Genomic DNA, 56,854 nt, shown 5'->3' with positions numbered 1-56,854 from the left:
GCGCAGGGCCTCGTGGAGCTTCGCCGGGGTCAGTACGCCGAGGAACCTCGCCCCGTCCAGCACCGCCACCCATCCGGCGTCGTGCTGGAGCATCTCGCTGAACGCCTGCTTCAACGGGGCGCCGACCGGCACCCACGCGTCCATCCGGCGCGCGAGTTCGCCCACCGTGCCGTGCTCACCGGCGATCCGCAGCGCATCCGCCGCCACCCAGCCGTGCAGCTCGCCGGCCCCGTTCAGAACCACCGCCCACCGCGATCCCGCGGCGCCGAGCCGGGCCGCCGCCACCCGGGCGGGCTCCTCCAGCCGGGCGATCGGGGGCTCCTCCAGGTCCTCCGGTTCGATCGTGGTGACCGACAGCCGCTTCAGCCCCCGGTCGGCACCGACGAACCGTGCCACGTACGGGGTCGCCGGGGACCCGAGCACCGCACCCGGGCTGTCGAACTGCTCGATGCGCCCCTCCCCGTACACCGCGATCCGGTCACCCATCCGCACCGCCTCCTCGATGTCATGGGTGACCATCAGGACCGTCTTCCTGACCGTGGCTTGCAGGCTCAGGAACTCGTTCTGGAGCCGCTCCCGCACCACCGGGTCCACCGCGCCGAACGGTTCGTCCATCAGCAGCACCGGCGGATCGGCGGCCAGGGCCCGTGCCACGCCGACCCGCTGGCGCTGGCCGCCGGAGAGCTGGGCGGGGTACCGGGAGCCGTACGTCGCCGGATCGAGGCCGACCAGATCCAGCAGTTCGGCCGCGCGCTCCCGCGCCCTGGACCGCTTCCAGCCGACCAGTGCCGGGACCGTGGCCGTGTTGTCGAGGACCGTCCGGTGCGGGAAGAGCCCGACCTGCTGGATGACGTAGCCGATCCCGCGGCGCAGCCTCACCGGGTCGACCTTGGAGATGTCCTCGCCGTCGACCAGGATGCGTCCGGAGGTCGGCTCGATCAGCCGGTTGACCATCATCATCGTGGTGGTCTTGCCGCAGCCGGACGGGCCGACCAGCGTGACGAGCTCGCCCTCGGCGACCTCGAAGGACAGTTCGTGGACCGCTGTCGTACCGTCCGGATAGACCTTGCCGACCTGCTCGAACCGGATCATGACTGCACGTTAGGAGGCGGCCGGACCCGTCGCACACGGGCCGGGACTGTCCGGGTCACGCAGGTGTGCTGAACTGTCCCGGAAACATCGGATTCAGGAGCCCCCCTTGAGCAGTTACCGTCAGCCCGGCCTCGTCCTCACCGACCGTCACTTCACCGTGCCGCTCGATCACACCGACCCGGGCGGTGAGCAGATCGAGATCTTCGGCCGGGAGGTGGTGGCCTCCTCCAGGGCCGGTGAAGAGCTGCCCTGGCTGCTGTACCTGGAGGGCGGACCCGGCTTCGGCGCCCGGCGCTTCAACGGCGCGGAGGCCTGGCTGGGCCGCGCGGTGCAGGAGTTCCGGGTGCTGCTCCTGGACCAGCGCGGCACCGGGCTGTCCACCCCGGCGAACCGGCAGACCCTGCCGCTGCGCGGCGGCCCGCGGGAGCAGGCCGACTACCTCGCGCACTTCCGGTCCGACAGCATCGTGCGGGACTGCGAACTGATCCGTCCGCAGCTGACCGGCGGTGCCCCCTGGACGGTCCTCGGCCAGTCCTTCGGCGGCTTCTGTGCCGTGCGCTACCTCTCCGCCGCGCCGGAGGGGCTCAGCACCGTGCTGATCACCGGTGGTCTGCCCTCGCTCGACGCCCACGCGGACGACGTCTACCGGGCCGCGTACCCGAGGATCGAACGGAAGGTCGCCGCGCACTACGCCCGCTACCCGCAGGACGTCGAGCGCGCCCGCGAGATCACCGCTCACCTCGCGGAGCACCGCCCGGAGAGCGCCGGACACCGGCTGACGCCCGAGGGGTTCCAGTCGCTCGGCATCATGCTCGGCGGCGGCAACGGCAGCCACCAGCTGCACTACCTGCTGGAGAACGCCTTCGTCCACACCCCGCACGGCACCGAGCTCTCCGACACCTTCCAGGAGGCCGTGCGCACGGCCTCCTCGTTCGCGGGGCACCCGCTGTACGCGCTGCTGCACGAGGCCATCTACGGCCAGGACGAGCGTCCCACCGGCTGGGCGGCCGAGCGGGTACGCGCCGAGTTCCCGCAGTTCGACGCGGTGGCGGCGCTCCAGGGCGACGGCCCGGTCCTCTTCACCGGCGAGAGCATCCACCCCTGGCACTTCGACGTGGACCCGGCCCTGCGCCCGCTGCGCGAGACGGCCGAGCTGATCGCCACCCGCGGTGACTGGGAGCCGCTGTACGACACCGAGCGCCTGGCCGCCAACGAGGTACCGGTGGCCGCCGCCGTCTACCACGACGACATGTACGTCGACACGGCCCACGCGCTGCGTACCGCCGCCTCGATCCGCGGGCTGCGTACCTGGGTGACCGACGAGTACGAGCACGACGGGCTGCGCGCGGGCGGCCCCAGGGTCCTGGACCGGCTGCTCGCCCTGGTCCGCGACGAGGCCTGAGCCGCGACCGGTCCGGGCCGCGACCGGTCCGGACCGCTCCGGCCGGGGTCAGCCCTGGAGGGCGTCCAGCGTCGCGTTCAGGCTCGCCGCCGCACGCGGGTCACGGTTGTAGGGGAGCCTGGACAGAACCGCTGCCATGCCGCAGGTGTCGGTCACCGCGGAGAACACGAGCCCGGAGGCGACACCGGCGGACAGCCAGCGCGCGGCCGGGTACCGGACCCCCGCCAGCAGGCCGGCCACCACCAGCGAACCGGCGGCGAACCGCACCTGCCGCTCCAGCGGCCAGGTGCCCCGGGCGCCCGAGGGACGGTCCAGGTCGCGGCCCTCGCCCTCCCAGGCGGAGGTGCCGCCGGTCAGCGTGGCGGCGTCGATGTCGGCGGCCGAGAGGATGTCGCAGGCGCGGGTGGAGCGGACCCCGGAGGCGCAGACCACGAGCAGGGCGCCACGCGCCGAGGCCGACTTGAGGGCGGGCACCGCCTCGGAGAGACGGTCGAGCGGGATGTTCAGAGCGCCGGGAACGTGCCCGGAGGCGTACTCGCCGGGGGCCCGGACATCGATGACGGTGAACTCGGTGAGACGGGCCGCGGCCTGGGCCGGGGAGAGGGATACGGGGCTGGTCACGAGCGGTGTTTCCTTTCGTTCACCGGGCGGGGCAGGTTCTCGGTCTCTCCTGCCCCGGACAGCCCAGGGTACCCGCCGGGGTATCCGGAGCCTCGGTGTACGAAGCCCGGCGGGCCGTGGTCCGCCGGGCCGGGGTGCCGGTGAAGGACCCCGGCCCGGCGGCCGGACGCGCGCCGGCCCCGGTCAGTCGGTGCCGAACTCCATGGCGGCACGGTCGAGCATCTGGTCGTCGTCGCCCTCGGCCTGGTCGCGGGAGGCGATGACCTCGGCGCCGCCCTGCGGCATCGCGCCGATCAGCCCGGTCGAGGCCGCCTGGGCGGCACCGATGAGCGTGGCATGCGTATTGCCGACGATGCCGAGATCGGCGTACTGCTCCAGCTTGGCGCGGGAGTCGGCGATGTCGAGGTTGCGCATGGTGAGCTGGCCGATCCGGTCCACCGGGCCGAACGCGGAGTTCTCGGTGCGCTCCATGGACAGCTTGTCCGGGTGGTAGCTGAACGCCGGACCGGAGGTGTTCATGATCGAGTAGTCCTCGCCGCGCCGCAGCCGCAGTGTCACCTCACCGGTGACCGCCGCGCCCACCCAGCGCTGGAGGGACTCGCGGATCATCAGCGCCTGCGGGTCGAGCCAGCGGCCCTCGTACATGAGACGGCCCAGGCGCCGGCCCTCGTTGTGGTACTGCGCGATGGTGTCCTCGTTGTGGATCGCGTTGACCAGCCGCTCGTACGCGGCGTGCAGCAGGGCCAGGGCCGGTGCCTCGTAGATGCCGCGGCTCTTGGCCTCGATCACCCGGTTCTCGATCTGGTCCGACATGCCCATGCCGTGGCGGCCGCCGATGGCGTTCGCCTCCATCACCAGGTCGACCGCGGAGGCGAACTCCTTGCCGTTGATCGTCACCGGACGGCCCTGGTCGAAGCCGATCGTCACGTCCTCGGTGGCGATCTCGACCTCGGGGTCCCAGAACTTCACGCCCATGATCGGGTCGACGGTCTCGACGCCGGTGTCGAGGTGCTCCAGGGTCTTGGCCTCGTGGGTGGCGCCCCAGATGTTGGCGTCGGTGGAGTACGCCTTCTCGGTGCTGTCGCGGTAGGGGAGGTCGTGGGCGAGCAGCCACTCCGACATCTCCTTGCGGCCGCCCAGCTCGTGGACGAAGTCCGCGTCGAGCCACGGCTTGTAGATCCGCAGGTGAGGGTTGGCGAGCAGCCCGTAGCGGTAGAACCGCTCGATGTCGTTGCCCTTGAACGTCGAGCCGTCGCCCCAGATCTGTACGTCGTCCTCAAGCATCGCCCGGACCAGCAGGGTGCCGGTGACGGCGCGGCCGAGCGGCGTGGTGTTGAAGTAGGCACGCCCGCCCGAGCGGATGTGGAACGCGCCGCACGTGAGTGCGGCAAGGCCCTCCTCGACCAGCGCCGCGCGGCAGTCGACCAGGCGCGCGATCTCGGCGCCGTAGGCCGACGCGCGGCCGGGCACCGACGCGATGTCGGGCTCGTCGTACTGGCCGATATCGGCGGTGTAGGTGCACGGGACGGCACCCTTGTCGCGCATCCAGGCGACCGCGACGGAGGTGTCGAGGCCACCGGAGAAGGCGATGCCGACGCGCTCGCCGGCGGGCAGGGAGGTAAGAACCTTAGACATGGGAAGAGTATGCGTCATTACGCATGATCATGCAACGTGGTGTCTTCGGGGGCGCCGCCGGTCGCGCGGGGGGAGTGGGGTCGCGTGTGCGGACCGGGGCCGGGGCGTGCGACAGCGGGCCGGGCCGGCCCGGTCCGGTTAGCCTGCCGATATGACCGAGCAGCTGGAATCCATGCCTGTGGACTGGCGGCGCGCGCTCGCCGTCGTCGCTCATCCCGACGATCTGGAGTACGGCTGCGCGGCGGCCGTCGCCGTGTGGACCGACGGCGGGCGCGAGGTCGCCTATCTGCTGGCCACCCGGGGCGAGGCCGGCATCGGCACGCTTGACCCGGCGGAGTGCGCGCCGTTGCGCGAGCGGGAGCAGCGTGCGAGCGCGGCGGTCGTCGGGGTATCGGGGGTGGAGTTCCTGGATCATCGTGACGGGGTGATCGAATACGGCCTGGGCCTGCGCCGCGACATCGCGGCGGCCATCCGCAGGCACCGGCCCGAGCTGATCGTCACGCTCAACCACCGCGACACCTGGGGCGGCGTGGCCTGGAACACCCCCGACCACCGCGCGGTCGGCCGCGCGGCCCTGGACGCGGTGGCCGACGCGGGCAACCGTTGGATCTTCCCGGAGCTGACCGAGCAGGGTCTCGAACCGTGGAACGGGGTGCGCTGGGTCGCCGTCGCCGGATCGGCCACGCCCACGCACGCCGTCGATGTCACGGCCGGGCTGGAGCGTTCCGTGCACTCGCTGCTCGCCCACCGCACGTACATCGAGGTGCTCACCGACCAGGACCCCGAGGAGTACTGCCGCACCTTCCTGACCCGCAACGCCGAGGCGTCGGCCGAGCGGTTCGGCGGCCGTCCCGCCGTGGCCTTCGAGCTCTTCGCGCACTGAGCCGGACAGGCTCTGGCCGCCTCCGGGTCTGCGGCCTTACTCTTTGCCGCACAACCTTTCTGACGATGCGTCAACTATGGAGGGGGCGGCCGTGCTCGACATCCTCGATCACGACATTCCGCACGGCGAGGAGCGGATCACGCTCCGGGTCGAGGACGGCGTGGGGGTGCTGACCCTCTGCCGGCCCGATCGGCTCAACGGCTGGAGCTGGGAGTCCAGCAGACAGCTCGGCATCATGGCGGACCGGATCCGGTTCGACGCATCGGTCCGGGTCGTGCTGCTGCGCGGTGAGGGCCGGGCCTTCTGCGCCGGGATCGATGTCACCGCACCCGGCGGCGGCATCACCGGACGTTCCCCGTCCGAGCGCACCCAGAACTACTACGAGGGCATCCGCTGGGTGCATGAACGCTTCGCCGCGTTCGCCGGGCTTCCGCAGCCGGTGGTCGCCGCGGTCCAGGGCTACTGTCTGGGCTTCGGTTTCGAGCTGGCGCTCATGGCCGATGTCCGGATCGCCGCCGACGACGCCGTGTTCGCGCTGCCGGAGGCCGGGATCGGGGTCGCCGTCGACGCGGGCGGCGACATGCGGATCGCCCGCGAGGCCGGGGCGGGCTGGGCGAAGTACCTCGCGCTCACCGGCCGCCGGATCGACGCGGCGACGGCCGAGCGGATCGGGCTGCTCCAGGGCGTCACGCCGGCCGGTGAACTGGAGCGCACCGTGCGGTCCGTGGCCGACGCGGTGGCGGCCAACGCCCCTTTGGCCGTAAGGCACATCAAGCGTTCGGTCGACGCCTTCGCGGATGCCGGGATGGCGGACGCGCTCGACCGGACGGCGCTGGCGGCGGCGCTCACCCTCACTTCCCGCGACTGCGCCGAGGGCTACGCCGCCAAGGCCGCCCGCCGTCCACCGCACTTCGAGGGCCGCTGACCCGCCGTCCGCCATACGAGGGCCGCTGGATTGCCGCCAGCCGCGTTTCGACGGCCGCCGGCTCAGTGCCCCTCGGGGCCGGGCGGCGCGAACGGGCCTCGGCCCAGTTGCTCGCGCACCGGCACCACGGGCGGGGCGACCAGGGAGCGCCGCTGCCAGTTCGCGCCGTCGACCACCAGCGAATGACCGGTGATGAACCCGGCGTACGGCGAGGCCAGGAACGTCGCCGCCCAGCCCAGCTCGCGGGGCAGGCCGACCCGCAGCGCCGGCTGCCGTGCGTCGTGCTCCGGCTCGGCCTCCCCGGTCCGGTCCAGGTGGCCGCGGATGTCGGCGGTCATGTCCTCGTGCGGCATCAGCCCCGGCACCAGCCCGTTGATCCGGATTCCGTACGGACCCCACTCCACGGCGAGGGTCTCGACCAGGTTCTTCACCCCGGCCTTCGCGGCGGCCGAGTGGGCGTAGCCGGGTCCGCCGGTCCAGGCGTACGACGCCCCGACACAGACGATGGAGCCCGCGGTCCCGGCCGCGAGACGGCGCCGCCCGAACTCCCGGGTCATGAACCAGGTTCCGGTCAGCGTGATGTCGAGCACCGCCCGCCAGGCGTTCGGCGACAAGTCCTCGGCGGGGGAGGGGAAGTTGGCCGCCGCGTTGTTGACCAGCACGTCCGGCGGCCCCAGTTCGGCCGCGGCCGCGTCGAACACCTCGGTGATCCTGTCGGGGTCGCGGATGTCGCCGGGGGCGGTCATGACCCGGCCGCAGGTCAGGGGAGCGAGCTCTTTCCGGGCGGCGGCCAGCCGTTCGGCGTTCCGGCCGACGAGCACCAGACCGGCGCCCAGCCGGGCGAACTCGGCCGCGATCGCCTTGCCGAGTCCCGAGCCGCCGCCGGTCACCAGCACCACGCTGCCGTCGTACGTGCCGGGCGGTAACGCGCTCGCACCCAGCGGTGGCGGAGCGGCGAGTCCGGGGGTGCGCATGGTCTCTGTCATGGCGCATGAGTACCGCTTCCGAAGGTAAAACTCCAGGTCCACGCAGTGATGTTGTCCAGACCATTGACATGTAAGCGCCAGGATGTTGAATTCAGTGTTGTTGTGTTGCGCGACTCTGGTGACTTAAGTGATCAATGGAGGATCTGTGACGCCTCGCCCACCCCGCCTCACCGCTCTCGCCGCGGCGGCGACCCTGCTCGTCGGCGGTCTGCTGACCGCCGGGCCGTCCGCACAGGCGGCCGGCACCACCGGGACCGGCACCCCGGCGAAGGCCCAGGACAGCCCCGCGACCCCGTCCATCACCCCGGCCCCGCAGTCCGTGAAGCGCCGGTCCGACCGGATCACCATCACCCCCACCGTCACCGTGGTGGCGGGCGAAACGGCCGACGCGTCCTCGCTCGCCGTGGTGGAGGCCGCCCTGAAGCAGGCCGGGGCGCAGCGCGTCGTCCGGGGCACCCGGGCGTCCGCGAGCGGGCTGACCGTCCACGTCGGTGACCCCGGCGCGCTCGCCGCCCAGAAGCTCGAAGGCCCCTCCGGGCTGCCCGCCGACGGATACGTCCTCGGCATCGGCGCGGACCGCGTCGTTCTCGCGGGCAAGGACGCCACCGGTACGTACTACGCAGCGCAGAGCCTGCGCCAGGTCCTGCCGGCACGGAAGCGGCCGGGTGCCCGGGTCGGCGGACTCGCGGTGCGCGACTGGCCGGGCACCGCGCTGCGCGGCGTCATCGAGGGCTTCTACGGCACCCCCTGGTCGCACAAGGCCCGACTGGACCAGCTGGACTACTACGGCGAGCACAAGATGAACATCTACGTGTACTCGCCCAAGGACGACGCCTACCTCCGCGAGAAGTGGCGCGACGCCTACCCGGCCGACCAGCTCGCGCAGATCAAGGACCTCACCGACCGTGCGGTCCAGCGGCACGTCGAGTTCACCTACGCACTCTCTCCAGGACTGTCGGTCTGCTACAGCTCGGACGAGGACGCCAAGGCACTCGTCGACAAGTTCCAGACGATCTGGGACATCGGCGTACGGACCTTCGCGGTACCGCTGGACGACATCAGCTACACCGACTGGAACTGCGACGCCGACAAGGCGAAGTGGGGGACCGGCGGCGGTGCGGCGGGAGCCGCGCAGGCGTACCTGCTGAACCGGGTCAACAAGGAGTTCATCGCCGCCCACCCCGGCGCCCAGCCGCTCCAGATGGTCCCCACCGAGTACTACGACGTCAGCGAATCGGCGTACAAGACGGCCCTCTCCGAGCAACTCGACCCGGATGTGCTCGTCGAATGGACCGGCGTGGGAGTGGTCGCACCGACCATGACGGTGGCTCAGGCCGACGCCGCCCGTGAGGTGTTCGGGCACCCGATCCTGACCTGGGACAACTACCCGGTGAACGACTACGCCACCGACCGGCTGCTCCTCGGCCCGTTCAACGGGCGCGAGAAGGGCCTGCCGGGCAGACTCGCGGGGATCACCGCCAACCCGATGATCCAGCCGTACGCCTCGAAGCTCTCGCTGTACACCGTCGCGGACTACTCCTGGAACGACGCCGCGTACGACCCGCGCACCTCGTGGGGCAAGGGGCTCAAGGAGTACGCGGGGGGTGACGCCCGCACCGAGCAGGCGCTGCGCGCCTTCGCCGACGTCAACTACAGCTCCGCGCTCAACACGGACAAGGCACCGGAACTGGCGGCGGAGTTCGCGAGCTACTGGAAGTCCGGCGACTCGAAGCGGCTCACCGCCGTACTCGGAAACCTCGGCGCGGCCCCCGCCCGGCTGCGCGCAGGCCTTCCGGACCAGGGTTTCATCGAGGACTCCGGCCCCTGGCTGGACGCCACCGAGTCCTGGGCGACCGCGTCCCGCACCGCCCTGCGCATGGTCGACGCGGCCCGCGCGGGGAACGGCGCACAGGCCTGGAAGCTCCGGCAGCAACTGCCCGCGCAGGTGGAGAAGGCCAAGTCGTTCGTCTACACCGGCCTCGACGGCCGCAAGGTGCCGGTCCTCGTCGGTGACGGCGTACTGGACGCGTTCATCGAGGCGGCCACCGCCGAGCACGACCGGATCCTCGGCGTGAGCGGCCGGCCGACCGCCTCGACGAGCCTCGGGACGTACCAGAACAACACCCCCGCCCGGATCCTCGACGGCGACGACTCCACGTATTTCTGGAGCGACGGGGCGCCCGCCGTGGATGACCACCTCACCGTCGACCTGGGCGAGTCCAGGGACATCGGCGACATCACGCTCGCCATGGGCAAGCCCGGCAGCACCGACGACTACCTCCACGAGGGGGTGCTGGAGTACTCGGCCGACGGCAGGAACTGGCAGCGGCTCACCGCCTTCTCCGAGAAGGCGGACGTCACGACGACGGCGCCCGCCGGTACGGAGGCCCGCTATGTGCGGGCGCGGGCGACCGCGGGCCAGACCAGCTGGGTCGTCGTCCGTGAGTTCCACGTCGCGACCACGGACGGCGCGGTCACGGGCAACCCGCCCGCTGCGACCGGATCCACGCTCAGCTCGGCGGCCGACGGGGACCCGGGCACGGTCTACCGCGCCGCGCGCGCCCCGGAGGCCGGCGAGTTCCTTGAGCTGGGGCTCGGCACCGCGCGTGCGGTCGGCGCGGTCACGGTGCTCCAGCCGGCCGGCGCCAAGGGCGCGGCGGACATCCAGCTGCGGAACTCGGACGGCGGCTGGCGGACCGTCGGCAGGCTCGGCGGGACGTACACCACGGTCGACGCGCACGGCCGGACCGCCGACGCGGTGCGGCTGGCCTGGCGCGAAGGTGCCGCCGCGCCGCAGATCGCGGAGGTGGTGGTGGGGAAGTAGCGGGTACGTCCCGCCGTGCGCCCGGCGCCCCCGCATCCCTGCGGACGGGGCCGGGCGCACAGTCGCGTCAGCGTCCGGTGCGAACGGTCACCCACAGGTTGTTCCCAGACAGGCAAGCGACCGCTTAGTATGCGCCGGAGCAGTGGTAATGCCGACAGTGTTGTGGAGGCCCCTCATGCAGGCATGGCGAGTGCACCGGAACGGCGAGCCGAGCGAGGTGATGCGGCTGGAGGAAACGGACCGGCCCACGCCCGGCGACGGGCAGGTGCTCATCGAGGTGCTCGCGGCGAACATCAACTTCCCCGATGCGCTGCTCTGCCGCGGCCAGTACCAGGTACGGCCCCCGCTGCCGTTCACGCCCGGCGTGGAGATCTGCGGCAGGACCGGGGACGGGCGCCGGGTGCTCGCCACCCCCGCCCTGCCGGACGGCGGATTCGCCCAGTACGTCGTCGCGGACGAGGCCGCTCTGCTGCCCGCCCCGGACGCCCTGGACGACGCCGAGGCCGCCGCGCTGCACATCGGCTACCAGACCGGCTGGTTCGGACTGCACCGACGGGCGAACCTGCGGGCCGGTGAGACGCTGCTCGTCCACGCGGCGGCCGGCGGCGTCGGCAGCGCGGCCGTCCAGCTCGGCAAGGCCGCCGGCGCGGCCGTCATCGGGGTGGTCGGTGGAGCCGAGAAGGCGAAGACCGCCACCGCGCTCGGCTGCGACCTGGTCATCGACCGGCGCACCGATGACATCGTCGCCACCGTCAAGGAGGCGACCGGCGGGCGCGGCGCCGATGTCGTCTACGACCCGGTCGGCGGCGACGCGTACGCCAAGTCCGTGAAGTGCATCGCCTTCGAGGGACGGGTGATCGTCGTCGGCTTCGCCAGCGGCGTCGTCCCCACTCCGGGGCTCAACCACGCCCTGGTGAAGAACTACTCGGTCCTCGGACTCCACTGGGGCCTGTACAACACGAAGGACCCGCAGGCGGTCCGCGACTGTCACCAGGAGCTGACCCGGCTCGCCGCCGAGGGCGTCATCAAGCCGCTGGTCAGCGAGCGCGTCGCGATGGACGGGGCGGCGGCCGCCGTCCAGCGCGTCGCCGACGGCACCAGCACCGGCCGCATCGTCGTCCTTCCGTCAGGAGCCGCCCGATGACCGCCCCCGACGCGGCCGCCCTGCGCCGTCTCACCCGGGAACTGCTGGCCGCCCACCCCCCGGCCACCACCGGCCGCACCGACTTCCTCAAGGCGCGGTTCGACGCCGGACTCGCCTGGGTGCACTACCCGGCCGGCCTCGGCGGTCTCGGCGCCCCGCGCTCCCTGCAGCCCGTCGTCGACGCGGAACTCGCCGCGGCGGACGCGCCGGACAACGATCCGCGCCGCATCGGCATCGGTCTCGGCATGGCCGCCCCGACCGTCCTCGGCTACGGGACCGACGAGCAGAAGCAGCGCTTCCTGCGCCCGCTGTGGGTCGGCGAGGAGGTGTGGTGCCAGCTCTTCAGCGAGCCGGGCGCCGGCTCCGACCTGGCCGCCCTCGGCACCCGCGCCGTCCGCGACGGCGAGGACTGGGTGGTCGACGGGCAGAAGGTGTGGACGTCCAGCGCCCATGTCGCGCGCTGGGCGATCCTCATCGCCCGCACCGACCCCGACGTGCCCAAGCACCGCGGCATCAGCTACTTCATCTGCGACATGACCGACCCCGGGGTCGAGGTGCGGCCGCTGCGCCAGATCACCGGCGAGGCCGAGTTCAACGAGGTCTTCCTCACCGGCGTGCGCATCCCCGACAGCCGCAGGCTCGGCCCGGTCGGCGAGGGCTGGAAGGTCGCGCAGACCACGCTCATGAACGAGCGCGTCTCCATCGGCGGAGCCCGTATCCCACGCGAGGGCGGCATGATCGGCCCGGTCGCCCGGACCTGGCGCGAACGCCCCGAACTGCGCACCCACGATCTGCACCAGCGTCTGCTCACCCTCTGGGTGGAGGCCGAGGTCGCCCGGCTCACCGGGGCGCGTCTGCGCCAGCAGCTCGTCGCCGGACAGCCGGGCCCCGAGGGCTCCGGGATGAAGCTCGCCTTCGCCCGGCTCAACCAGGAGATCAGCGGCCTCGAAGTCGAACTTCTGGGGGACGAGGGTCTGTTGTACAGCGACTGGACGATGCGCCGGCCGGAACTCGTCGACTTCACCGGCCGTGACGCCGGCTACCGCTACCTCCGCTCCAAGGGCAACTCCATCGAGGGCGGCACGAGCGAGGTACTGCTCAACATCGTCGCCGAACGCGTGCTCGGCCTGCCCGTCGAGCCGCGCAACGACAAGGACGTCGCCTGGAAGGACCTGTCCCGATGACCGCACGTACCGAAGAGAGCCAGGCGCCCGATCTGCTGTACTCGGAGGCCGAGGAGGATCTGCGGGCCGCCGTCCGCTCGCTCCTCGACGACCGGTGCGACGCGCCGAAGGCGATCGCCCGCACCGAGTCGGGCACGCCGTACGACCCGCAGCTCTGGAAGGCGCTCGCCGCCGATATCGGCGCCGCCGGACTCCTGGTGCCCGAGAAGCTCGGCGGGCAGGGCGCCGGCCACCGCGAGGCCGCGGTGGTCATCGAGGAACTCGGGCGCAGCGTCGCCCCGGCGCCCTACCTGACCAGCTCCGTCGTCGCCACCGAGACGCTGCTGGCGCTCGGCACCCAGGACGGGCCGGTGGCCGGACTCCTCACCGAACTGGCCACGGGCCGCAAGGTCGCCGTGCTCGCCGTACCGTTCTCCGCCGCCGCACCGGGCACGCCCACCGTGACCGCCGCCCTCGACGGCACGCTCGGCCCGGTCGCCGACGCGGCCGCCGCCGATGTCCTGCTGGTGCCCACCACCGACGGCCTGTACGCCGTCGCGGCGGACAGCGCCGGTGTCGCCGTCGAGCCGTGCGTCTCGCTCGACCTGACCCGCCCGCTCGCCACCGTCACCCTGACCGGCGCCACTGGTACCCGCCTCGCGGACGCCGGGGCCACCCGGGCGGCGGTCCGCGCAGGGCTGCTGGCCGGAGCCGGACTCCTCGCCTCCGAACAGCTCGGACTCGCCGAGTGGTGCCTGACCGAGACGGTCCGCTACACCCGCGAGCGCCACCAGTTCAACCGACCGGTCGGCTCGTTCCAGTCGCTCAAGCACCGGATGGCGCAACTCTGGCTGGAGGTCGTCTCGGCGCGGGCGGCGGCGCGCAACGCCGCGGACGCGCTGGCCACCGGCAGCCCCGAGACGCCGCTCGCGGTGGCCGTCGCCCAGGCGTACTGCTCCAGGGTCGCCGTCCACGCGGCGGAGGAGTGCGTCCAGCTCCACGGCGGCATCGGGATGACCTGGGAGCACCCCGCGCACCTGTACCTGAAGCGCGCCAAGGCCGACTCGATCGCGTACGGCACCGCCGGCCGCCACCGCGACACCGTCGCGGAACTGATGGAGCTGCCCGCGCCGTGACACCGGGGGGCGGGAGCACGGGCCGGCGTGCTCCCGCCGACGAGCCCCGGTACGACTGGCCTGCCGGGTCCGCCCGGACCCGTCGGCGACAACCCATCCGTACCCGTTTGGCGGACACGCCAGTGCGCCGGACGGCTCCTCCGCTACGCCAAACTGGCGGCCGAATGCCGCAATTCAGGCGCGGCGGAGGAGGTTGGCCATGGCCATTTCGATCTCATTGGTGCTGCTTCTGCTGATCCTGGCGGTGATCTTCCTGCGCAACGGCGGACTGAAGATCTCGCACGCGCTGGTCTGCGGCCTGCTGGGGTTCTTTCTCGCGGGGACGAGCATGGCGCCCACCATTCAGGAGGGCCTCACGGCCACCGCCGACGTCGTCAGCAGCATCAGGCCCTGATCCTGTCGCCGGTCCCGTGGCTCCGCCCGGCGGGGCCGGGTCACCGGACAGCGCCCGAAGCGCCGCGGCCGGCCGGTCCCGCGTCTGTGTCTGGGCGGCGATCCGCGCTTCGCGGACCCGCAGCCGCTCTCGGGCGATCCGCAGCCCTTGCGGGGAGGGCGGGTTCGCGACGACATCGAAGCATGCACGGGCGGTCCCGGCCGGTCCCGGCCGGTCCCGGTCGGTCCCGGTCGGTACGGGAACATGCTCATTTCGATCACTTCATTACATCGTGCGGCCATCCGGGGACCCTGGGCATTCGGGTATGAAACGGTCCGGTGGGGTACGGGGCACCGCGTACCGTGGCCCCGTCCGGCACGGCAACGGCTGCCGGACACCGCACCGAACCGGGACCCGGAGAACGCAGCCATGTCATTGCCGCCACTCGGACGTGAACCGGGCGCAGTGCACCACGAGCACTGCAACAGCAGCCGCTGCTGCCGCTGCCAGCAACGGCCCTGGACGACGGCTGTCGGCTTCGAACGGCTCTGCGGCCTGTGCGCCTCCTGCTGCCGGGAGTGCGGCCGGGCGCCCGCCCGGCATCTGGACGGGCTCGACCACGGGCTGTGCGGCGACTGCCGCGGCCTGTGCGGCAGGTGCCGCACACCCCTGTCGGCGGACGGTGACTGCCAGTGCCGGAAGTGGCAGCGGGCCGGGGCGGACCCGGTCGGCTATCTCCTGCACGCACTTCCGCAGCCGCTGATGAGGGAGTTCGGCGGCCGCTACCCGGCCGAACTCGTCGAGATGATCCACCGGGAGCTGGGCCGGCGCAGCGCGGATCAGCTCCTGGACCGGATCGAGCGCCGGTGGAACGCCCGCTGGGCCCATACCCTCCAGGAGAAGGACGAGGACGGCCGGCGCCGCTGGCCGCCCCTGGAGATCGCCGGACATCTGCTGCGCGCGGCCCTCTGCGACGACCCGCAGTGCGAGGACGGCCGGCTGATCCACACCGACACGGCCTGCCCGCGGTGCGGGCAGGCGCTGCACCGGTTCCTGCCCGCCCAGGCGGACCGCAGGGCGACCCCGGACCGGGCCAGGAGCACGGCCGCCGAGATCCGCCGCGAGCTGCTCGACCGCCGGACCGGTGCGCGGCGCGGGGCCGGCGGGCCTCACAGGCCCTAGGGCCTGTGAGGCCGTTCCCGGCGCCCGGTCAGCCGCCCACCAGCCGTGAGCGGATCAGGAACCGCACCCCCTCCGGGGCCTCGAGCGAGAACCCGCTGCCCCGGCCCTCCACCACGTCGACGATCAGCCGGGTGTGCGCCCACACCTCGGACTGGCTCCTCGACATCCAGAACGGAACGCTCTCCGCCACCCCGTCGACCTCCAGGGAGGCGAGCAGCACATCGGAACCGCCGGTACGGAACTCACCGTCCTGGTAGCACATGGGCGCACTGCCGTCGCAGCAGCCGCCCGACTGGTGGAACATCAACGGCCCGTGCAGCTCGCGCAGCCGCCGCAGCAGTTCGGCGGCCGCGGGTGTGAGCTCCACCGGGGGCGTGTCCGCGGAGCTCATGGCTGCCGTACCTCGGATCGGTTCACGGATCGGCCTCTCTCGTGGCACCGCGGGGAACGCGGCGCGTGCATGGCGCTCATACAACCCGGCCGGACGTTGCAGAGGGGTTGCGCGGACGGGCGCCGCCCTCAGCCCGCCGCCGCCCAGGCGTAGCGGTGTTCCGGGCGTCCGGTGTCCCCGTACTTGAGACTGAGGCTGATCCGGCCCGCCCCCTCCAGGTACTTGAGGTACCTGTGGGCGGTCGAGCGGCTCAGACCGGCCCGAGCGGCGACCTCGTGCGCGGACAACGGCTCACCGGCCGCCGACAGGACCTGGCGGATGACATCGGCGGTGGGCGCCGAGTGCCCCTTCGGGAGCCCGGCCGCGGAAACGGCCTCCGAGGTGCGCAGGGCCCCGAAGATCTGGTCGACCTGCTCCTGACCGGCTTCGCCGCGCCGGCTCTCCACCCCTTCCAGGGTGCGCCGCAGCGTCGCGTAGCTCTCCAGTTTGGAGCGCAGACCGCCGAAACTGAACGGCTTGACCAGGTACTGCAGAGCGCCGTACCGCATCGCTGTACGCACGGTCACCACATCGCGGGCGGCCGTCACCATGATCACGTCGGCCGGATGGCCGATCTGGTGCAGCTGACGTACCAGCGTGAGCCCCGTCCGGTCCGGCAGATAGTGATCGAGCAGGATCAGATCGACATGCTCGCGTTCGAGAACGGACAGTGCCTGCGCGGCCGTGTGGGCGCGGGCGACGACGCGGAACCCCTGCACCTTGGCCACGTACGCCGCGTTGATCTCCGCCACCCGGAAGTCGTCGTCCACCACCAGAACGTCTATCACTGCGACTCTCCCACTTCGACTCGCTGCCGGACGGCGAGGGCCTCCGGCAGAACGACGGTGAAGACCGCGCCGCCACCCGCCCTGGCCGAGACCCGGGCCGCGCCGCCGTAGCGCTCGGCGAGGCGGCGCACCAGCGCCAGCCCGAGCCCGCGCTCCCGGTGGGCCGGGGACTCCTTGGTGGACCAGCCCTCCGTGAAGATCTGCTCTCGCACGGCGACGGGTACTCCGGGGCCGTTGTCGCTGACTCGCAGCACGGCCGTGGTGCCCTCGGCGAGCAGCTCCACCTCGACGAGCGTGGCGACGTCCAGCGCGTTGTCGATGAGATTGCCCAGTACGGTCACCAGATCGCGCGGGTCCACCACGACATCGGGCAGCCGGGTGGCGGGGGACACCAGCAAGGACGCGCCACGTTCGGCGGCGACCGAGGATTTGCCCACGAGCAGCGCCGACAGCAGCGGATCGTTCACCCGCTCGGCGACCTGCTCGGCCGAGGCCCGTTGCCCGTCTGCCACCTCGGTCACGAACTCCACCGCCGCCTCGTGCCTGCCGAGCTCCAGCAGGCCCAGCAGGGTGTGCAGCCGGTTGGCGTGCTCGTGGTCCTGGGCACGGAGAGCGTCGAGCAGTCCGTGCGTGGAGTCCAGCTCACGGCCGAGCAGTTCGAGTTCGGTGCGGTCGCGCAGCGTCACGACGGCCCCGCCGTCCCCGGTCGGCATCCGGTTGGCGATCAGCACCCGCCCACGGGAGACGGTGAGCAGATCGGCGCCGTCGACCCGGCCCGCCAGCACCTCCGCCGTACGGCCCGGCGGCAGCACCTCGCCCAGCGGGCGTCCGACGGCGTCCGGCGTCAGCTCCAGCAGCCGCTGCGCCTCGTCGTTGAGCAGCCGGATCCGGCCGCGCGAGTCGAGCGCGAGCACCGCCTCCCGGATGCTGTGCAGCATCGCCTCGCGCTCGTCCAGGAGCGCGGAGATGTCCGCGAAGGCCAGACCGTGGGTGTTGCGCTGGACGCGACGGGAGACGACGAGTGCCGCCAGCACCCCTACGGCCAGTGCGGCTCCCGCGTACTGCAGGAGTACCGGAATGGTGCTGAGCAGCCCCTCCCGGACGCTTTTGTACGCGATGCCCACCGATACGGCCCCGACCACGGTCCCGGTCCGGTCGCGCAGTGGGACCTTCGCTCGCGCCGAGCGCCCCAGCGTGCCGATGTCGATCTGCATGACCTCGCGGCCGGCCAGCGCCGTACTCGGATCGGTCGAGACGCGCTCGCTGATCCGGTCGGTCTCGGTGTGCGACCAGCGCACCCCCCGGGTGTCCATCACCACGATGTACAGCGCCCCGGTGGCCCGCCGGATCCGCTCCGCCTCGGCCTGTACGGGCCCGGACGGGGTGGGCCGGCTGCTCAGCAATCTGTCCACCAGGCCGGGTTCGGCGGCGGTGGTCTGGGCGATGGACAGGGCCCGGCGCATCGCCTGGTCGTCGAGTTCGTGGCTGAGCGGGGCGAGGAAGAGCCCGGTGACGAGCATGACCACCCCCGTCGTGATGACCACCTGGGTGAGCAGGACCTGGGCGAAGACACGACGGGGCCAGTGGATGCGCATGTCCGTGTCCTCTGTTCTCCCGCGGCCCTCGAATCCGGTTCTCCGATCCGTTCGGTGTAAACGCAAGGTAAACGCCGCTGACCTCGCTGCCTACCCCTCGTCTCCGCTTCGTTGTACGGGCGTGAGCACAATGAGCAGAACTGCGGGTAACGGGCAGAACCCGGAGTTGTGAGCGCAAGACTCCCGCCGCGACCGGACCGCCCCTAGCGTCCCGCCCCATGAACAGCGAAACGAGCCCCGCCATCGAGCTGCGGGGGGCGAGCAAAGCGTTCCCGACTCCGTCGGGGGCGCTCCACACCGCCGTACGCGATCTGGACCTGACGATCGGCAGGGGGGAGTTCGTCGCCGTCGTCGGCCCGACCGGCTGCGGCAAGTCGACCACCCTGACCCTGATCAGCGGACTGGAGGAACCCACCGAGGGGGAGGTGCTGGTCTCCGGCGAGCCGGTGCGCGGCATCGGCGACAAGGTCGGCTTCGTCTTCCAGCAGGACGCGGTCTTCCCCTGGCGCACCGTCCTGTCCAACGTGATGGCGGGACCCCGCTTCCGGGGTGTGCCGAAGGCGGAAGCGAAGGAACGCGCCCGCGAATGGCTCGCCAGGGTCGGCCTCACGTCCTTCGAGGACCGCTATCCGCACCAGCTCTCCGGGGGCCAGCGCAAGCGGGTCGCACTCGCGGCGACGTTCGTCAACGACCCGGAGATCCTGCTGATGGACGAGCCGTTCTCGGCACTCGACGTACAGACCCGGGCCCTGATGTCCGACGAGCTGCTGGAGCTGTGGGGCGGCACCGGAGCCTCCGTCGTCTTCGTCACCCACGACCTGGAGGAGTCCATCGCGCTGGCCGACAAGGTGGTCGTGATGACCGCCGGACCGGCCACGGTCAAGGAGGTCTTCGAGATCGGCCTGCCGCGTCCGCGCAAGGTCGAACAGGTGCGGCTGGAGCCCCGGTTCCTGGAGATCTACCGCGAGATCTGGTCCTCGCTCGGCGAAGAGGTCCGCATCACCCGCGAGAGGGGTGCGGCCGATGCCGCCTGAGACCGTCACCATGGACGTCGCCGTGAGCAAGACCCGGCGGACCGAGGCCAGGGCGAGGGCCGCCCGCAACCGCAGGATGCTGGTCCTCGCCAGCCGGATCGCCGTGCTCGTCGCGGTCGTCGGGCTGTGGGAGTGGCTGGCCAGGACAGCCATCATCGACCCGTTCAACTTCTCCATGCCGTCGAAGATCTGGGACCAGATCCGCACCTGGGTGACCGACGGCACCGCCCAGGGCTCCCTGTGGGAGCAGATCTGGTACACGCTCTACGAGGCGCTGTTCGGCTGGGTCATCGGCGTGATCGCCGGGGTACTGCTCGGCATCGCGCTGGGCCGTGTCCGCTTCGCCGCCGATGTGCTCGGCCCGTACATCAAGGTCCTCAACGCGCTGCCGCGCATCGTGCTCGCCCCGATCTTCCTGATCTGGTTCGGCCTCGGCCCGGCGTCGAAGATCGCCTCCGCGGTCGTCCTGGTGTTCTTCCCGGTCTTCTTCAACGCCTTCCAGGGCGCCAGGGAGGTCGACCGCAACCTCGTCGCCAACTCCCGCATCCTGGGCGCCAGCAACCGGCAGGTGACCCTTCAGGTGGTCATTCCCTCAGCCACCTCGTGGATCTTCACCAGCCTCCACGTCAGCTTCGGCTTCGCACTGATCGGCGCCATCGTCGGTGAGTACATCGGCGCCACCAAGGGACTCGGCCTGCTGGTCGCCGCCTCGCAGGGCACCTTCAACGCGGCAGGCGTCTACGCGGCCATGGCCATCCTCGCGATCGTCGCCCTGTTCGCGGAGGGTCTGCTCACCTTCCTGGAGAAGAAGCTCTTCCGCTGGAAACCGGCCGAGGCCGACACCGCGCGCTGAGCCGTGCCTCTCTCGCCCCCCTCCTCACCTCCCCTCCCGGGAACCCTCTTCACAAGGACGTGAACCAGATGCGTATGTCCCCCCGTATCCCGGCACTCGCCGTAGCCGGAGTGCTCGCCGCGGCGAGCCTGACCGCCTGTGGAGGCGACTCCACCTCCGCGTCCGGCGACAAGAACGACAGGGTCAAGATCATGGTGGGCGGCCTGGACAAGGTCATCTACCTGCCCGCGATGCTCACCGAGCGGCTCGGCTACTTCAAGGACGAGGGCGTCGCCGTCCAGCTGCTGACCGAGCCCGCCGGCGTCCAGGCGGAGACCGCGCTGGTCTCCGGCGACGTGCAGGGCACCGTGGGCTTCTACGACCACACCCTCGACCTCCAGGTGAAGGGCAAGCACGTCGAGTCGGTGGTCCAGCTGTCCCAGGCCCCGGGAGAGGTCGAGATGGTCTCGAACAAGGCGGCGGGCGACATCGGCTCGGCCAAGGACTTCAAGGGCAAGAAGCTGGGTGTCACGGGGCTCGGCTCCTCGACCGACTTCCTGACGAAGTACCTCGCCGTGAAGAACGGCGTGCAGACCAGCGAGTTCACGCCCGTCGCGGTCGGAGCCGGCCAGACGTTCATCTCCGCGCTCCAGCAGGGTTCCATCGACGGCGGCATGACGACCGACCCGACCGTGGCCACTGTCCTGGACAAGAAGCTGGGCAGGATCCTCATCGACATGCGGACCCCCGAGGGCTCCAAGAAGGCGCTCGGCGGGCTCTACCCGTCCTCCAGCCTCTACATGCAGACCGAGTGGGTCAACGCTCACAAGGCGACCGTGCAGAAGCTGGCCAACGCCTTCGTGAAGACCCTGAAGTGGATGTCGACGCACAGTGCGGACGAGATCGCCGCGAAGATGCCGGCCGACTACGCGCAGGGCGGCGGCGCGGCCCTCTACGCGCAGTCCATCAAGAACACCCTGCCGATGTTCACCACGGACGGGGTGATGCCCCCGGACGGGCCGGCCACCGTCGAGCGGGTCCTGAAGGCCTTCAACCCCAACCTCAAGAACGCGGACGTCGACCTCTCCAAGACGTACACCACGGAGTTCGTGGATAAGGCGAACTGACAAGCCGCTGACCACGCGCCGACAGCCGGCAGCCGCCCGTGCGCTCCGCGCGCGGGCGCGCCGGCGTGTACCGGATCTGACGGCTGACGGACCGCGGCTGCCTGCCCGCGGCTACTCGGAGGCGGTTTCCCCGGCCTGCCGGTCCGGCTCCAGGTCCGCGGTCGGAACCCTGGCCGCGGAACCCAGCCGGACGGCCTCCACCACGGCCTCGTGCAGCGCGCGGCTGTCCTGCTCGGAGGAGCACGGCACAGGGCTGCCCGACATGGTGAACCAGTCGGCGGCGCCGGTGTACTGCACGGTGATCTGCGCCGTGTCATCGGCCCATGTGGTGTGGACGGTCAGGTCTCCGGACAGCGGGCCTACCTCCTCGGTGAGCACGCCACCGTGCCCCGAATACACTCCGCGAGTCGTCCAGGACGCCCAGGTCATGTATCCAGGCTCGCACCAAAACGGCCGGATCGCGACCCGCCGGAACCAATATCCCGTGGCACGTGGGCAATCGGACCACCTCCCGTCGTGCCGCGCCGGACACTCCGCGTATCTGAACGAGACTCTCCGTACGTCCGCGCCGCGGTTCCCGCACCGGGTACCTGGTGTGGAACGGCGGGGTTGATCGGGTGACACCGACCCGTCATCCCACATGCCGGAGCCGCGCGGCGGTTAAGCATGCCGGCATGACATGTGATCCCCGACCGAAGAACACCGGACTCCTCCGTGCCCACCGCCTCCGCGCGGCCGGCGCCGCCTGCGTCGTCCTGACCGCAGCCCTGCTCACCGGCTGCGGCCAGGACAGCGGCAGCACGTCGACGGGGACGGAGACCTCCGAAGCCGCGCGCGCCGTACCGGAGAGGACGGCGTCCACCTCGCCCAGCCCGAGCGCTTCGCTGACCAAGGACCAGCAGAAGCGCAAGAAGCTGCTGAACTCCACCAAGATCACCTTCGACAAGGCCGTCACCACGGCGGAGGGAGCCGTCGCGGGAAGCAAGCTGATCGAAATCGACCTTAAGGCCCCGGGGAAGGACGACACCGGCGCGTCCGCGTCCGCGAGCGCCTCCGCGACCGGTGCCAGTTCCTCACCGAGCGACTCCAGCGCGTCGCCCTCCGGAACCAGCTCGTCCCCGTCCGCCAGCCCCGCCTCCACCGGCCCGGAATGGGTCGCGGAGGTCGTCGCCAAGGACGGCACCGAGCACACCGTGCGCATCGACGCGGTCTCCGGCAAGGTGCTCCAGTCCGTCGAGAAGCAGGATCAGGACGCCCAGGAGAAGACCCGGACGGCCGAGCGGATCGCCAAGGCCACCCAGACGCCGAAGCAGGCGGCCAAGGCCGCCACGGACAAGGCCAAGGGCACCGTGACCTCCGTCGACCTGGACGACAACGACAAGAACGTCCTCGTCTGGTCCGTCGACGTCGTCAGCAAGGACTGGAAAGAGACCACGGTCGACATCGACGCGGCCAGCGGCTCCGTCACCGGCGAGCACGCCGACAACGACTGACACCTCCACGGCACGCCATCCCACGAAAGCCGCCCCCGGTCCGCACGGACCGGGGGCACCCCCATGTCATTCGGCCGTCATTCGGCCGTTATTCGGCCGGGACGGTCTCCGTCTTCGGGGGCGCCTCATCCGCCGCCGGGGACTCGAACTGGGTACGGTACAGCTCCTCGTACCGCCCGCCCGCGGACAGCAGTTCGGTGTGCGTACCGCGTTCGGCCACCCGTCCCTCCTCGATGACCAGGATCAGGTCGGCCGCCCGCACGGTCGAGAGCCGGTGGGCGATCACCACGGCGGTGCGCCCCTCCAGCGCCTCGGCCAGCGCCTCCTGCACGGCCGCCTCCGAGGTCGAGTCGAGGTGCGCGGTCGCCTCGTCGAGGATCACGACGCGCTGCTGCGCCAGCAGCAGCCGGGCGATGGTCAGCCGCTGACGCTCACCACCCGAGAGCCGGTAGCCGCGCTCGCCCACCACCGTGTCGAGACCGTCGGGCAGCGAGGCCACCAGCCCGTCGAGGCGGGAGCGGCGCAGGGCGTCCCAGATGTCTCCCTCGGTCGCTCCGGGCCTGGCGAGGGTGAGATTGGCACGGACCGACTCATGGAAGAGGTGCCCGTCCTGAGTGACCATGCCGAGCGTCTCGCGGATCGACTCGGCGGTCAGATCGCGTACGTCGACGCCGTTCAGCCGTACGGAGCCGGTATCGGCGTCGTACAGCCGGGGCAGCAGCTGGGCGATGGTCGACTTGCCGGCGCCGGAGGAGCCGACCAGGGCGACCATCCGGCCGGGTTCGGCACGGAAGGAGACCTTGTGCAGGACCTCCGTACCGCCCCGGGAATCGAGCGTCGCGACCTCTTCGAGGGAGGCGAGGGAGACCTTGTCGGCGGACGGATACCCGAAGGAGACCCCGTCGAACTCCACCGACACCGGCCCCTCCGGCACCTTGCGGGCATCCGGCTTCTCGGCGATCAGCGGCTTCAGGTCGAGGATCTCGAAGACCCGCTCGAAGCTCACCAGGGCGCTCATCACCTCGACCCGGGCACCGGCCAGCGCCGTCAGCGGGGCGTACAGCCGGGTGAGCAGCAGCGCGAGCGCCACGACCGCCCCCGGTTCCAGACTGCCGCGCAGCGCGTAGTAGCCACCGAGTCCGTAGACGAGCGCGAGAGCCAGCGCGGACACCAGGGTGAGCGCGGTGATGAACGTCGACTGCGCCATGGCCGTACGGATACCGATGTCCCGGACCCTGCTGGCACGGGCGGCGAATTCGGCGGACTCGTCGGCCGGCCGGCCGAAGAGCTTGACCAGGGTCGCGCCGGGGGCCGAGAAACGCTCGGTCATCTGGGTGCCCATGGCGGCGTTGTGACCGGCGGCCTCACGCTGCATCCGGGCCATCATGGAGCCCATCCGCCGCGCGGGCACGACGAACACCGGCAGCAGGACGAGCGCGAGCAGCGTGATCTGCCAGGAGATCGTGAGCATCACTCCGAGGGTCAGCAACAGGGTGACCAGGTTGGATGCCACGCCCGACAGCGTGTTGCTGAACGCCCGCTGCGCCCCGATGACATCGTTGTTGAGCCGGCTCACCAGGGCGCCGGTGCGGGTGCGGGTGAAGAAGGCGACCGGCATCCGCTGCACATGGTCGAAAACCGTCGTGCGCAGGTCCAGGATCAGCCCCTCGCCGAGGGTCGCCGACAGCAGGCGGGTCAGCAGACCGAGCCCCGCCTCGGCCACGGCGATGACGGCGATCAGCAGGGCCAGCCGGATCACCGTCCCGCTCTCCTTGCCCTGCACGATCGCGTCGACCACCCGGCCCGCCAGCACCGGCGTGGCCACCGCCAGCAGGGCGGTGACCACGCTCAGCACGAGGAAGCGGTAGAGCTCACGGCGCCGCGGCCGGGCGAAGGAGGCGATCCGGCGCACGGTGGCCCGGGAGAAGGGCCTGCGGTCTTGTTGGGCGTTCATCGCACTGTGCAGCGATGACCAAGCGGTGACTTCCATACTCATGCGGTGCCTCCGGGAACGAGTCGATGCTCCCGGTGGCCTGACACGGCCCGGGGCGTGGACAGAACGCTAAGATCTCAAGTCGACTTGAGGTCAACCGCTCTCTCCGCGCCCGGCGCAGGATCTCATGCCTCGTCCGGCGGGCCGATCGGCAGGCACACCTGAAACCGGGTATCGCCCGGCTCCGAGGAGACCCGGATGTCGCCGTGGTGCTTGTTCACGACGATGCGGTACGAGATGTCCAGCCCCGTGCCCTCACCGACCGGCTTGGTCGTGAAGAACGGCTCGAAGATCCGCGGCCTGATCGCCGCCGGGATGCCGACGCCGGTGTCGGCCACCTCGCCGAGCAGCCGGGCGTCCTCCCGCCAGGATCTCCGCGCCGAACTTCAGCGCCTGGCGGCGGGCCCGGTCGGTGAGCTGGGATCCGGAGACACCGTCGGGGAAGCCGAGGTAGTTCTCGATCCGGCTGCTCTGTCCGGCCTGCCCGCCGGTCGCCCGCTCCTCCACCAGGATGGTGCGCAGCCCTTCCGAGGCACCGTAGACGGCCGCGCCCAGCCCGGCCCGCCGCCCACCACCACCAGGTCGTAGAAGTCCGACGCCGGCACGGTACTGAGCCCCACCTGTGCGGCGGGCTCCCGCTCGGTGGGGGAGACCAGGGGCTTCCCGTCCGGGGTGACGACCAGCGGCACGTCCGCCGCGGACAGCCCAGCGGCCGCCAGCAGCCCCCCAGCAGTCTGTCGATCACCGGGTAGAGATGCTGTTCCGGCGGGCTCCACGGCTTGAGGAGGTAGTGGTCCAGGTCCACGACGTTGATCGCGTTGACGGCCGCCTCGGTGTCCGAGTACGCGGTCAGCAGCACCCGGCGGGCGAGCGGGAACAGGTCCATCGCCGCTTCCAGGAACTCGATGCCGTTCATGTGCGGCATCCGGTAGTCGGCCGGCATCAGGGCCGGCCGGTCGCCGCGGAGCTTGATCTCGCGCAGCGCGTCGAGGGCGTCGCCACCGGAGAGCGCCCGCACGATGCGGTAGCGGTCGCCGTACTGACGCCGGAGGTCGCGGGCGACCGCCCGGGACACCGCCGGGTCGTCGTCGACGCTCAGAATCGTGGGATTCGCCATGGCTCCATCATTCCCGCAAGGGCGGCGGAGCGTCGAGGGCCGGGGGCTGTACGAGGCCGCTCCGGGGCAGAACGACCACTCCTCGGTGCCGCCCGCGGCCCCGGCGGCGGACCACGTAGAATCGGCCCCTGTTTCCGGCCGAACGATGGCGTACCCAACCGATTGAGGCAGTTCGACGTGAGTTTCACAGACAGTTCCGAGGCACCGATCTACGCCGGTCTCGTGGAGGAGCACGGGGACGTCCTGGCGGAGGTGCGCCGAGTGGCTGAGGAGACTCTGCGCGAGGCCGACCGGGCCGTCGACTTCAGCGATGTACGCAGGTCGGCGGCGTACCGCTAACGGCTGACCGGGCCCATTCGGGCGGCACCGCCCCCGGCCCCCGCGACCCCTTCGATTTCCCGTGTTCCGGCACCCGGCAAGGCCCGGTGCCGTGCACCGCCCTGCCCGCTCGCACTGCGGAGCCGGCTCCCCCGTCGGAGCATGGAACGAACAGTCGGCGACGGACATCGGGACGAAGGGATGCCGGATGGGTGGTGAACGGCATGAACCGCCGCCGGACGAGTTCGAGGCCGAGCTGGACCAGATCGCCGAGCTGAACCGTATGGACGCCCCTGCTCCGGCGCCGCCGGACGGCCGGGGGGCCGACGGCATCCGGCCCGGCGAGGCGACCAGGCGCCGCGACTCGCTCCTGCTGTCCGCCGGTCACACGGTCGCGGAGTCCGACTCGCTCGACGAGACGATGAGGCTGGTGGCCGGGCTGTACGCGCCGGACTTCCCCCTGGACGGCCAGTGCGTGTTCGGCGTCGGCGACGGGTCCCTCAGCGCTCTGGCGCAGTACGGATTCAGGCCCGGCGGGGGAGTCGACCAGGGATTCCGGATGCCGACGACCACCGGCTACCCGGCAGCCGAGGCCGCCAGAACCGGCCGGGCGGTGTTTCTGGCCTCGGCGCAGGAGTACCGCAGCCGTTTCCCGGCCACCTGGCACATGTCGTCCGGCAAGAACCGCGAGGCGTGGGCCTTCCTGCCACTGGTGACCGCCGGGCGGGTCGTCGGGGTGTGGCTCGCGGCCTTCCGCTCGCCGGTGGCCTTCACCACGAGCGAGCGCGCCCTGCTGACCGTGACCGGCCGGATGATCGCCCAGGTACTCGAACGCGCCCGCGCCAACAGGGCGGAACTGGCCCTCTCCCGGGGCCTTCGCCGCAGCATGCGCACCGCGAGCCCGGCACTGACCGGCCTCAGCGTCGCGACGCGCTACGTGCCGACCGGGGGAGGGCTCATGGTCGGCGGGGACTGGTACGACAGCATCGACCTGCCCAACGGCCGCCTGGCCCTGGTCATCGGAGACGTGCAGGGGCACGACGTGCACGCCGCGGGGCTGATGGCCCAGCTGCGTACGGCCGTGCACGCCTACGCCGCCGAGGGGCACGGCCCGGACGCCGTACTGGCACGGGCCTCCCGCTTCCTGACCACCCTCGACGACGACCGGTTCGCCACCTGCCTCTACATCGAGGCCGACCCGTCCACCGGCGACCTGCACATCGCACGGGCCGGCCACCCGCACCCGGTACTGCGCACGCCGGACGGCACCTGCCTGATCAAGCACATCAGCGGCGGGCTGCCGCTCGGACTGATGCCGGGCGAGGAGGACTACCCCGTCGACATCCTGCGCCTGCACGACGGCGAGGTGCTGATGCTGTGCACGGACGGCCTGATCGAGAACGGCGGCCACGACATGTACAGCGGCTGGGTACGGGTGCGTGACGCGTTCTCACCCGGCCCCGTCGAGGACCTCGAAGGGATGGCCGACCGGCTGATGTCGGCCGTGCTCAGCCCCGAACCCGGCGCCCGGGAGGGCGCCGCCGCACGCGACGGCGACGACATCGCCCTCCTGCTCCTGCGCCGCGACTCCGGACAGCCGCGCGCCGAGGTGAACCAGCGCCGGCTGGTGCTGACCATCGGCCAGGACCAGGGCGAGGGACTCGCCGAGGCGCGGGCCGAACTGAAGGCGCTGCTGCACGACTGGGCGCGGCCGGACCAGGTGGACACCGCGGTGCTCCTGGCGACGGAACTGCTCGGCAACGTACTCGTGCACACCGATCAGGACGGCTCACTCACCGCGTACGTCACCGGCGAGACCGGCCGGCGCCGGCTGCTCGTCGAGGTCATGGACCGCGGCGACGAACTGCCTCACCAGCGGACTCCGGTCGAACTTGCCTCGTCGGGCCGGGGACTGCTGCTCCTCGACATCCTGGCCGACCAGTGGGGTGTGCGGCCCGAACCCGAGGGCAAGACCGCCTGGTTCGCGCTCACCGAGGCATCCACGGCCGAGACCGGGGGCGGCGCCACGGCCTGAGAACAGGAGCCGGCCGGGCCGCCCCCGGCGGGGGCAGGCCGACCGGACGGGAGCGGGCCGCGTCGTCAGCGGGGGATCCAGGCCCGCCACTCCTGCTCGTTCTCGTCGGCCCACTTCTTCGCCGCGTCCTCGGGCGACAGCTTCTGATCGGCGATCATCAGCGCGACCTCGTTCTGGTCCTCGGTACTCCAGGAGAAGTTCTTCAGGAACCCGGCCGCCTTGCCGCCGCTGTCGGCGAAGCCGGCGTTGAGGTACTTCTTCAGCGGCGTCTGCGGGTAGGCGCACCTGATCTTCTTCACGTCGGCGTCGCAGCCGTCCTTGTACGGAGGCAGCTTCACCTCCGTCATGGGTACCTTCTCGAACAGCCACTGCGGCTTGTACCAGTAGGAGAGGAAGGGCTTCTTCTCCTTGGCGAACTGGTTGATCTGCGTGATCTGCGCGGCTTCCGACCCGGAGAACACGACCTGGTAGTCCAGGCCGAGATTCCGCACGAGCGCCTTGTCGTTGGTGACGTAGGACGGGGAGCCGTCGAGCAGCTGGCCCTTGCCGCCGCTCTCCGCCGTGCGGAACTGTCCGGCGTACTTGTTGAGGTTGTGCCAGTCCGTGACGTCGGGGTGTTTCTCGGCGAAGTACGTCGGGACGAACCAGCCGATGTGCCCGGTGACCCCGAGCTCGCCGCCCGGACTGATCGTCTTCTTGTCCTTGACGTACCGAGCCTCCTGGTCCGGGTGGCCCCAGTCCTCCAGGATCGCGTCCACCCGGCCCTGGCTGAGGGCGTCCCAGGCAGGCACCTCGTCGATCTGGACGGTGTCGACGCGGTAGCCCAGCTCGTGTTCGAGGAGGTACTGGGCGACCGCCACGTTCGCCTGGGCGCCGACCCAGGACTGCACGGACAGGGTCACGGTCTTCGCACCCTGCGCGTTGGCGAACGGCGAGGACTGCTGGGTCATGTCGGCCGCGCCGCAGCCGGCCACGGCGACCAGGGCCGTGGCGGAGACGAGCGCGATGAGCGGAGTACGCGGACGAGCCATGTCAGGCCCCCTTTCCGGAGTGGCGCCTCGTCGGCTGGGTGACGCGGTCGAGCGTCAGGCCGAGGAGGACGATCGCGGCGCCGGCGACCAGCCCGGTCGCGAGGTCGCCCTGCGCGAGGCCGAACACCGCGGAGTAGCCGAGCGCCCCGCCCCCGACGAGACCGCCGATGACGACGACGGCGAGCACCAGGACGACGCCCTGGTTGACCGCGAGGAGCAGCGCGGGGCGTGCCAGCGGAAGCTGGACCTTCAGCAGTTGCTGGACGCCGGTCGCGCCGAGGGAACGCGAGGACTCCATGGTGACCGGGTCGACGCCGTTGAGGCCCTGCGTGGTGATGCGGACGACGGCGGGCAGCGCGTAGATGACGGCGGCCGCCACCGCCGGTGCCCGGCCGACGCCGAACAGGGCGACGACGGGGATGAGATAGACGAACTGCGGCATCGTCTGGAACACGTCCAGCACGGGACGCAGCAGCCGCTCCACCCGTTCGCTGCGGGAGGCGGCGATCCCGACGGCGAAACCGGCCACCAGGGTCACCGCGACACCGGCCAGCACCTGGGAGAGCGTGTCGAGCGCCGGTTCCCAGACACCGAGTACCCCGATGGCCCCCATCGCGAGGACGGCGGTCACCGTGGTGCGCCAGGTGCCGATCAGCATGGCGAGCACGGCGATCAGCAGCAGCACGGACCACCAGGGCAGCCACTGCAGTCCGTCGCGCACCGGGTCCAGGACCCAGGTGGTGAAACGTCCCGCCCAGTCCGCCGTGCCGCCGATGACCGGGACGCCGGAGTACAGGTGGTCGGTCATCCAGCCGACGGCCCTGTTGACGGGCTCGGCGACGGCGACCGTCCAGCCGCCCGGCCAGGTCGTCCCGGAGGCGAGGCGCGCCACGACGGCGACGATCACGGTGCCGGCCGCGGCGACGGCCCAGCCCAGCCGGGCGGATCCGGTCCGCGGCGCGGTGTCCAGTCCGCTGCTGGCCGCGCCGGTGACCCGGTCGAGAACCACGGCGAGCAGCACGATCGGGATCCCGGCCGCGAGCGCGGCGCCGACGTCGACGGAGGCGAGCGCCTGGTAGACGCGGTCACCGAGACCGCCGGCGCCGATCACGGAGGCGATGACGGCCATCGAGAGGGCCATCATGATCGTCTGGTTGAGCCCGAGCAGCAGCTCCTTGCGCGCCAGCGGAAGCCGGGCCGTCAGCAGCCGCTGCCGTCCCGTGGCACCGAGGGAGGCCGCGGCCTCCATGACGCCCGCGTCGGCGCCGCGCAGCCCGAGAGCGGTCAGCCGGGCCATCGGCGGCGCCGCGTAGACGACGGTCGCCAGCACGGCGGCCGGCACACCTATTCCGAAGACGAGCACCACCGGCAGCAGATACGCGAAGGCCGGCATCACCTGCATGGTGTCGAGCACCGGCCGCAGCATGCGGAAGACCCGGTCCGACAGCCCCGCGGCCAGGCCGAGGAGTGCTCCGAGCGCCACGGAGGCCAGGACCGCGACCACCATCAGCGCGAGGGTCTGCATGGTGGGCACCCACATGCCGAGCAGCCCGCAGCAGAGGAAGGCGACGACGGCGGACAGCGCGAGCCGGACGCCGGCCACCCGCCAGGCGATCAGTCCGGCGGCGGCCGTGACACCGGCCCAGCCGGCGGCGAGCAGGATCAGGTAGACACCCCGAACCGAGAGCACGATGCCGTTGCTGATGTGCCCGAAGAAGTAGAGGAACAGCGGGTGCGTGTCACGGTTGTCGATGATCCAGTCGCTGACCCTGCCGAGCGGACCGGTGAGGTCGACGGTGAGATCCCCGGGCCAGGCGCCCTTGCCGACGAGGAAGGTGCCGAGCACCAGCAGCGCGACCGCCGCGGCGAGCAGGAGAGCGGTGCGGTGCCGTACGAGAGAGGCGGCGGTCCCGGAGGAGCCGAACCCGGTGGGACGTGCCGTGGTGGTGGTCGCGGTCATCGCGGGCACCTCCCGCTCATGGCGGCGGGCGTCGCGGCCGGCCGCGGGCACGGTGTGGTGGGGCGGCCCGGCGGGGCCGGTGAACGGGTCATCCGCATCACGCGGCCTCCTTCACGGCCGGAATCCCGGCCACGACGGCGAGCAGGCACGCGTGGTCGACCACGCCCAGGCAGCGGCCCCCGTCGACCACCCGCGCGATCTCGCCGGTGCGGACGACCGCCTCGATCGCCTCGGAGACCGTGGTGCCGGGTGTCAGCGCCGGACCGGAGACGCCCTCCGCGCCGTCGGCGGGGCGCATCGCCGCCCGCACCGTCAGGACCTGTTCGCGCGGAACGTCGCGCACGAAGTCCCGGACGTAGTCGTCGGCCGGTGACCCCACGATCTCCTCCGGAGTGCCCAGTTGCACGATCCGCCCGTCCCGCATCAGCGCGATCCGGTCGCCGAGCTTCAGCGCCTCGTTCAGGTCATGGGTGATGAAGACCATCGTGCGGCCCTCCTCGCGGTGCAGGCGCACGACCTCCTCCTGCATGTCCCGTCGGATGAGCGGGTCCAGGGCACTGAACGGCTCGTCGAACAGCAGCACCTCCGGATCGACGGCGAGTGCCCGCGCCAGCCCGACCCGCTGCTGCTGACCGCCGGAGAGCTGCCCGGGGCGGCGGCTCTCCAGCCCTTCGAGGCCCACCTTGGCGATGAACTCCGCGGCCCGCGCTCGCCGTTGGACCCGGCCCATGCCCTGGATCTCCAGCCCGTACGCGACGTTGTCGACGACCGAGCGGTGCGGGAGCAGACCGAAGTGCTGGAAGACCATGGCGGCACGGTGGCGGCGAAGTTCGCGGAGCCGTGCGGCGTTCATCGACAGCACGTCCTCGCCGTCCATGGTGATCTCACCGGACGTCGGCTCGATGAGCCGGGTGAGGCAGCGTACGAGGGTGGACTTCCCGGACCCGGACAGGCCCATCACGACGAACACCTCGCCCTTGCGGACGTCGAAGGAGACGTCACGCACGGCGGCGGTGCAGCCGGTACGGCTCAGCAGCTCGGCGCCGTCGAGCTCGTCGAGCCCGGCGTCGCCGGGCACCTGGTCGGCCTTCGGCCCGAAGACCTTCCAGAGGTTGTTCACGGAGAAGACGTGCGGCGGTGTGTTCATCGGTCATGACCCCCAGTAGTGGCGCCGAGCAGATCCGCGCATTTCTCCCCGACCATCAGCACCCCGATCATCGGGTTGACGGTCGTCATGGTCGGGAAAACCGACGCGTCGGCGATCCGGACGCCGTCCAGGCCACGGATGCGCAGGTCGGGTGCGACCACGGCGAGCGCGTCGTCGGCCGCGCCCATCCGGCACGTGCCCGCCGGGTGGTAGACGGTGTGCGCGACCCTGCGCGCGTACTCGCTCAGATCCTCGTCCGAGGTGACCTCGGGCCCCGGGCAGACCTCGCGCTTCAGCCAGCCGGCCAGCGGTTCCCGTGCGGCGATCTCACGGGCGATCCTGATCCCGTCGACGAGCGTCCGTCCGTCGTAGTCCTGCGCGTCGGTGAAGTAGCGGAAGTCCAGGGCCGGTTTGACCTCGGGATCGGGGCTGGTCAGATAGAGCCGGCCGCGGCTCCTCGGCTTCGGGATGTTCGGCGTCATGGACACTCCGTGCTCAGGACGCTCGTACCCGAGCCGCTCCGGATTGTCCGTGAACGGGATCTGGTAGAAGTGGAACATCAGGTCGGGCCCTGGGCTCTCGGGGTCCCGCCGTACGAACAGGCCGGCGTCGCTGTCCATCGCGGAGTTCTCGGGGATCGGCCCGTGCGTCTCCCAGACGATGACCGACTCGGGGTGGTCGAGCAGGTTCTCGCCGACACCGGGCAGGTCGTGCACCACGGGTATGCCGAGCTTCTCCAGCTCCGCGCGGTGGCCTATCCCGGAGTGCATCAGCAGCCGGGGGGTGTCCACCGCGCCCGCGCACACCACCACTTCGCGCCGGGCGCGTACGAGCCGCTCCTCACCGTCCGCGGTCCGCACCCGTACCCCGGTCGCCCGGCGGCCGTCGAGCTCCAGCCGGAACGCCCAGGTCTCCAGCGCGATATGGAGGTTCGGCCGGTCGAGGAAGGGATGCAGATAGGCGACCGAGGCGGAGGAGCGCTTGTTGTTCTCGGGATGGTAGGCGAGGTCGAAGAACCCCACACCGTCCTGGAAGGGCGCCTTGTTGAAGCCCTCGACCAGCGGGACCCCGAGCGTCGTGCGGGCCGAGTCGACGAAGTCGCGGGCGATGGCGTTGCGGTCCGCGTCGTCGACCGGGACGATGTTGTTGCGCAGCCGGTCGAAGTACGGGTCCATCGACGAGGCGTCCCAGCCCTCCGCGCCGGCCTCGGCCCATTCGTCCCAGTCGGACGGCAGCGGCCTGAAGGCGATCAGCGTGTTGTGGGACGAACATCCGCCGAGCACCCTGGCCCTGCTGTGCCGGATGTTCGAATTGCCCCGGGGCTGCTCGGTCGTGGGGTAGTCGTAGTCCAGCTCACCACCGAGGAGGCCCATCCAGCGGCGCAGGGTCAGGACGTCGTCCCGTCCCACGTCGCTCGGTCCGCCCTCGATGAGGGCGACGGTGATGTCGGGGTCCTCGGTGAGCCGGGACGCGATCACCGAACCAGCGGTGCCGCCGCCGACGATGACGTAGTCGTAGTGGGTCATGTTCTCCATCGCCTCTGCTCCCGTCAGCCCGCGAACCAGCGCACCGGGCGCGGGGCGAGGTTCTGGTAGATGTGCTTGGACTCGCGGTACTCGGCGAGACCCGTCGGACCCAGCTCCCGGCCGATGCCGGACTTGCCGAAGCCACCCCACTCGGCCTGTGGCAGGTAGGGGTGGAAGTCGTTGATCCAGACGGTGCCGTGGCGCAGCCGGGCGGCGACCCGGCGGCCGCGGCCCGTGTCCGCGGTCCACACGCCGCCGGCCAGCCCGTACTCCGTGTCGTTGGCGAGAGCCACGGCCTCGTCCTCGGTGCGGAACGTCTCGACGGTCAGGACCGGTCCGAACACCTCCTCGCGCACCACGCGCATGGAGCGGTCGCAGTGGTCCAGCACGGTGGGCCGGTAGAAGTATCCGGGCCCTTCGGGGCGCTCGCCGCCCGCCCGCAGCACCGCACCCTCCTTCAGCGCGGAGGCGACGAACTCCTCGGTCCTGGAGAGCTGTTGAGCGGATACGAGCGGACCGCACTCGACACCGTCGTCGGTGCCGCGGCCGATACGGATCAGCTCGGCGCGCCGGGCGAGTTCGGCGACGAACCGCTCGCGCACCGACTCCTCGACGATCAGCCGTGATCCGGCGGAGCAGACCTGACCGCTGTGGATGAAGGCGGCGTTGAGCGCCTGGTCGACAGCGGTGTCGAAACCCTCCTCGGTGGCGCAGGCGTCCGCGAACACCACGTTGGGGTTCTTGCCGCCGAGTTCGAGCGCGACCTTCTTGACCGAGTCGGCGGCGGCCCGCATCACCTTCGTCCCGCTGGTGAGCCCGCCGGTGAAGGAGACCAGGTCGACATCCGGGTGGTCCGCGAGCCGGGCGCCGACGGTGGCGCCGGGGCCCGTGACGATGTTGGCCACACCGGCCGGCAGTCCGGCCTCGGTGAGCAGTTCGATGAGCGCGACGGTGGTCAGCGGGGTGATCTCACTCGGCTTGATCACAAAGGTGTTGCCGGCGGCGAGAGCCGGAGCGATCTTCCAACTGGCCTGGAGCAGCGGATAGTTCCACGGGGTGATGAGCCCGCAGACGCCGACGGGCTCATGCACCACGACGCTGTGGATCTCCTCGGACCCCGCATCGACGACCCGGCCGCCGCTCTCGTTCATGACGAGGTCGGCGAAGTAGCGGAAGGCGTCGCGCACGCAGTCCACGTCGACCCGGCCCTCTTCGAGCGTCTTTCCGGCGTCACGGCACTCCAGCGCGCCGATCCGTTCCCGGTCGCGCTCCAGGAGGCCGGCCACGCGCCTGAGCAGTGCGGCGCGCTCCGCGACGGGCGTGTGCGGCCAGGGCCCCGCGTCGAAGGCGGTCCTGGCCGCCGCGACGGCGGCGTCCGCGTCCACGGTGCCGCCCTCGGCGACGACGGCGAACGCGGTCGCGTCGACGGGATCGAGGATCTCGCGCGTGGCGCCGGATGCGGCGGCTCGCCACTCTCCCGCTGCATGGATCGTGTGTTGTGCCGACACGTCGTGTGCTGCCCTTTCGGTGGCCATTCGTCTGACGCCGGTGAAACCCGGCGGTCTGGCCCTCTTCCCCGGAAGGCCGAAGCCATGCGTGGCGAGCGTCGCGAAGTGACCCGGCTCACGGGATCCGCACGTCAGGGCGGGGAGCGCCCGGCGGAGAGGGGTCCGCGACCGGCGTCCCGGAACCCCCTGCGGCGCGGCACGGAACAGCCGCCGGACGGCCCACCCGGCGTGGCCGCTCCAGCGCCCATTTACGCCGCTTGGGTCAAATAACTGAATATTCCATATATGGCACTATTTGGGTAACGCGGGGATTGCTCCGCCGAGCCGCGGGGATGACCGTCCATGACCCCGGCGGACACGCGCGGAGTCTCCGGGCCCCGGCCGGGATCCGACCGTAAGGAGTGGAAGCAGCCATGGCGGACCAGCAGTACGAGGTGCCGGACAACACCGCGGTGCGAGTCGCACTCTGGCGGGCGATGCACGTCCAGGTCGACGCGGAGCCACACGTCTTCGAGGACGAGATCGGCCTGCGGCTGGTGGCGCCCGACGACGAGTGGCGCGGCCGCCCGGACATGGACCCGCGTGGAACCAGCGGGTTCCGGGCCTCCATCGTGGCCCGCGCCCGCTTCATCGAGGACCTGGTCGCCGAGCAGATGGACCGCGGCATCGACCAGTACGTCATCCTGGGGGCCGGGCTGGACACCTTCGCCCAGCGCCGGCCGGAGACCGCCTCCCGGCTGCGGGTCTTCGAGATCGACCAGCCGGCCACCCAGGCCTGGAAGCGCCGGCGGCTGACCGAGCTCGGCTACGGGATCCCGGACCGGCTGCGCCTGGTACCGGTCGACTTCGAGGCGGGCGGGGACTGGTGGCAGGAGCTGGCGGACGCCGGCTTCGACACGAGCCGGCCGGCGCTCGTCGTCTGCGCCGGTGTCACGGTGTACCTCACCAAGGAGGCCACCGCGGCGACCCTGCGCCGGCTCGCCCGGCTGGCCCCCGGCTCGACGCTCGCCATGACGTTCATGCTGCCGGCCGAACTCGTCGATGACGCCGATCGCGCCGGGCTGGAGGCGACCAAGCCGCGGGCGCGGGCGTCCGGAACACCCTTCATCAGCTTCTACGCCCCGCACGAGATGCTCGAACTGGCCCGCACCGCCGGTTTCGAGGACGCCCGGCATGTGCCGGGAACCCGGCTCGCCGAACGCTACTTCGCCGGTCGGACCGACGGATTCCGCCCGTCGAGCGGAGAGGATCTGCTCGTCGCCACCATCTGAGGCCCGCACCGGCCGCGTTGCGGGGAACACCGGCCCCGGACTGGAGGGATCCACGAGTCCGCCGAACCCTCGTCGCGTTGTCGTGCACCGGGCGGAAAAGCAGATGCACGCGGTCCCCGGTGCTGTCACGATGCGCCGGTGAACCGAGAAGAGATGTCCAGAATCGCCCATACCCACCACCCGATCAAGTCCCCGCTCAACGACGACTCGGTTCGTCAACTGCTGGACCACGGCATCGTGCGCGGCGACGAGCGCGTACTCGACCTCGGCTGCGGTGGCGGGGAGTGGCTCCTGCGCGCGCTGTCCGCCCGGCCGGACCTGCGGGCCGAGGGCGTCGACATCTCAGAGGTCGCCCTGGCGGATGCCCGTACGGGTGCCGCCGGACTCGGGGTGGAGGACCGCCTGGTGCTCCACCACCGGCCGGCCGCCGACTTCGTCTCCCCGTACACGTTCGACCTGGTGCTGAGCTTCGGAGCCGCTCATGCCTTCGGTGGGCTGCTCCCCACCCTCGCGGCGGCCCGCGAGCACCTGGCTCCCGGAGGGCGCGTTCTGGTCGGTGACGGGTTCTGGGACCGTGAGCCCTCCCCGGAGGCCGTCGAGATGCTCGGGGACTTCGCCGACCTGGCGACGACCGTGGACCGGGTCGTGGCCGGCGGATGGACGCCTGTCCACGGTCACGTCAGCACCCGCCAGGAGCTGGACGACTACGAATGGGCCTGTTGGGGGACGCTGGCCGACTGGGCGCTGGACCACCCCGCCGACCCGGACGGCCCGGAGGCGCTCGCCCTGTCCGCCACCCGCCGCTCCGAATGGCTGCGCGGCTACCGCGACACCTGGGGCTTCGTCAGCCTGGTCCTGCGCCGGACCGCCGACTGAGCGGGGGAGCGCGCGGAATCGAGACCCGCCGCCCCGGCCGCCCGGAGGGAGCTTCCTGCCACCGGCCGTCCCCGCCCGGTGCTCACGCCTCCGGCGGCGGCCTGAGCGCCGCGTACGTTCCCGCTCCGGCAGCCAGCAGCAACACGCAGCCCGTGAAGACGAGTCCGGCCTCGCGCAGCCCGAGCCAGGTGGCCATGGCGCCGACCCCCACCACCGGTACCGAGATCCCGGTGTACGCGACGACGAAGAAGGCCGAAATGGTGCCGCCGCGATGCTCTGCCGGGGCCGCACCGCTGACCAGGGTGAGCGCCGCGCGAAAGGCGAGGCCCTGGCCGGTGCCGCCGCAGAGCGCTCCCAGGACCAGCAGGAGCAGGGATTCGGCGACCAGTGACGACGCCACCAGCAGCAGGCCGGCCATGAGGATGCCGCAGCCGGCCGGGAGCGCCCGGCGTGCGCCGATACGTTGCGTCAGGGACTGCCCGAATGTCGATGCCAGGAACACGGAGAACACCACGGCCCCGGTGACGGCCACGTTGTGCACGTCCAGCGTCTGCGAGGCGAAGCTCGGCGCGACCGCCGTGAACAGCCCGAGCAGCGCGAAGCCGGCGAACGCCGCCAGCGAGGCGGGCACGAACACACTCCGTACCCCGGGCGGCACCGTCACCCCCTGGGGCGTCGGACGCGGCCACCGCCTCGGCTCCGCCACGGTCTCCGGCAGGAACCAGGTGATCCCGGACGCCACGGCCACCAGACCCAGATGGACCCAGAACGGCAGCGTCAACGGCCAGGGCGTGTACTGCGCGAGGAGCCCGGACAGCAACGGTCCGCAGCCCAGACCCCCCATGTTCGCGGCCGTGGCGGCGAACCCGGCCCGCGCCTTCTGAGCGGGCCCGGCCAGTTCGATGACCGCCGCTGTCGCCGCGCCGCTCAGCAGCCCTGCCGCGAAGCCGGACAGCAGCCGCCCCGCGAAGAGCAGCGGCAGACCGCCCTCCAGGAGGAAGCACCCGGCACTCGCGGCCGACAAGGCCATGGCGCACAGCAGTACGGGTCTGCGGCCGACCTTGTCCGAGTAATTGCCCGCCACGAGCAGCACGGTGATGACCGCGACGGCGTAGACGGCGAAGACGACGGTCACCATCAGCTCGGAGAAACCGATCTGTTTCTGATAGAGCCCGTACAGCGGCGTGGGCAGGGTCGTACCGGCCATCCCGATGGCGAACACCAGCGACGCAGCCAGATATCCCGGTCGCCGGTTACTACTCGCGTTCAGCGCATGCTCACGAACGATCACGTATGTCACCTTATGATCGGCTGCCCGGTGAGTCGGCGCGGCGGCGCGAGGACGCGCACGACTCGGCCATTCGACTCGGTCCGCGGGGGACGGGCCGCGGTGGGCCGGCCGTGGGCAAGGCGGGCCTCGAAGAGGCACGCGGGGGGTTCGGGCAGGGGCAACGACTCCCCGACTGGTACCGATCCCCGCTTGTCTGCGATTCCGGGAATCTTCTACCGATCGAGTGATTGACCAATCCGCCGGGCGGTCGGCACCGAACCAGCTGCGTGACGATCCCCCGGACCACCTCGATCCGTAACGTGCCGGCCGCGCCGAGCGGCCCGGCCGCCTGCTGCGCCGCGCTCACGGTCGCCGAGTCCGCATCCGCATCCGCTGTCGTGCGAGCGGTTGGCGCTCGGCCGTCCTAACCGGGCGCTGCCCGGCACCCGTCGCAGCCGGCAGCGACCGCTGCCCCCTCCCCGCATTCCATCAAGGAGAACACCATGAACGCCCTTCGCTACCGTCGTGCAGCCGTTGTCGTGGCCGCGGCCGCCGTGCTTCCGCTGGCGCTGACCGCGTGCTCGGACGACAGCTCCGACAAGGCGTCGGACAGCAAGTCCAGTGCGGCTGCCCCCGCTCCGGAGGCCCCGGACCCGGCGACGGCCGACTCCGCCTCGATGGACAAGCCGTTCGGTCCGGCCTGTGCGGGCGTCCCGAAGGAAGGCGCGGGCAGCTTCGACGGCATGTCCAAGGACCCGGTCGCCACGGCCGCCTCCAACAACCCGGACCTGTCCACCCTGGTCACCGCGGTCAAGAAGGCCGGACTGGTCGACACGCTCAACAATGCCGAGAACATCACCGTGTTCGCGCCCACCAACGATGCCTTCGCGAAGATCCCGAAGGCCGACCTGGACAAGGTCCTGAGCGACAAGGCGACTCTCACCAAGATCCTTACCTACCACGTCGTGGGCCAGAAGCTCACTCCGAAGCAGCTGGAGAACGGCAGCTTCGACACGCTGGAGAAGTCCAAGCTCACCACCGCCGGGTCCGGTGAGTCCTACAAGGTCAACGACAGCGCCAACGTGGTGTGCGGCAACGTGCCCACGGCCAACGCCACGGTCTACATCATCGACACGGTCCTGATGCCCAAGTAGCCGCGGTCGAAGCCAGACAGCCGCCCCGCTGCGAACCCGGCCGGAATCAGCCCCCCGGTCCGGGCCCGCAGCGGGGCTTTCCCATGAGGCATCGACCCTTTGTCCAGTGATTCTTGAGTGATTCGTAACCGAGCAGGCCGGCCTCGCGCTGGTCACGGGGAACCGTGGACGCACCCTTCCGCTGCCACCGGGCGTTGATCAACCAGGCGCCCGGCCGGACCGGCGCCGCCCGCACGGACCTCCGTCGGGCCCTGGACCCCGATCCCCACTTCCATCCGGTGGACGCCTCCCGGGCGCGCACCGCGCTCAGCAGAATCGAAACCGTCCGATGAACCGAAAGCCCTCGCGCGTCCTCGCCTCGCTGACCCTCACGGGAACGCCGGCTCTGCTCCTGGCAGGCCTCGCCACCACGGCGCACGCACACCCCCTGGGCAACTTCACGGTCAATCACCACACCGGGCTGACCTTCCGGAACGACGCCGTCGACGCGCTGATCGTGGTGGACCGTGCGGAGATCGCCACCGCACAGGAACGCCCACGCATCGACCGGGACCACAACGGCGCCATCGACGCGGCCGAGGCGCGGTCCTTCGCCGCCGGCGACTGCGCCGTGCTCACCCGGCAGTTGCGGCTCGACATCGCGGGCACACCGGTGCGCTGGAAGACCACCAGCGGCACTGTCACGTTCCAGCCGGGCGAAGCCGGTCTGGAGACCAGCAGGCTCAGCTGCACCCTCAGCGCCCGTGCGGACCTGGACGCGGCGGCGGACATCGACGTGCGCACGGAGTACGACGAACGGCGCGTCGGCTGGCAGGAGATGACCGCACGCGGACGGGGCGTCACGCTCACCCGTTCGACGCTGCCCACCACCTCGCCCACCGACGAACTCCGCCACTATCCCAAGGACCCGCTGGCCACACCCCTGGACCAGCGGTCGGCCCGGCTGCGCGCCGAACCCGGCGAGGGCCGCACCGCCGCCGCGGCGCGCACGGTCCTGCCGGGAGCGGGCCCGGTCACCGCGGCGCTGGACAAGGTGTCCGGAGTCTTCGACGGACTCGTGGGGCGACGCGAACTGACCGTCCCCGCAGGACTCCTGGCCCTGCTGCTCTCCCTCGTGCTCGGCGCCTCGCACGCCGCCCTGCCCGGCCACGGAAAGACGATCATGGCCGCGTATCTGGCGGGCCGCCGAGGTACTCCGCGGGACGCCGTCACCGTCGGCGTCACCGTGACCTTCACCCACACCGCAGGGGTGCTGGCCCTCGGCCTCGCCCTGCCGCTCGCGACCTCGCTGGCGGGGGAGACGGTCCTGACCTGGCTCGGCCTCATCAGCGGGCTGATGGTCACCGGGATCGGTGTGTGGCTCCTGCGCGGCGCACTGACGAAACGCCCGGCCCGCGGCCACGGGCATCACCGCGGCCACGGGCATCACCACGGCCACAGCCACGGTGACGACTCGGCGTCCGATCCGGAGAGCCACGAGCAGGTCCACGAGCACGAGCAGGACCACGAGCAGGACCACGAGAACATGCAGGTCCACGAGCACGGCCACGCTTCGCAGCCGGCGCTCCCGGCCGGCCGGCCCGCTCCGGCACGGTTCGTGCCGAGGCGGCGCCGGCCGCAACCGCTCGCGGCCGAGCAGAGCGGCACGGTCCTCGCCCCGGCCAGGGACCGTACTCACAGCCACGCTTCCCCTCCGGACCCGGCCGACGGCCCTCGCCGGACCCGAACGTCACGCACCGGCCTGATCGGGATGGGGATCGCGGGAGGCCTCGTTCCCAGCCCTTCCGCCCTGGTGGTCCTGCTCGGTGCCGTCGCCCTCGGGCGTACCGCCTTCGGCGTGCTGCTCGTTGTCGGCTACGGCCTGGGAATGGCCGTGACGCTCACCCTCGCGGGCCTGCTGCTGGTGCGGCTGAGGGACAGGTTCGAGGCGCGTGCGGACAAGTACGCCCGTCTGCGCGCCCCGTTCGCCCGGCTCGCGGGGATCGGTCCGGCCGCGTCTGCCGCGCTCGTGCTGGCCGTCGGCGCGCTCCTGACCTTGAGGGCGGCGGCGGGCCCCTGGTAGGTCAGCCGAGCGTGGTCCCCCGGAACCGGCCTCCATGTCACGGGCGGGCCGGCTGGAGCCCCGCGTACACCCCGCCCCTGTCCAGCAGTTCGCCGTGTGTCCCAACCTCGGCGATCCGGCCGCCCTCCATCGCCACGATGCGGTCGGCGCCCTGGATCGTGGAGAGGCGGTGGGCGACGACGAAGACGGTCCGGCCGTGCACCAGACGGGAGAGGGCCTCCTGCACCAGGGACTCCGAGCGGTTGTCGAGTGCGGAGGTCGCCTCGTCCAGTACCAGCACCCGCGGGTCGCGGATCAGCGCCCTGGCGATCGCGAGCCGCTGCCGCTGCCCGCCCGAGAGCCGTGCGCCCCGCTGGCCGACGACCGTGTCCAGGCCGAGCGGCAGATCCCGTACGAAATCCAGCGCATTGGCGTCCTCCAGCGCGCGCATCAGCGTGGCCTCGTCCGTATCGCCCATTCCGTACGTCACGTTTTCGCGGATGCTGCCCTCGAACAGGATCGACTCCTGCGGCACCACCGACAGGAACCGCCGGTAGCTGCGCAGGTCGAGCCCGGCCATATCGGTGCCGTCGAGCATGATGCGGCCGGTGGTGGGCCTGATGAAGCCGATGAGCAGGTTGAGGACGGTCGACTTGCCCGCGCCGGAGGCGCCGACCAGCGCGATCGTCTCGCCCGGCCGCGCGGAGAGGGAGAACCCGTCGACCGCGGGGTCCGCGTCGGCGTAGGTGAATCCGACGTCCTCGAAGTCGATGCGGCCGGTGACCTGCTCCACCTGGGCCTTGCCCGCGTTGCGCTCCAGGTCCGGGGCCTGGAGCACCTCGCCCGCCGAACGCACCGACTCCAGGCCCTTGGTGAGTACGGGGGCCAGGCCGAGCAGCGTGGTCACGGAGCCGGTCAGTACGGTGAAGAAGGAGCTGAGCATCACCACGTCGCCGGGGGTGACCGGCATCCAGCCGTGATAGGCGACCAGGGCCGAACCCGTCAGACACAGCACGCCGAGCGTGTTGAGGATGACCCAGGCCAGTGCTCCGAACCGGCCGTTGACCGTGTCCAGGCGCAGTCCGGCCGCGAACACCTGGCGCAGCGAACCGTCGACCCGGCCCAGCGCGGTCCGCTCCAGGCCGTGGGCGCGGGTGATGGGGATGAGCGTGGTCATCTCGCCCACCCGGGAGGAGAGTTGCTCGACCTCGCGGCGGAAGGACTCGTTGTGGCTGCGCAGCCGCGCGCGCAGCTTCATCACCAGGAACCCGGCCGCGGGCACCACGATGAGGAAGACGGGCAGGAACGCGGGCACGCGCACGCCGATGACGACAAGGCCGCCGACCAGGGTCACCACGGCGCCGAGGCCCATGTCCGCGCTCTGCTGCATCATCTGTTCCACCGACTCCACGTCGCGGACCACCTTGGCCTGTAGGACGCTTGAACTGACCCGGGCGTGGTAGCCGATGGACAGCTGCTGCATCCGGCGGCACAGCGCGGAGCGCAGGGTCGTGCCCATCCGGCGGATGCTGCCGCCGAGAAGCCGTACGTACCACTGGTGGAGCGGATAGTTGATGGCGAGGATGAACAGCAGGACGCCGGTGGACTGCCACAGTCCGGACTCCGGGCCGTGCTGGACGACCACGTCGAGGACGGTCGCGGTGATCAGCGGAAGCAGCCAGATCGGGCTGTGCTTCACGACGAAGATGAGGGCCGCGAGCACCAGCCGGCCGCGGTCGGGGCGGAACAGATGACCGAGGGTGCGTAGCGGGTTCTCACCGCGGTAACGGTGGTCCAGGTGGTCGAAGGACGCCAAGGGTGCCAAGGATTCGGCAGAGACAGGTGAGAGCGCTTTCTGCATGGAGTTCATCCCACCGCGCTTCCGCCGTGCGCGGCAACCCCCGTCCCACGGACGGGACGGGGGAGTTCCGGCGGCAGGCGGACCTGCCGGGCATCGGCCCCGGCGGGAGCCGCGGGACTCACGGGACGCGGAGTTCGCGCGGCGACGGTTCGGGTTCGGGGGCCGTGGCCGGGGCGGGGGCTTCGCGGTCGGCCCGGCCCCACGAGGCGATCGCGCTGGTGATCAGGCCGGCGACCAGCCCCCAGAACGCGGATCCGATCCCCAGAAGCGTCACACCGGAGGCCGTGGCGAGGAAGGTCACGACAGCCGCCTCCCGTGACGACTTGTCGGCCAGGGCCGTGGACAGGGACGACTCGATGGTGGCGAGCAGGCCGATTCCGGCGATCGCCAGGACCAGTGCGTGCGGCATCGCGGTCAGGAGCGAGGCGACGGTCGCGCCGAGCAGGCCCACGCAGAGGTAGAAGACGCCCGCCCAGACAGCCGCCAGATAGCGCCTGTCGCGGTCGGGGTGCGCCTCCTCACCCGTGCAGATGGCGGCTGTGATGGCGGCGAGGTTGAGGCCGAACGCGCCGAACGGTGCCAGTACGACGTTGGCCGCCCCGGTCCATGTCATCAGCGGGGACACCGGTACGTCGTAGCCGGCGCCGCGGATCACGGCCACCCCGGGCAGGTTCTGGGATGCCATCGTGACCACGAACAGCGGGGCGCCGACGCTGACCAGGACCTTCCAGTCGAACTCCGGGGTGACGAACACCGGGGTGGCCAGGGCGAACTGGACCTTCCCCAGCTGCCACCCGCCGGTGAACGCCGTGGCCACCACGCCGGCGCCGAGCGCCAGCAGCACCGCGTAACGGGGGAGGAGGCGCCGGCCCAGCAGGTAGAGCACGAACATCGGGAAGGCGACCGCGAAGCTGCCGTGCATCGTGCTGAACAGGCCCGTACCGAACCGCAGCAGCACCCCCGCCAGCAGGGCCGCCGCCAGCGGTACCGGGATCCGGCTCATGATGCGGCTGAACCACCCCGTCACCCCGCTGAGGAGGATGAGCAGCGCGGAGAAGACGAACGCGCCGACCGCCTGGGCCATGGACACCCCACTCAGGCCGGTCGTGAGGAGCGCCGCTCCGGGCGTCGACCACGCGGTGACGACAGGGGCGCGGTAGCGCAGCGACAGCCCGATACAGGTGCAGGCCAGACCGACGCCGAGCGCGAGCATCCAGGAGGAGATCTCGCGCGAGTCGGCTCCCGCCGCCTTCGCCGCCGTGAACACCAGAGCCGCCGAGCTGGTGACCCCGACCATGACGGCGATCAGGCCTGCGGCCACGGCCGAGGGAGGTGCGGCCGAGCGTATGCGGGTGATCGCGAACATGAGTGAGCCACTTCCCCTGTGCGGTGCGGGACGCCGTTGACCAGCAGAGGGCCGGCGCGCCGCAGGCATGTTCCGTATACGGAACGTTCTGTTTATGGAACACTAAAGAGGCGGGCTGACACTCGTCAACCGGGAATGCGGAGTGGGTGGACGCCGATGGGACTGAACGAGGACCTGGGGCGCAGGCTGCGGGCGTTGCGGGCCGAACAGAACCTGTCCCTTTCGGAGTTGTCCCGGCGTTCCCGGGTGGGAAAGGGCACGCTCTCCGAGCTGGAGAGCGGCCTGCGCAACCCCACGCTGGAGACCCTGTACGCACTCGCCACCGCGCTCGGGCAGCCGCTCAGCGCGGTGATCAGCGATCCGGCGCCGAAAGGCGGCCCGGGTTCCCACGCGTCCCTTCCCGGTGTCTCGGGCACCGCCGTCACCGCGACTCTGCTGGAGCGGCACGAGGACGCGGCAGCGGTCACCGATGTGTTCCGCGTGATCATCCGTGCGGGCGCCACCCAGGAGTCCGCGGCGCACGTCCCGGGCACGGGAGAGAGCCTGATGGTGCTGACGGGCACTGCGGTCGTCGGACCGCCGCACGACACCCGGACGGTCGGCCCCGGTGACTCCGTGCAGTGGCGGGCCGACGTGCCCCACGTCTACAGCGCACCGGACGCCGACGTGCACGGCATCCTCTTCGTGCGCTACCCGACGGCCGCCCGGCGCGGGACAGGCTCCGGGCCGCGACGGGCCCGCCCGGAGAGCGGACCCGCCGGACAGGTCTGACCGGGCGAGCGGGAGGGCTCACCGGGCGCCGGGCGCCGAACCGATGACCACCGTGCGCGCCCACGCGGGCGGGGTGTCCGGCACGTAGTCGGGACGGTCCTCGCTCCACGACCCGCGTGAGTGCTGCCGCGGGAACAACCCCACCACCGTCCGGCACGCCGGTCGCGCCGCGGGCCAGGGCGTCTGCCCGTCCGTGAGGACCACGACGACGTCCGGACGGGGCCGCGCCCGCAGCGCCCTGGCGAAACCCGAACGCAGATCCGTACCCCCACCTCCCACCAGGGAGATTCCCTCGGCACGGCACAGCGGGTGCACGACCCCGGCAGCCGCGTCGCAAGACAGGACGCTGACCAGGTCACGGCGGCCGCCCACGGCGCGGGAGATCGAGGCGACCTCAAGGAGCGCGCTGCCCAGTTCGGCGTCACTGACCGAACCGGAGGTGTCGATGATCACGGAGACCCGGGGCGGCCGGCGGCGGAGGCTCGGCAGAACGGCGCCGGGCACCCCGGCCGAGCGCCGGGACGGGCGGCCGTAGCTGTAGTCCTGGCCGGCACCGGAGCCCGAGGCCGCCGAGCGTACGGCCGCCCCCAGCAGATCCCGCCACGCCTGCGGCGGGTGGAACGCCTCCTGTGCCCACCGCTGCCAGCCCTTCGGGGCGTCCCCCGGGCGGCCCGTGATGCCCTGGGCCACCCGGAACCGGACCGCGTCCCGTTCCTGCGCGCTGAGGCCGTGCGCGCCGTCCGGTCCCAGGTCCCACTCCCTTTCCAGCCCGTCGGCCCCACTGCCGCAGTCCAGCCATGCGAGGTCCTGAGTGTGCGGCCCGAGCCGGAACTGCCGCAGGTAGTCCTCCATGAGCTCCCCCTCGGGGAGTCCCAGGGCCCTCGGGTCGACGGCGCCCTCCGGCCGGGCCAGCCCCTCCCCGAACACGTCGTCGTTGATCTCGCAGTCCGCGGCGATGTTCATCCGCAGCCGCTCCCCGGGGCCGGTCAGCCCCCGCTCCCGCGCGACCCGGTCGCCGCGCCCGTGATGGTCGCGCAGCAGATGCGAGATCTCGTGCACCCACACCCCGGCCAGCTCCTCCACCGGGGTCGCCGCCACGAATGCCGGGGAGACGTAGCACCGCCAGTGCCGGTCGACGGCCATCGTCGGCACCCGCCGCGACTCGACGGTGTGCAGCGCGAACAGTGCCGTCGCCAAGTAGGGGCGGACCCGGGCCGCGTGCAGCCGGGCGGCGAAGAGCTTGTCGAGGTCCAGTGGTTCCGGCGCGGTCCGCGTTCCGGGTGCTCCCGGTGTCCTGGGCGTCATCGGCGGGCCTGCGCGGCGGCCGCCGTCCGGATCGCCGCCCGGTCCGCCCGCCGGGACAGCGACACGACCCCGGCCAGCTGCTCGATCGACGCGGGAACGTCCCATTCCTCCTGGCGCAGCGAGGCGAGTGTGGTCGCGGGGACGACCACCAGATCCGGGGCCCCGTTCTCCAGCGCCCGGACCAGGAGCGCCCACGCCGCGTCCCAGCGGGACTTGTCCGGACGGTTGCGGACCGCCGCCACCACACCGTCGAGCACGGCCTGACGCAGATCTCCCCGCTCCGGCAGGGCCGCATGTGCCGGGTCGGCGAGCAGGGTCTCGGGATCGGGGAGGTCCATCCGGTCCAGACTCGCCAGCAGCTCCAGCCCCGGACCGTCCCCCACCGTGCCTCTGACCAGTGCGGAGAGCACATCCCTGGAGGAACCGGCCGCGGTCGCGAAGGCGATCAGTGACAGTGTCATGTCCCAGGTCCGGGGCGACGGCCAAGGGCCGCCCCGGCGAGCCTCGTTGCTGGGCAGCCGGTGGACGAGCGCGGGGCGCGCGGACAGCAGCCCGCACACCGCACGGCGGGCGAAGTCCACCGCCTCCGGCAGCCTCTCCGGGGCGAGCCGCGGCAGCGTCGCGCGGGGCCAGGTCCCACCGAGGCCGCGTACCACGACCTCGTGATCGTGCGTCCACTGAAGATGGACGAACCGGTTGGCCAGGGGAGGGCTCAGTTCCCAGCCGTCGGCGGCCGATGACCGCGGATTGGCGGCCGCCACGATCCGTACCTCGGGCGGCAGTCGCAGGGAGCCGATCCGCCGTTCGAGGACGAGACGGAGCAGGGCGGCCTGAACGGCCGGGGGAGCGGTGGACAGTTCGTCCAGGAACAGCAGCCCGCGGCCGGCCCGTACGAGCCGCACGGCCCAGTCCGGCGGGGCCATCGGAACACCCTGTTCCGCGGGATCGTCCCCGACGACGGGCAGCCCCGAGAAGTCGGACGGCTCGTGCACACTGGCGATGACGGTGGTCAGCGGCAGATCCAGGGCCGCGGCGAGCTGGGTCAGGGCAGCGGTCTTCCCGATTCCCGGCTCACCCCACAGGATCACCGGCAGGTCGGCTGCCACGGCCAGTGTCAACGCCTCCAGCTGTGTGTCGGGGCGGGGTTCGGTGCCGGTGTCGCGCAGCAGGGCCAGCAACTCACCGGCGACGTCGAGCTGGGGGATCTGGGCGGCGGCCGGGTCGGCGGCGGCCGCGGTCGTTGCGAACGGGGCGTATGCGGGCATGTCTGATCACCTATGGGGTTCGTGGTGGGGTGGGCGGACGCGGAGGGCAGGGCCCTCGGGTCAGCGGAAAGCCGCGAGGCGCGGGTGGGAGGCGTGGTCACGGGAGCGGAGACGATCCGGAGGGATCGGGCCGGGCTCGGGGCCGCCTCCGGTCAGGCCGGCCCTGAACAGTCCGTAGGCGACCCGCCGCTGCGCGGCCGCCTCCAGTTCGTCCCGCAGGGCGCCGTTGCGCAGCACCGCTTCGGGGCCGAGCAGGCCCTCGACGACGGCCAGCGCTCCGGCTGTGTCGCCGTGGACCAGCCGTTCCCGGACACCGTCGAGGCAGTGCGGATGACGGTGCGCCTCGTCGATGGCGCGCAGGCAGGGGAGCGGAGTACCGGTCAGGGCGACCAGCAGCTCCTCGCGGCGGATCTCGGCCGGGTCGTGGTCGAGCGGCGCCAGCACCCCGTCGACCAGCCCGATCCGGTGCTGGGCTCCCCGGCACTCGACGAGGCGCGGCCGTTCCGCCCGGTCCGTGTCCCGGCCCGGACCGGCCGGTGAAGGGTGCGGTGCCAGGGCCGAGGCGACCAGCGGGTGCAGCCGGCCGGCCTCGATCGCACCGGTGCGGAGCAGCTCCAGGTCGGGTGGCACCCAGGTCGCCGCGTCGGGCAGGACCGGCAGCGCGGCGGCGGCCCCGCCCGTGGGCGCCGCCGAGATCCGCAGCGCGGGCGGCCCGTGGCCGTCCCCGTCCACGACCGGTTCCAGGAGCAGCCGGTGCCGGGCCCCGCACCGCACGGTTACGGGACCGGTGGGCAGCCCCTCGGCACGGAGCAGTATCCCGGCCTCCTCCGCCCACCGGTCAACGGCGGAGCGGTGCAGTCGCGGCACGGGCACCGGCAGCCGCGGGTTCGGTGCGGGAGGGCCGTCGGCGGGCGGCCGGTCGGCCCCGGAGCGGCTCCGCAGCTCGTCGGCCCTGCGCGCGTCCCACAGGTGGCGGTGCAGGTCGAGGCGGAACCGCCGGTGGGGATGGGGGTGCGGGTGCCGGCGCGTACCGGCGTCGGAGAGGGATCCGTCCCACAGCGCGAGGCTGATCCGCTGACCGCCGTCCGCCCAGGCAGGCGGGGTCCGGACCACGAGCCGCACCGGGCGGGGGCTGTCACGGCCGCCGGCGTCGTACCGGGCCAGGGCGATGGTCAGCCCTGGGCGCAGCAAGCCGTCAGGAGCGATTCTCGGCAGGTGCCAGCGCAACAGGTCGGGCGCCAGATGTCGGAGATCGGCCCGGATCCGGGCCGCGAGGTCACGTCCGTGAGCGTGCGCCACGGAACGCAGATTCAGATCGGTGTCGATGCCCGCGGCGGCACATGCCCCTGCCCAGTCCCCGGTGGAACGGCGGGCGGTCGCGGTCTCGATCATGGAGGGCGGCACGGCGAACTCGCGCACGCGCAGCCAGTAGGAAAAACGGGAATCCCGGTTCGCGGTCTCAGTGAGCATCAGCACTCACCTTGCGCGGACGGGTCCCCCAATCTGTGAACAGAGTGAGTCATCATCGCGGTGATCATATCGCTGCCGGCACCGAACTGCCAGAGTTCTGGTCGAACTGCCGGGCTGCGGGGCTCAGTCGGGGAGCGAGAGCCCCATGGACACGCGCATCGCCGACGACAGCAGCCCGGCACGGACCCGGGTGGACCGGTACATCCGGTCCGACCGGAAGGAGATGCCGAGCGAACCGATCCGGTCACCGCTGTACACGGGCACGGCGACACATGTCGTACCGCGGGCGTACTCCTCCCGGTCCATGACGACCGGCGCTGCCGGTGCGGAGTCGAGCTGCCGCAGAAGCTCCCCCCGGTGCGTGATGGTGCGGGGCGTGAGATCGGTCAGCGAGTGCCGGGAGAAGTACTCGGCGCGCGCCTTCCCGTCCAGCTCACGCAGCACGCTCTTCCCGAGCGCCGTGGCGTGTCCGGCGTCCTGGAATCCGACCCAGAGGTCCACGCGTGGCGCCCGAGCGCTGTCGACGATCTCCATGACCCGGATCTCGCCCTCCTCGTACAGCGTCAGGTAGACCGCCGCCGAGAGATCGTTCCGCAAGGCCGTCAGGACGGGCCGGACGCGGTTCAGGAGCCCCGGCCCGTCGCGTCCGGGGACCAGGGAGGGGTGTGCGGTGGAGAGGGCGAACGCTCCGTCCAGCTCGGTCAGGTAACCGTCCCGCACGAGCGCCGTCAGCAGCTCCTGGACGGTGGCCAGGGGCAGCCCCGTCTCCCTGGCCAATTGCCGCAAGGGGACTTCCGCCGCGTGCGCCCCTGCCGCCTCCATCACTCGGAGAGCACGCTCGACGTACGCGGTGAGCTCGGGGCCGGCCTCGTCACCCATGCCCATAAGCATGGACCCGGTGCCGGAAGGCGGCAATACGTCCTGTGTACGGCCCTGACCTGGGGTGTCCGAAGCGATGAAGGGGGCTCGCGCGCTCCGGGACGGCTGACCGGAACGATCAGGAATGGAGAAGCGCGGTCAACGGGCCGCGGCTAGCGTGATTGCCAGGCACCGGGCGTCCGGACGCCGAGCGCCGGCCGCGACCGCCGATTCCGCGGCCTCGCCGCCGGCTCGGCGTTACCGTCCGCACCGGGCCGATATGACCCACGAACCACAGGAGCGACCATGACCAGCTCGACCACCCAGGGAATCAAGACCGTGCTGCACCCCGTGTCCGACCTGGCGGCGGCCAAGGCGGTGTACACGGCCCTGCTCGGTGTACAGCCGCAGGCCGACGAGTCCTACTACGTGGGTTTCGAGGCCGGGGGCCAGCACATCGGGCTGGTGCCGGCCGGGGGACAGCAGGGCATGACCTCACCCGTTGCTTACTGGCACGTGCCGGACATCGAGGCGAAGCTGGCCGAGGTCACCGCCGCGGGCGCCACCGTGAAGGATCCCGCGCACGATGTCGGCGGCGGACGCCTGGTGGCCACCGTCACCGACCCCGACGGCAACGTCCTCGGGCTGCTTCAGGACAGCTGAGACCCGACCCGAACCGACGGTCGGATGCCCACGGTGTTCATGACCGCGGGCGAACGCGTGACAGGGGGCCGCCGGGCGGGCCTGCGGCCGTCGCGCCACTCCGGACGGCACCGACGACCGGACGGGCAGGCGGACCGTTGCCACGGCCGCCCCGACGAAGTAGAACCGTGCGTACCGCCCTCGGCCGCTCGGATCGAGCCGGACGACGCCGACGGGGACCGCGATCACGGTCCCGGCCGGCAGAGACAGATGGAGAAAACGATAAACATGGCCACCAGGACGGACGCGCGGTCGCCCGCGCCGCACGCAGCCGACATCCACGACGTGATCCGCGTGCACGGCGCGCGCGTGAACAATCTCAAGGACGTCAGCATCGAGATCCCGAAGCGGCGGCTCACGGTCTTCACCGGTGTTTCCGGCTCGGGAAAGACCTCACTGGTGTTCAACACGATCGCCGCGGAGTCGCAGCGGCTGATCAACGAGACCTACAGCGCCTTCGTGCAGGGCTTCATGCCGACGCTGGCACGGCCCGAGGTCGACGTCCTGGACGGGCTGACCACCGCGATCATCGTCGACCAGCAGAAGCTGGGCGCCGATCCGCGCTCCACGGTCGGCACGGCGACCGACGCCAACGCGATGCTGCGGATCCTCTTCAGCCGGGTCGGGAAGCCGCACATCGGCCCGCCCAGCGCGTACGCCTTCAACGTCCCCTCGGTCCGGGCGAGCGGCGCCATCACCGTCGAACGGGGTGCGAAGAAGGCGGTGAAGGCCACCTTCAACCGCACGGGCGGCATGTGTACGCGCTGCGAGGGCCGGGGCAGCGTCTCCGACATCGACCTCACCCAGCTCTACGACGACTCCAAGTCGCTCGCGGAGGGTGCCTTCACCATCCCCGGCTGGAAGTCGGACAGCTTCTGGACCGTCCGGGTCTACGCCGAATCGGGGCTGCTCGACCCGGACAAGCCGATCCGCAAGTACACCAAGAAGGAGATGCAGGACTTCCTCTACCGGGAGCCGACCAAGGTCAAGGTCGAAGGTGTGAACCTCACCTACGAGGGCCTCATCCCCAAGATCCAGAAGTCGTTCCTGTCCAAGGACAAGGAAGCGCTGCAACCGCACATCCGGGCGTTCGTGGAGCGGGCGGTCACCTTCACCACCTGCCCCGAGTGCGAGGGCACCCGGCTCAGCGAGGGCGCCAGGTCCTCGAAGATCAAGCGGATCAACATCGCCGACGCCTGCGCGATGCAGACCAGCGATCTGGCCGCCTGGGTCCGGGGCCTCGACGAACCCTCGGTGGCACCGCTGCTCACCGCGCTGGGGCAGACCCTCGACTCGTTCGTGGAGATCGGACTCGGCTACCTCGCGCTCGACCGGCCGTCGGGAACGCTGTCGGGGGGCGAGGCGCAGCGCGTCAAGATGATCCGGCACCTCGGGTCCTCGCTCACCGACACCACCTATGTCTTCGACGAGCCCACCGCGGGCCTGCACCCCCACGACATCCAGCGGATGAACAACCTGCTGCTGCGCCTGCGGGACAAGGGCAACACGGTGCTCGTCGTGGAGCACAAGCCGGAGACGATCGCGATCGCCGACCACATCGTCGACCTGGGCCCCGGCGCCGGAACCGCGGGCGGAACCGTCTGCTTCGAGGGCACCGTCGAGGGGCTGCGGGCCGGGGACACCGTCACAGGCCGCCATTTCGACGACCGGGCGACCCTCAAGGACACCCTGCGCAAGCCCACCGGCGCGCTGGAGATCCGCGGCGCGAAGGCGAACAACCTGCGCGGCGTCGACGTCGACATCCCGCTCGGGGTCCTCGCCGTCGTCACCGGGGTCGCCGGTTCCGGCAAGAGCTCGCTGATCCACGGCTCGGTCTCGGGCCTGGACGGGGTGGTGTCGATCGATCAGGGCGCGATCCGCGGCTCGCGACGGAGCAACCCCGCGACGTACACCGGGCTGCTCGACCCGATCCGCAAGGCGTTCGCCAGGGCCAACGACGTGAAGCCGGCGCTGTTCAGCGCCAACTCCGAGGGCGCCTGCCCCGGTTGCAACGGCGCAGGCGTCATCTACAGCGACCTTGCGATGATGGCGGGTGTCTCCACCGTCTGCGAGGAGTGCGAGGGGAAGCGGTTCCAGGCCTCGGTGCTCGAATACCACCTCGGTGGCCGCGACATCAGCGAGGTGCTCGCGATGTCGGTGACCGAGGCCGAGGAGTTCTTCGGCGACGGCAAGGCCCACAATCCGGCCGCGCACCGCGTCCTGGGCAGGCTCGCCGATGTCGGGCTCGGCTACCTCAGCATCGGCCAGCCGCTGACCACCCTGTCCGGCGGTGAGCGGCAACGGCTCAAGCTGGCGACGCACATGGGCGAGAAGGGCGGCATCTACATCCTCGACGAACCGACCACCGGCCTCCACCTCGCTGACGTCGAGCAACTGCTCGGCCTGCTCGACCGGCTCGTGGACTCCGGCAAGTCGGTCATCGTGATCGAGCACCACCAGGCGGTCATGGCGCACGCCGACTGGATCGTCGACCTCGGCCCCGGCGCCGGCCACGACGGCGGCAGGCTCGTCTTCGAGGGCACGCCCGCCGACCTCGTCGCCGACCGCTCCACCCTCACCGGCGAGCACCTCGCGGCCTACGTCGGCGCCTGAGGGAGGCGTTGCCCGAGGTGCTGACCAGTACGTTGCGTTGAACGAGGCGCGACCGGGGCCTTGAACGAGGGGCCGACCGCGGCGTTGACCGGGGCCCTCGCCGGGGCCCCGGTACGTCCGGCTACGCGGGCCGGCGGCCGTCGTCCTGCTCCGGCGTGTCGGGGAAGGCGGGATGGTCGCGGAGGCGGCTCACGTACTCCCGGAGCCGGGGACGGTCGCCCAGGGTGGCCGGGCCGAGACGGACGAGCGCCACCCACAGGTCCACATCCGCGGCCGTCAGTTCCTCGCCCAGTACGTGGGGCCGCAGGGCGAGGCGGTGATTCAGCAGGTCCAGCGCCGCCGATCGCTCCGAGGGCGCGGCGGCCGGGGTGACGTCCCGGTCCAGCAGGTCACGGAGGGCGTCGATGTCCGCGGTGAGGTCCGGCGGGCGCAGAGCGGAGGGGCAGGCCTCGTCATGGCCGGACAGCAGGCCCGCGAGGTCGCGCAGGATGTCCGGGGTGTGGTTGCTGACGATGCGTCCGCTCCACCGGTCGCACAGCGCGGGCGCCGTCAGCGGTCCGTCGTAGTGGTGCATCGTGGCCTCGTAAGCGCTGCGCAGTGAGGCGAACGCGGCCGGTGTCTCGGCGGGGTGCCCCAGGAGTGTGGTGGCGACCGAGTCCTTGAGGCCGAGCAGGCCGAGAGTGATCGAGACGCGGAGCGAGCGCGGACAACTCGCCGACAGGAAAAGCTCGTAGCGGTGCGGTGCCGGGTAGAAGCCGCCGGCCAGACCGACGCCGATACGGCTGTGGATACGGGAGGGCTGCACGGCAGCCGCGAGACGAAGGGGCGCGGCGCACGGAACCGGCCCGGAGGAAATCGCGCCGCACGTGAGCGAGTTGCCCGTGCCTGAACTGCGCGAACCGGAGCTGCGTGAAGTGGGCTTACGTGAACTGGAACTGCGCGAAGCTGTCTCGGGCATGACTCTCCTATGGGAATCCCGGTGGGAATCCCTGCGGGAACGAGGAAGCCACCGCCGCCTTGTGGGCACCAGCGGCCGGATGTGGACTGACTGCGCTCTCGTACCGGTCCGGACTGGATCGAGCGGTCCGGTACGCGTCCGGAGTTTTCCGGGCTAGTAAGCGCTGGAGACACGCAGCAGATCGATGTGCAGGCGCCTCGTCAAGCCGTTCCTGGACAATTCCCACCGGTTCCGACTTCGGGGCTCGCGAGACGCGAGGCCACGCTTGTCCCGCCGCACCGGCGGGACCCGGTCGTCACCCGGGGCACCCCGTCGCGGTGGAAGGGTTGCCTGCCAGCGGGCCGGGGCCGATAACCACCTGAGCAGGGGAATCCCGCACAGGAGGCGCTGACAATCGTGACCGTCCATGTCAGTTTCGGTGCGCCACGTGACGCCGTCAAGAAGGCCGGACGGGCCGTCTCGCCTGGTGGTCACCGGCGTTGACAATTCCTTTCGGGCCGTGCCTAACTTGCGGCGCGGAACGGTCGTGAGCGTCGGCGGGAACCCACGGTGTGCCGGCCGGCAGCCCTCGTACAGCGGTGGGGTGCCCAGGTTCGGACCGGACCGGATGACGTTCGGCAGACGTGTAGGCCCCACGGGGCGGAATGGTGACGGTGAGAGCGATGGACGCAGCTGAGGGGATGGCTGCCTGGCGGTCCCGCGGCCGCGTCCTGCTGCTGTGCGCTGACCGCTCCGTCGACCTGCAGCGCGTCAACAGCGCGCTGTGTACGGTCGCTTCTCGCATTCTCTGTCAAGCCTGACGGCTTTTCGGGCCTCTTCCTTCTGAGCCCCAGCCTTCCGGGCCTCTGTCCTGCGAGTTCCTGACGTCCACCGCTGTCGCGGTGTGCCCTCTCCCCGCCCGGCCCCCGTCCCGTGCCGTGTGCCGCGTCGCGCCGATTCGTCCCCGATCGGTGCGGCGACGCCGCTGTCCGCGGTCCGGGCTGCCCGAATCCGCTGGAGCCCTCCGTGAGTGAATCTCCTGGCATCGCTGTGTCCTCCGGATCAGCGCCGCCCGCCGAGGCGGTCCCCCGCCGCCACCCGCCCGCCGCATCGAAGCCCCTGGCGGCGCAGCGGGTCCTTCCCCTCCTGCGTCCCGGCCGCTGGATCATCACAGCCGTCGTGCTCGTGCTGGTCGCCCAGATCGTCCACGGCCTGGTGACCAATCCCTTCTACCAGTGGGACCGGTTCTCGTACTGGTTCCTGCGGCCCACGATCCTCGAAGGCCTGCTCATCACCCTCGAAGTCGCCGTGTACAGCGCTGCTCTGGGGCTGCTCGGCGGTGTGCTGCTGGCACTGGCCAGGCTCTCGCCGAGCCCGGTGCTGCGCGCGGTCAGCTGGGTCTACACCTGGCTGTTCCGATCGGTGCCGCTGATCGTGGTCCTGCTGTTCCTCTACAACTTCAGCGCGCTCTACCGCACGCTGAGCCTCGGAGTGCCGTTCGGCCCGGCGTTCTTCACCTTCGACGAGTCCCGCCTCGCCACCGACATGGTCGTCGCCGTCATCGGTCTGAGCCTCAATGAGGCGGCGTACGCCTCCGAAGTGGTCCGCGGCGGCATCCTCTCCGTCGACCAGGGCCAGCACGAGGCGGCCTCGGCCCTCGGCCTCCCGAAGCGCTACCAGTTTGCGAAGATCGTCTTTCCGCAGGCCCTGCGCTCCATCACCCCGAACTACGTCAACCAGCTGATCGGCCTGATCAAGGGCACCTCGCTGGTCTTCTACGTCTCGCTGCTCGAC

Annotated in this window: 45 protein-coding genes, 2 pseudogenes and 2 riboswitches (2 of these 49 running past the window's edge); of the genes and pseudogenes, 23 read left to right on the top strand and 24 right to left on the bottom strand. The window is 71.5% G+C overall.

Features of this window, described 5'->3' with window-relative positions:
* Positions 1-1,092, bottom strand: the 5' portion of a protein-coding gene (locus ACZ6S6_RS10465; RefSeq protein ID WP_469704805.1) for an ABC transporter ATP-binding protein. The gene continues 72 nt to the left of window position 1, outside the view; only the first 1,092 of its 1,164 coding nucleotides appear in the window; its start codon is at positions 1,090-1,092; its stop codon lies off the left edge, out of view.
* Positions 1,093-1,198: 106 nt separating this feature from the next.
* Between ACZ6S6_RS10465 and ACZ6S6_RS10460 the strand changes: the two genes are divergently transcribed.
* Positions 1,199-2,494, top strand: coding sequence for an alpha/beta fold hydrolase (locus ACZ6S6_RS10460; protein ID WP_362963637.1), 1,296 nt, complete (start codon positions 1,199-1,201; stop codon positions 2,492-2,494).
* A 48-nt stretch (positions 2,495-2,542) separates the two neighbouring features.
* Here ACZ6S6_RS10460 and ACZ6S6_RS10455 read toward each other — a convergent pair whose 3' ends face one another.
* Together ACZ6S6_RS10455 and argG are read right to left on the bottom strand one after the other, a co-directional pair.
* Positions 2,543-3,115: a rhodanese-like domain-containing protein gene (locus ACZ6S6_RS10455; protein ID WP_362963639.1), complete on the bottom strand. Its 573-nt coding sequence runs from the start codon at positions 3,113-3,115 to the stop codon at positions 2,543-2,545.
* Between the two features lie 183 nt (positions 3,116-3,298).
* On the bottom strand, positions 3,299-4,750 hold the full coding sequence (gene argG, locus ACZ6S6_RS10450) for an argininosuccinate synthase (RefSeq protein WP_469704802.1): 1,452 nt from the start codon (positions 4,748-4,750) through the stop codon (positions 3,299-3,301).
* A gap of 151 nt (positions 4,751-4,901) precedes the next feature.
* On the opposite strand from argG, the gene ACZ6S6_RS10445 reads away from it, so the two are divergent.
* A complete protein-coding gene (locus ACZ6S6_RS10445) occupies positions 4,902-5,633 on the top strand; it encodes a PIG-L deacetylase family protein (protein ID WP_469704799.1) in 732 nt (243 codons plus the stop codon).
* Positions 5,634-5,724: 91 nt separating this feature from the next.
* Entirely contained in the window at positions 5,725-6,558 is an 834-nt protein-coding gene (locus tag ACZ6S6_RS10440) for an enoyl-CoA hydratase/isomerase family protein (protein ID WP_469704797.1), read from the top strand.
* Positions 6,559-6,620: 62 nt separating this feature from the next.
* Here the strand turns inward: ACZ6S6_RS10440 and ACZ6S6_RS10435 are convergent, their stop codons facing one another.
* Positions 6,621-7,544: an SDR family oxidoreductase gene (locus ACZ6S6_RS10435; protein ID WP_469704795.1), complete on the bottom strand. Its 924-nt coding sequence runs from the start codon at positions 7,542-7,544 to the stop codon at positions 6,621-6,623.
* 145 nt (positions 7,545-7,689) lie between these two features.
* Here ACZ6S6_RS10435 and ACZ6S6_RS10430 point away from each other — a divergent pair, with 145 nt between their 5' ends.
* The 6 genes from ACZ6S6_RS10430 to ACZ6S6_RS10405 all read left to right on the top strand — a co-directional run bounded on the left by ACZ6S6_RS10430 (position 7,690) and on the right by ACZ6S6_RS10405 (position 15,366).
* Complete coding sequence (locus ACZ6S6_RS10430; protein ID WP_469704792.1) at positions 7,690-10,368, top strand: beta-N-acetylglucosaminidase domain-containing protein; 2,679 nt, start codon at positions 7,690-7,692, stop codon at positions 10,366-10,368.
* A 175-nt stretch (positions 10,369-10,543) separates the two neighbouring features.
* Positions 10,544-11,512 (top strand): NADPH:quinone oxidoreductase family protein, encoded by a 969-nt coding sequence (locus tag ACZ6S6_RS10425; RefSeq protein ID WP_469704790.1) that lies wholly within the window; start codon positions 10,544-10,546, stop codon positions 11,510-11,512.
* Positions 11,509-12,696, top strand: coding sequence for an acyl-CoA dehydrogenase family protein (locus ACZ6S6_RS10420; protein WP_362963653.1), 1,188 nt, complete (start codon positions 11,509-11,511; stop codon positions 12,694-12,696). Before ACZ6S6_RS10425 ends, ACZ6S6_RS10420 begins: the two co-directional genes overlap by 4 nt.
* Entirely contained in the window at positions 12,693-13,811 is a 1,119-nt protein-coding gene (locus tag ACZ6S6_RS10415; RefSeq protein ID WP_469704787.1) for an acyl-CoA dehydrogenase family protein, read from the top strand. Before ACZ6S6_RS10420 ends, ACZ6S6_RS10415 begins: the two co-directional genes overlap by 4 nt.
* Positions 13,812-14,010: 199 nt before the next feature.
* A complete protein-coding gene (locus tag ACZ6S6_RS10410) occupies positions 14,011-14,205 on the top strand; it encodes a hypothetical protein (protein ID WP_024489726.1) in 195 nt (64 codons plus the stop codon).
* A gap of 408 nt (positions 14,206-14,613) precedes the next feature.
* Positions 14,614-15,366, top strand: coding sequence for a hypothetical protein (locus tag ACZ6S6_RS10405; protein WP_469704785.1), 753 nt, complete (start codon positions 14,614-14,616; stop codon positions 15,364-15,366).
* A gap of 28 nt (positions 15,367-15,394) precedes the next feature.
* Here the strand turns inward: ACZ6S6_RS10405 and ACZ6S6_RS10400 are convergent, their stop codons facing one another.
* The 3 genes from ACZ6S6_RS10400 to ACZ6S6_RS10390 form a co-directional block, all read right to left on the bottom strand.
* Entirely contained in the window at positions 15,395-15,757 is a 363-nt protein-coding gene (locus ACZ6S6_RS10400; RefSeq protein WP_362963659.1) for a DUF779 domain-containing protein, read from the bottom strand.
* 128 nt (positions 15,758-15,885) lie between these two features.
* Positions 15,886-16,584 (bottom strand): response regulator, encoded by a 699-nt coding sequence (locus ACZ6S6_RS10395; RefSeq protein ID WP_362963661.1) that lies wholly within the window; start codon positions 16,582-16,584, stop codon positions 15,886-15,888.
* Positions 16,581-18,179 (bottom strand): ATP-binding protein, encoded by a 1,599-nt coding sequence (locus ACZ6S6_RS10390; RefSeq protein WP_469704782.1) that lies wholly within the window; start codon positions 18,177-18,179, stop codon positions 16,581-16,583. The genes ACZ6S6_RS10395 and ACZ6S6_RS10390 overlap by 4 nt, the downstream gene beginning before the upstream one ends.
* 218 nt (positions 18,180-18,397) lie before the next feature.
* On the opposite strand from ACZ6S6_RS10390, the gene ACZ6S6_RS10385 reads away from it, so the two are divergent.
* The 3 genes from ACZ6S6_RS10385 to ACZ6S6_RS10375 all read left to right on the top strand — a co-directional run bounded on the left by ACZ6S6_RS10385 (position 18,398) and on the right by ACZ6S6_RS10375 (position 21,172).
* On the top strand, positions 18,398-19,213 hold the full coding sequence (locus tag ACZ6S6_RS10385; protein ID WP_362963665.1) for an ABC transporter ATP-binding protein: 816 nt from the start codon (positions 18,398-18,400) through the stop codon (positions 19,211-19,213).
* On the top strand, positions 19,203-20,066 hold the full coding sequence (locus ACZ6S6_RS10380) for an ABC transporter permease (protein WP_469704780.1): 864 nt from the start codon (positions 19,203-19,205) through the stop codon (positions 20,064-20,066). Before ACZ6S6_RS10385 ends, ACZ6S6_RS10380 begins: the two co-directional genes overlap by 11 nt.
* A 68-nt stretch (positions 20,067-20,134) precedes the next feature.
* Positions 20,135-21,172, top strand: a complete 1,038-nt coding sequence (locus tag ACZ6S6_RS10375; protein ID WP_362963669.1) for an ABC transporter substrate-binding protein — start codon at positions 20,135-20,137, stop codon at positions 21,170-21,172.
* Between the two features lie 111 nt (positions 21,173-21,283).
* Here the strand turns inward: ACZ6S6_RS10375 and ACZ6S6_RS10370 are convergent, their stop codons facing one another.
* Positions 21,284-21,601, bottom strand: a complete 318-nt coding sequence (locus tag ACZ6S6_RS10370) for a hypothetical protein (protein ID WP_362963671.1) — start codon at positions 21,599-21,601, stop codon at positions 21,284-21,286.
* A 245-nt stretch (positions 21,602-21,846) separates the two neighbouring features.
* Here ACZ6S6_RS10370 and ACZ6S6_RS10365 point away from each other — a divergent pair, with 245 nt between their 5' ends.
* A complete protein-coding gene (locus tag ACZ6S6_RS10365; RefSeq protein WP_362963673.1) occupies positions 21,847-22,665 on the top strand; it encodes a PepSY domain-containing protein in 819 nt (272 codons plus the stop codon).
* 88 nt (positions 22,666-22,753) lie between these two features.
* Here the strand turns inward: ACZ6S6_RS10365 and ACZ6S6_RS10360 are convergent, their stop codons facing one another.
* The 3 genes and pseudogenes from ACZ6S6_RS10360 to ACZ6S6_RS10350 all read right to left on the bottom strand — a co-directional run.
* Positions 22,754-24,661: an ABC transporter ATP-binding protein gene (locus ACZ6S6_RS10360; RefSeq protein WP_469704776.1), complete on the bottom strand. Its 1,908-nt coding sequence runs from the start codon at positions 24,659-24,661 to the stop codon at positions 22,754-22,756.
* A gap of 122 nt (positions 24,662-24,783) precedes the next feature.
* A pseudogene (locus ACZ6S6_RS10355) lies at positions 24,784-25,032 on the bottom strand (ATP-binding protein); the annotation flags it as partial.
* A pseudogene (locus ACZ6S6_RS10350) lies at positions 25,025-25,775 on the bottom strand (response regulator); the annotation flags it as partial. The pseudogenes ACZ6S6_RS10355 and ACZ6S6_RS10350, both read right to left, overlap by 8 nt.
* Positions 25,776-25,952: 177 nt before the next feature.
* Between ACZ6S6_RS10350 and ACZ6S6_RS10345 the strand changes: the two are divergent.
* On the top strand, positions 25,953-26,114 hold the full coding sequence (locus ACZ6S6_RS10345) for a hypothetical protein (protein WP_164494445.1): 162 nt from the start codon (positions 25,953-25,955) through the stop codon (positions 26,112-26,114).
* Positions 26,115-26,301: 187 nt separating this feature from the next.
* Positions 26,302-28,128, top strand: coding sequence for an ATP-binding SpoIIE family protein phosphatase (locus tag ACZ6S6_RS10340; RefSeq protein ID WP_469704774.1), 1,827 nt, complete (start codon positions 26,302-26,304; stop codon positions 28,126-28,128).
* Between the two features lie 65 nt (positions 28,129-28,193).
* Here the strand turns inward: ACZ6S6_RS10340 and ACZ6S6_RS10335 are convergent, their stop codons facing one another.
* The 5 genes from ACZ6S6_RS10335 to ACZ6S6_RS10315 form a co-directional block, all read right to left on the bottom strand.
* A complete protein-coding gene (locus ACZ6S6_RS10335) occupies positions 28,194-29,159 on the bottom strand; it encodes an ABC transporter substrate-binding protein (RefSeq protein WP_469704772.1) in 966 nt (321 codons plus the stop codon).
* Position 29,160: 1 nt separating this feature from the next.
* Positions 29,161-31,128: an ABC transporter permease gene (locus ACZ6S6_RS10330; protein WP_469704770.1), complete on the bottom strand. Its 1,968-nt coding sequence runs from the start codon at positions 31,126-31,128 to the stop codon at positions 29,161-29,163.
* Positions 31,129-31,216: 88 nt separating this feature from the next.
* Positions 31,217-32,266 (bottom strand): quaternary amine ABC transporter ATP-binding protein, encoded by a 1,050-nt coding sequence (locus ACZ6S6_RS10325; RefSeq protein ID WP_362963681.1) that lies wholly within the window; start codon positions 32,264-32,266, stop codon positions 31,217-31,219.
* Positions 32,263-33,801: a GMC family oxidoreductase gene (locus tag ACZ6S6_RS10320; RefSeq protein WP_469704767.1), complete on the bottom strand. Its 1,539-nt coding sequence runs from the start codon at positions 33,799-33,801 to the stop codon at positions 32,263-32,265. The genes ACZ6S6_RS10325 and ACZ6S6_RS10320 overlap by 4 nt, the downstream gene beginning before the upstream one ends.
* A 14-nt stretch (positions 33,802-33,815) precedes the next feature.
* Positions 33,816-35,327: an aldehyde dehydrogenase family protein gene (locus ACZ6S6_RS10315; protein WP_469704765.1), complete on the bottom strand. Its 1,512-nt coding sequence runs from the start codon at positions 35,325-35,327 to the stop codon at positions 33,816-33,818.
* A 386-nt stretch (positions 35,328-35,713) separates the two neighbouring features.
* Between ACZ6S6_RS10315 and ACZ6S6_RS10310 the strand changes: the two genes are divergently transcribed.
* Positions 35,714-36,571: a class I SAM-dependent methyltransferase gene (locus ACZ6S6_RS10310; RefSeq protein ID WP_469704763.1), complete on the top strand. Its 858-nt coding sequence runs from the start codon at positions 35,714-35,716 to the stop codon at positions 36,569-36,571.
* Positions 36,572-36,709: 138 nt separating this feature from the next.
* Complete coding sequence (locus ACZ6S6_RS10305; RefSeq protein ID WP_469704760.1) at positions 36,710-37,447, top strand: SAM-dependent methyltransferase; 738 nt, start codon at positions 36,710-36,712, stop codon at positions 37,445-37,447.
* An 82-nt stretch (positions 37,448-37,529) separates the two neighbouring features.
* Here ACZ6S6_RS10305 and ACZ6S6_RS10300 read toward each other — a convergent pair whose 3' ends face one another.
* Positions 37,530-38,738 (bottom strand): MFS transporter, encoded by a 1,209-nt coding sequence (locus ACZ6S6_RS10300; protein ID WP_469704758.1) that lies wholly within the window; start codon positions 38,736-38,738, stop codon positions 37,530-37,532.
* 482 nt (positions 38,739-39,220) lie between these two features.
* On the opposite strand from ACZ6S6_RS10300, the gene ACZ6S6_RS10295 reads away from it, so the two are divergent.
* Both ACZ6S6_RS10295 and ACZ6S6_RS10290 read left to right on the top strand, forming a co-directional pair.
* On the top strand, positions 39,221-39,871 hold the full coding sequence (locus ACZ6S6_RS10295) for a fasciclin domain-containing protein (protein ID WP_362963692.1): 651 nt from the start codon (positions 39,221-39,223) through the stop codon (positions 39,869-39,871).
* Between the two features lie 328 nt (positions 39,872-40,199).
* Positions 40,200-41,933, top strand: coding sequence for a nickel transporter (locus ACZ6S6_RS10290; protein ID WP_469704755.1), 1,734 nt, complete (start codon positions 40,200-40,202; stop codon positions 41,931-41,933).
* A 37-nt stretch (positions 41,934-41,970) separates the two neighbouring features.
* Here ACZ6S6_RS10290 and ACZ6S6_RS10285 read toward each other — a convergent pair whose 3' ends face one another.
* Entirely contained in the window at positions 41,971-43,773 is a 1,803-nt protein-coding gene (locus ACZ6S6_RS10285) for an ABC transporter ATP-binding protein (RefSeq protein ID WP_469704753.1), read from the bottom strand.
* A 118-nt stretch (positions 43,774-43,891) separates the two neighbouring features.
* Positions 43,892-45,139 carry a benzoate/H(+) symporter BenE family transporter gene (locus ACZ6S6_RS10280; protein WP_469704751.1) on the bottom strand — a complete coding sequence of 416 codons (1,248 nt, stop codon included), beginning with the start codon at positions 45,137-45,139 and terminating at the stop codon, positions 43,892-43,894.
* A 156-nt stretch (positions 45,140-45,295) separates the two neighbouring features.
* Between ACZ6S6_RS10280 and ACZ6S6_RS10275 the strand changes: the two genes are divergently transcribed.
* Positions 45,296-45,910 carry a helix-turn-helix domain-containing protein gene (locus tag ACZ6S6_RS10275; RefSeq protein ID WP_469704749.1) on the top strand — a complete coding sequence of 205 codons (615 nt, stop codon included), beginning with the start codon at positions 45,296-45,298 and terminating at the stop codon, positions 45,908-45,910.
* A gap of 18 nt (positions 45,911-45,928) precedes the next feature.
* Here the strand turns inward: ACZ6S6_RS10275 and ACZ6S6_RS10270 are convergent, their stop codons facing one another.
* From ACZ6S6_RS10270 to ACZ6S6_RS10255, 4 genes are all read right to left on the bottom strand, one after another.
* A complete protein-coding gene (locus tag ACZ6S6_RS10270; protein WP_362963704.1) occupies positions 45,929-47,215 on the bottom strand; it encodes a vWA domain-containing protein in 1,287 nt (428 codons plus the stop codon).
* On the bottom strand, positions 47,212-48,480 hold the full coding sequence (locus tag ACZ6S6_RS10265; protein WP_469704747.1) for an AAA family ATPase: 1,269 nt from the start codon (positions 48,478-48,480) through the stop codon (positions 47,212-47,214). Before ACZ6S6_RS10265 ends, ACZ6S6_RS10270 begins: the two co-directional genes overlap by 4 nt.
* Before the next feature lie 60 nt (positions 48,481-48,540).
* The gene (locus tag ACZ6S6_RS10260) at positions 48,541-49,950 is read right to left on the bottom strand and encodes a hypothetical protein (RefSeq protein WP_362963708.1); all 1,410 of its coding nucleotides are present in this window, start codon (positions 49,948-49,950) and stop codon (positions 48,541-48,543) included.
* A 123-nt stretch (positions 49,951-50,073) separates the two neighbouring features.
* On the bottom strand, positions 50,074-50,829 hold the full coding sequence (locus ACZ6S6_RS10255) for an IclR family transcriptional regulator (protein ID WP_362963710.1): 756 nt from the start codon (positions 50,827-50,829) through the stop codon (positions 50,074-50,076).
* A gap of 285 nt (positions 50,830-51,114) precedes the next feature.
* Between ACZ6S6_RS10255 and ACZ6S6_RS10250 the strand changes: the two genes are divergently transcribed.
* A complete protein-coding gene (locus ACZ6S6_RS10250) occupies positions 51,115-51,471 on the top strand; it encodes a VOC family protein (protein ID WP_469704744.1) in 357 nt (118 codons plus the stop codon).
* A gap of 267 nt (positions 51,472-51,738) precedes the next feature.
* Positions 51,739-54,123 carry an ATP-binding cassette domain-containing protein gene (locus tag ACZ6S6_RS10245; protein WP_469704742.1) on the top strand — a complete coding sequence of 795 codons (2,385 nt, stop codon included), beginning with the start codon at positions 51,739-51,741 and terminating at the stop codon, positions 54,121-54,123.
* Between the two features lie 121 nt (positions 54,124-54,244).
* Here the strand turns inward: ACZ6S6_RS10245 and ACZ6S6_RS10240 are convergent, their stop codons facing one another.
* Positions 54,245-54,928, bottom strand: a complete 684-nt coding sequence (locus ACZ6S6_RS10240; protein WP_362963716.1) for a glutathione S-transferase C-terminal domain-containing protein — start codon at positions 54,926-54,928, stop codon at positions 54,245-54,247.
* 409 nt (positions 54,929-55,337) lie between these two features.
* Positions 55,338-55,483: riboswitch (SAM riboswitch) on the bottom strand.
* Positions 55,484-55,603: 120 nt separating this feature from the next.
* A riboswitch (SAM riboswitch) is annotated at positions 55,604-55,711 on the top strand.
* A gap of 375 nt (positions 55,712-56,086) precedes the next feature.
* Here ACZ6S6_RS10240 and ACZ6S6_RS10235 point away from each other — a divergent pair.
* Positions 56,087-56,854, top strand: the 5' portion of a protein-coding gene (locus ACZ6S6_RS10235; protein WP_362963718.1) for an amino acid ABC transporter permease. 237 nt of this gene lie beyond the right edge of the window; only the first 768 of its 1,005 coding nucleotides appear in the window; the start codon lies at positions 56,087-56,089; its stop codon lies off the right edge, out of view.

The organism is Streptomyces sp. NPDC048671 (assembly GCF_055587045.1).
The sequence above is the reverse complement of the archived record's forward strand: the minus strand, read 5'-3'. Positions and strand labels throughout refer to the sequence as shown.

Excerpts from the sequence above, each read along its gene's own strand:
- argG (WP_469704802.1), bottom strand. The coding sequence starts at position 4,750 with ATGTCTAAGGTTCTTACCTCCCTGCCCGCCGGCGAGCGCGTCGGCATC.
- ACZ6S6_RS10445 (WP_469704799.1), top strand. The coding sequence starts at position 4,902 with ATGACCGAGCAGCTGGAATCCATGCCTGTGGACTGGCGGCGCGCGCTC.
- ACZ6S6_RS10435 (WP_469704795.1), bottom strand. The coding sequence starts at position 7,544 with ATGACAGAGACCATGCGCACCCCCGGACTCGCCGCTCCGCCACCGCTG.
- ACZ6S6_RS10425 (WP_469704790.1), top strand. The coding sequence starts at position 10,544 with ATGCAGGCATGGCGAGTGCACCGGAACGGCGAGCCGAGCGAGGTGATG.
- ACZ6S6_RS10420 (WP_362963653.1), top strand. The coding sequence starts at position 11,509 with ATGACCGCCCCCGACGCGGCCGCCCTGCGCCGTCTCACCCGGGAACTG.
- ACZ6S6_RS10415 (WP_469704787.1), top strand. The coding sequence starts at position 12,693 with ATGACCGCACGTACCGAAGAGAGCCAGGCGCCCGATCTGCTGTACTCG.
- ACZ6S6_RS10410 (WP_024489726.1), top strand. The coding sequence starts at position 14,011 with ATGGCCATTTCGATCTCATTGGTGCTGCTTCTGCTGATCCTGGCGGTG.
- ACZ6S6_RS10405 (WP_469704785.1), top strand. The coding sequence starts at position 14,614 with ATGTCATTGCCGCCACTCGGACGTGAACCGGGCGCAGTGCACCACGAG.
- ACZ6S6_RS10400 (WP_362963659.1), bottom strand. The coding sequence starts at position 15,757 with ATGAGCTCCGCGGACACGCCCCCGGTGGAGCTCACACCCGCGGCCGCC.
- ACZ6S6_RS10390 (WP_469704782.1), bottom strand. The coding sequence starts at position 18,179 with ATGCGCATCCACTGGCCCCGTCGTGTCTTCGCCCAGGTCCTGCTCACC.
- ACZ6S6_RS10385 (WP_362963665.1), top strand. The coding sequence starts at position 18,398 with ATGAACAGCGAAACGAGCCCCGCCATCGAGCTGCGGGGGGCGAGCAAA.
- ACZ6S6_RS10380 (WP_469704780.1), top strand. The coding sequence starts at position 19,203 with ATGCCGCCTGAGACCGTCACCATGGACGTCGCCGTGAGCAAGACCCGG.
- ACZ6S6_RS10375 (WP_362963669.1), top strand. The coding sequence starts at position 20,135 with ATGCGTATGTCCCCCCGTATCCCGGCACTCGCCGTAGCCGGAGTGCTC.
- ACZ6S6_RS10370 (WP_362963671.1), bottom strand. The coding sequence starts at position 21,601 with ATGACCTGGGCGTCCTGGACGACTCGCGGAGTGTATTCGGGGCACGGT.
- ACZ6S6_RS10365 (WP_362963673.1), top strand. The coding sequence starts at position 21,847 with ATGACATGTGATCCCCGACCGAAGAACACCGGACTCCTCCGTGCCCAC.
- ACZ6S6_RS10360 (WP_469704776.1), bottom strand. The coding sequence starts at position 24,661 with ATGAGTATGGAAGTCACCGCTTGGTCATCGCTGCACAGTGCGATGAAC.
- ACZ6S6_RS10340 (WP_469704774.1), top strand. The coding sequence starts at position 26,302 with ATGGGTGGTGAACGGCATGAACCGCCGCCGGACGAGTTCGAGGCCGAG.
- ACZ6S6_RS10335 (WP_469704772.1), bottom strand. The coding sequence starts at position 29,159 with ATGGCTCGTCCGCGTACTCCGCTCATCGCGCTCGTCTCCGCCACGGCC.
- ACZ6S6_RS10325 (WP_362963681.1), bottom strand. The coding sequence starts at position 32,266 with ATGAACACACCGCCGCACGTCTTCTCCGTGAACAACCTCTGGAAGGTC.
- ACZ6S6_RS10320 (WP_469704767.1), bottom strand. The coding sequence starts at position 33,801 with ATGGAGAACATGACCCACTACGACTACGTCATCGTCGGCGGCGGCACC.
- ACZ6S6_RS10315 (WP_469704765.1), bottom strand. The coding sequence starts at position 35,327 with ATGGCCACCGAAAGGGCAGCACACGACGTGTCGGCACAACACACGATC.
- ACZ6S6_RS10310 (WP_469704763.1), top strand. The coding sequence starts at position 35,714 with ATGGCGGACCAGCAGTACGAGGTGCCGGACAACACCGCGGTGCGAGTC.
- ACZ6S6_RS10295 (WP_362963692.1), top strand. The coding sequence starts at position 39,221 with ATGAACGCCCTTCGCTACCGTCGTGCAGCCGTTGTCGTGGCCGCGGCC.
- ACZ6S6_RS10290 (WP_469704755.1), top strand. The coding sequence starts at position 40,200 with ATGAACCGAAAGCCCTCGCGCGTCCTCGCCTCGCTGACCCTCACGGGA.
- ACZ6S6_RS10285 (WP_469704753.1), bottom strand. The coding sequence starts at position 43,773 with ATGCAGAAAGCGCTCTCACCTGTCTCTGCCGAATCCTTGGCACCCTTG.
- ACZ6S6_RS10280 (WP_469704751.1), bottom strand. The coding sequence starts at position 45,139 with ATGTTCGCGATCACCCGCATACGCTCGGCCGCACCTCCCTCGGCCGTG.
- ACZ6S6_RS10275 (WP_469704749.1), top strand. The coding sequence starts at position 45,296 with ATGGGACTGAACGAGGACCTGGGGCGCAGGCTGCGGGCGTTGCGGGCC.
- ACZ6S6_RS10270 (WP_362963704.1), bottom strand. The coding sequence starts at position 47,215 with ATGACGCCCAGGACACCGGGAGCACCCGGAACGCGGACCGCGCCGGAA.
- ACZ6S6_RS10265 (WP_469704747.1), bottom strand. The coding sequence starts at position 48,480 with ATGCCCGCATACGCCCCGTTCGCAACGACCGCGGCCGCCGCCGACCCG.
- ACZ6S6_RS10260 (WP_362963708.1), bottom strand. The coding sequence starts at position 49,950 with ATGCTCACTGAGACCGCGAACCGGGATTCCCGTTTTTCCTACTGGCTG.
- ACZ6S6_RS10255 (WP_362963710.1), bottom strand. The coding sequence starts at position 50,829 with ATGGGTGACGAGGCCGGCCCCGAGCTCACCGCGTACGTCGAGCGTGCT.
- ACZ6S6_RS10250 (WP_469704744.1), top strand. The coding sequence starts at position 51,115 with ATGACCAGCTCGACCACCCAGGGAATCAAGACCGTGCTGCACCCCGTG.
- ACZ6S6_RS10245 (WP_469704742.1), top strand. The coding sequence starts at position 51,739 with ATGGCCACCAGGACGGACGCGCGGTCGCCCGCGCCGCACGCAGCCGAC.